Origin of the sequence: Chryseobacterium taichungense, assembly GCF_900109935.1 — a bacterium.
Taxonomy (GTDB): Bacteria; Bacteroidota; Bacteroidia; order Flavobacteriales; family Weeksellaceae; genus Chryseobacterium; species Chryseobacterium taichungense.
On the sequence record NZ_FOBV01000001.1, the window covers coordinates 749,730 to 807,400 of the forward strand.

The following is a 57,671-nucleotide window of genomic DNA, read 5'->3' on the forward strand; positions in this document are numbered from 1 at the left end:
TAATATTATTGCAGCTGCTGAAATTACCAATGCAGACGCTATCCACCCAGGATACGGATTCTTATCCGAGAACGCGAACTTTTCAAGAATTTGTCAGAAGAACGGCATTAAATTTATTGGTGCTAGTCCAGAGCAAATCGAAAAAATGGGAGATAAAGCCAACGCTAAAGCCACTATGAAAGCGGCTGGCGTACCTTGTGTACCTGGTTCTGACGGCTTGATCGAATCTTATGAAATTGCCGCTACAACTGCTGAAGAAATCGGATATCCGGTTATGATTAAGGCAACAGCAGGTGGCGGTGGAAAAGGAATGAGAGCCGTATGGAAAGCTGAAGACCTTAAAGATCACTGGGAATCTGCAATTCAGGAAGCTGTAGCTGCATTCGGAAATGGAGGGATGTACATGGAAAAACTGATTGAAGAACCTAGACATATTGAAATACAAGTTGCGGGTGACCAATACGGTAAAGCATGTCACCTTTCTGAAAGAGACTGTTCGGTTCAGAGAAGAAATCAGAAACTGACGGAAGAAACTCCTTCTCCTTTCATGACAGATGAACTTCGTGAGAAAATGGGTGAAGCTGCTGTAAAAGCTGCTGAATTTATCGGATACGAAGGAGTGGGAACTATTGAATTCCTTGTAGATAAGCACAGAAATTTCTACTTCATGGAAATGAATACAAGAATCCAGGTAGAGCACCCGATCACTGAACAAGTAATTGATTATGATCTGATCAGAGAACAGATTCTTTTGGCTGCAGGAACTCCAATTTCAGGAATTAATTATTACCCTAAATTGCATTCCATCGAATGTAGAATTAATGCGGAGGATCCTTATGCTGATTTCAGACCGTCTCCCGGAAAAATTACTGGCTTGAATATTCCTGGCGGACACGGTGTAAGAGTTGATACACACGTTTATTCAGGATATACAATTCCTTCTAATTACGACTCAATGATTGCAAAGTTGATCACTACGGCTCAAACCCGTGAAGAAGCTATTGCTAAAATGAGAAGAGCGTTGGAAGAATTTTATATTGAAGGAGTAAAAACGACCATTCCTTTTCACAGACAGTTGATGGATAATGAAGATTATCTTTCAGGAAATTATACAACAAAATTCATGGAGGATTTTGTAATGGACAGAAAATATGATAATCATTAAGATTAATTGTATATAATTTGTAAACCGTTCTTTTTAAGAGCGGTTTTTTTTATAAAAATTTGCCAGAGTTCATAACTTTGCCTAGGTTGACCAGCCGCTAAATTAATAAATGTTAAAATTCATTTTTTTAAAGATATAATAACTATAACAGATTATCTACGTGAGAAATATTCTCTGATTCACTTTTCCAACAGACTTAAAAGTTCTTAAAATCCTTCCTTTTTCAGCATCATGCTTCTGTTTACCCATCTCGTTTATAATGTTTACATTTGCGCAAAACCAACATAATATGTCAACAGTAGAAACAGTTAAAGATTCACAATATTTTATCGACCTTGAAGACAAGTACGGCGCACACAATTACCACCCTCTTCCCGTAGTTTTAGATAAAGGAGAAGGTGTTTTCGTCTGGGATGTGGAAGGCAAGAAATATTATGATTTTCTTTCAGCTTATTCTGCTGTGAATCAAGGACATTCGCACCCAAAAATTGTAAATGCTTTGGTGGAGCAAGCTAAAAAATTAGCTTTGACATCAAGAGCTTTCTACAATTCTAAGCTGGGAGAATACGAACAAAAAATCACGACGCTTTTCGGTTTTGATAAAGTTTTACCCATGAATTCCGGAGCAGAGGCGGTGGAAACAGCCGTAAAATTGGCCAGAAAATGGAGCTATGAAGTAAAAGGAATCTCTGAAAACTCGGCTAAGATTGTTGTTTGTGAAAATAATTTCCACGGAAGAACGACTACGATCGTTTCCTTTTCTAATGATCCTGATGCCAACCAGAATTATGGCCCTTTTACACCGGGGTTTATTAAAATTCCTTATAATGACATTGCTGCGCTGGAAGAAGTTCTTAGCCGGGAAGCAGAAAATATTGCTGCCTTTTTAGTTGAGCCGATCCAAGGGGAAGCAGGAGTTTATGTTCCTAATGATGGTTTTCTTAAAAATGCTTCTGAATTGTGTAAAAAGCATAATGTTCTTTTCATCGCAGATGAAGTTCAGACAGGAATTGCAAGAACAGGAAAACTGATTGCCTGTCATCATGAAGATGTACAGCCTGACATTCTGATTTTAGGAAAAGCACTTTCAGGAGGAATGTATCCGGTTTCTGCAGTTTTGGCCAATAATGAGATTATGAATGTCATTAAACCTGGGCAGCACGGCTCAACGTTCGGAGGAAATCCTATTGCCTGTGCCGTAGCCGTAGCGGCTCTCGATGTTGTACAGGATGAGAATTTATCTGAAAGAGCCGAAGAACTTGGCAAATTATTCAGAGCTGAAATTGAAAAGGTGATGGAAAAAACCACACTGATTACAAAAGTAAGAGGAAAAGGCTTATTGAATGCTATTCTGATCAACGATACTCCGGAAAGTTCAACGGCCTGGAATATTTGTTTAAAGTTAAAAGAAAACGGACTTTTAGCGAAGCCAACCCACGGAAATATCATAAGACTGGCTCCACCGTTGGTTATTACGGAAGAGCAGCTTCTTGATTGTGTGCAAATTATTGAAAAAACCATCCTCTCTTTTTAACATAAATGGCACTTTCCCTCGCAGTCATTACTTACAATGAAGAAGATAATATTGTAAGACTTTTAGATTCGATCTCCGAGATTGTTGATGAAATTATCATTGTAGACAGCCTTTCGACAGACAAAACGAAAGAAATATGCACGGAAAAATATGCTAAAGTAAAATTTTTTGAAAAGAAATTTAATGGGTATGGTGAACAGAAAAATTATGCTATGGAACTTTGCTCCGGAGAATGGATTCTTTTTCTGGATGCCGATGAAGTGCCTGATGAAGATCTAAAAAAGGAAATACAAAGAATTACTTCAGAACAAAATCCAAAATTCTCTGTATACAAGGCAAAATATAATAATCACCTTGGTATTCATCTGATTAAATTTGGAGGTTGGGGAAATATATGCAGGGAAAGACTCTTCAGAAAGGACTCTGCTAGATATTCTGACGATAAAGTTCATGAATTTCTAATCACGAATGAAAAAGCAGGTCTTTTAGATGGAAAGATAGATCATTACACATACAAAAGCATTCATCATCATATTTCTAAAATTAATAAATATTCTGATATGATGGCAGAAAAAATGTTTGAGCGTGGTAAAAGATATCAGAATTTCAAAATCATTGTAAGTCCTGCTTTTGAATTTATTAAAGTATTTATATTTAAACTAGGATTTTTAGATGGCTTTGCCGGTTTTTATGTAGCTAAAACGATGTCCTATTATACTTTTTTAAAGTACATAAAATTGCGTGAAAAAATAAGAATCCGCGAATTCAGAAAAAAATGTGGTGACTTATGATGATTTTGTATTTCACTGTTGCTGTATTGCTTTTTGTGGTCGTTTATTTCCGGCTTTATCTTTATTTATTCCCCAAAAACCGGCTGGTTATTTTAATGTATCATCAGATTGCAGAAAGGAGCACTGAAGATCTTACAGTAAGTGTAAAAAATCTTGAGGAACAATTTAAATATATAAGCAAAAAAAAATATAATCCTAAGTTCTTTAACGAGTTACATACTCCGTCCAAAAGAAGTATCATTATCACATTTGATGACGGGTATAAAAATAATGAGGTCTACCTTCCTGCTTTATTGGAAAAATATAAACTGAAAGCAACCATATTCATCCCCACAGAATTTATTCAGAAAGGATATAAAGATAATGAAATGATGACTTTTGAAGACATCAGAAATCTCGACAGGGATTATTTTGAAATTGCCCTTCACAGCCATTCTCATCAAAACTTCAGAAATGTTTCTGCTGACTTTATAGAAAATGATCTTCAAAAAAATATGCAGATTCTCGATAATGAAAATATACAATATTCAAAAGTCATAGCCTATCCTTATGGGAAATATCCTAAAAAAAATCCGGAAAAAGCTGCTGTTTTTTCAGTTTTAAAACAATTAGGTATTCTTTATGCCCTAAGAATCGGGAATAAAATCAACTATTTTCCTTCACAAAATCCTTACGAATTGTGCAGAATAGATATAAAAGGAAAAGACACGCTGATACATTTCAAATTAAAACTTATCTTTGGTAGATTAAAAATGTTTTAGGAAAAGATAAATTAATTGGTAATGACAGAACATGGTGTGATGAATGTAAGCGGCTTAATCATAACCTATAACGAAGAAAAAAACATTCAGGAAGTACTGGAATGCTTTGATTTCTGTGACGAAATAATCGTGGTAGATTCATTCAGTACAGACAAAACTGTAGAGATTGCACAAAAATTTCCTAAAGTAAGGGTCATTCAAAATCGATTTGAAGATTTTACAAAGCAGAGAAATATTGCATTAGACGCCGCAAAAAACGATTGGGTATTATTTCTTGATGGGGATGAAAGAATCACTGCTCCATTAAAAAAAGAAATTATAGAAGAGCTCAAAAAACCTGTTCCAAAAGACGCTTATTATTTTTACCGGAAATTTTACTTTGCTGAAAAACCCATTCATTACTCAGGGACACAGACAGACAAGAATTTCAGGCTTTTCAGAAAATCTAAAGCGCGATATATCACTGGAAAAAAGGTTCATGAAACATTGCACGTTAACGGAACTACCAGCGAAATGAAAAATAAGCTCCTGCACTTTTCCGTTAATGATTATGAATCTTATAAAACAAAAATGATCCATTACGGAGTTTTAAAAGGCCAGGAATTGGCAGCAAGAGGAAAAAAGTATAATCGTATCACTCAATATTCCAAAACAGCTTTTAAATTTTTTAAGGCATACATTTTGCGTTTAGGTATTCTTGACGGAAAAGAAGGCTACCAGCTTTCTTATCTGCAATCCTTAAGTGTTTTTGAAACTTATGAATCATTAAAAAAGGAACAAAACTAAGTGAATGAAAATTTGTGTAATTAGTTTCGATTTTTGGGGATATGATTACTATATTGTTGACACGCTGCGTTCTAAAAATATAGATGCCCGACACATTAAAATAAGCGACGTAACGCATTCTAATTTTAGTGAAAGGGCAACCAATGCCGTAAGCAAAATTTTCCTTAATAAAAACCTGAAGACAGAAAAAAGACAAAGATTTGTCATTGATTCCCTTGAGCAACTGGGATATCAGGATCAGATTCTAGTCATGAATCCTGATACTTTTGATCTTTCTACTCTTCAGGAAATCAGAAAATATACCGGGCGTCTTATTACTTATCTTTATGACAGCCTTGACAGGGTTCCGGTTGATGAAAAAAAGCTTGAACTTTTCGACAAAATTTTCTCATTTGATATTGCCGATGTGGAGAATTACGGTTTCGAAAAATTGACAAATTACATTTATATGCCGCTCACCCGATGTGAGAAACAAAGACCTGAGATGGACTTGTTTTACATCACTTCTTATGACAATAAAAGAGTGGAATTTATTAAGCTTTTAACTAAAAAATTGCTGGAATTGAAACTGAAATTTCAGATTATTGTTATTGGGAAAAAAGGCTGGAAACATCAGTTGAAAAATGCATTCTTTAAAATTCCGGAAAATCTGCACATTATTTTCAGCATAAAAAAAATAAGTCATAAAAAGCTTCCTGAATATTACAAAAATTCGCGAGCTTTGCTTGATCTTACCCGTGAAAACCAATATGGACTGAGTTTCAGGGTTTTTGAAGCAATGGCTTTAGAAAAGAAGATTATTACTGATAATGAATGGATTAGAGATTATGACTTTTACAATCCGCAGAATATTTTGGTTTTAAATGAAACCTGCAGTAATCTTGAAAAATCCTTCTTTGAGACACCCTATGAGAAAATTCCTGAGGAGATTTATCATAAATACACGTTGGATCATTGGACAGATAAAGTGTTCGGGCTCAATAAAAAAACTTAAGAATGGGAATTATAAAGAAAATAAAAAAACACTTCAGAAGAAAAGAAAAACTTAAAGCTCTTGGTACACAGGAGATCATCAACATAACATCTTTTGACCCATCCAGAAAAACCATCCTGTTTGTATCCAGAGACTTCCCTACTCATGATAAAGATTCAGGGTCTAACAGACTCAAAGAAATTATTTTAATCTACAAAGATTTAGGCTATAACTGCATTTTATTTGCGCCTAATATGTTTGAAGATGATACTTATGTAAAATTCTATGAACAAAAAGATATTATTGTATTTGTAGAAAATAATAAGTTCAACACTATTTATGATTTTATTACTGTTTTCAGAAAAATAGACTTCGTTTGGTTTAATGGTCCACTCGCATTAAATTTATTTTACAAAAAGATGAAAGCGATCTTGCCACATGCAAAATTCATGTATGATATGGTAGACATTCATTTTTTACGTTATAAAAGGGCTATCGAAATAGAACCAAACCGGATTTCATTAAAGAAAAAATATAAGCACTTCTTCCACCTGGAAACAGTTGTTGCACCTCAGCTTGACTATATCATTGCCATTTCTGATAAGGAAAAGGAGATCATGAGCCAATATGCGGATAAAAATAAGATCATCACTATCTCTAACATCCATTATCCTAAAATTGATATTTCTGAAAGAAAGGATTTTGCAAAGAGCGAGGGAATTATTTTCATAGGATCCATTCACGAACCCAATATTGATGCTGTAAAATTTCTTTACGATAAAATAATGCCATTGGTCTGGAAGGAAAATCCTGAACTTGAAGTGAGTGTCATCGGGAATGTAGCCGAAAAGCTTGATATTAAACAATATCCTAAATTCAAATTTTTAGGTTTTGTGGAAAGTATTGAAGATCATTTTATGAGCTCCAGGCTCATGGTAGCGCCATTGCGATTTGGTGCCGGAGTAAAGGGCAAGATCGGACAGGCATTCGAGTATTTCCTGCCGGTCGTCACTACAGACATCGGGGCAGAAGGAATGCAGCTGGAAAACGATAAAAATGTATTGATTGCCAATGAAGAGAAATCCTTTGCAGAAGCGATTATCCGCCTGAATAAAAATGAAAAGCTATGGAATATGCTTCGAGAACATTCCGTTGACAGTCTGAAACCGTTTTCAATTGCAGCAGTGAGTGAAACCCTGAAAAAAATTAATTAAGATGAGTCTTTCGGTAAGCATTATTGTACCATGTTATAACGCTTCGCATTACATTGCAGATGTTCTTATGAGCATTCAGAATCAGACTTATAAAAACATTCAGTGTATTTTAATTAATGATGGAAGCACAGATAATACGTGGGAAATTATCAAAAGCTTTTCGGATGAAAGGTTCGAAATGTATAATCAGGAAAATAAAGGACTATCAGACACGAGGAATTTCGGGATAGAAAAAGCTAAAGGTGACTTCATTTTTTTCTGTGACAGCGACGATCTTCTTCCTCCAAAAGCAATTGAAACGCTCATTTCTGCTTACACCGGCAAAGAAGATATTATTATCGGTAAAACAGCAACTTATGCATGGAATAAGAAAGAAAATATTTCATTTTTGCCACATCCCGGCAAACAACAAATCATTTCCAACAACAATTCTGAAGTTCTTTTAAAAAATATTAACGAAGGCTTAAGCCCGATTGCTCAGAATAAACTTTATAAAAGATCATTTATAACAGAAAACAACCTGAAATTTCTAAGCGGAATTTATCATGAAGATGAACTGTGGTTCTTCGAAACGATGTTCAGAGCTCAAAATGTAGTTTTCATTCCGGAAATCACTTATCTCTACACCGTAGATAATGCGCAATCGATCACCAAAAAGAAAAGCGATAAAAATCTTTTAGGATATCTGAGCGTGATTAAAACCATTTATCATAATTATTATCTGAAATATCCCGACAGGAATATTAATGCATATTATATTGCCTATCTTAAGAAAATTATCATCGGAAACTTTAAATACGATTCTAATTATTCTGAGGAAGCTGTGCTGGAAATGGAGAAAACTTTCGAAGAAGTAAATCCTGCATTTAGTGACCATATTAATTTGAAAAATATTGATAAGGCTTACTTTAAATACCTTAATAGCATCAGCCTGAAAAGCAGTGATGCTATCAAAAAAGAATATTTTAACCGTCCTGTCAACAGTCTGAGAAAGCATTTTAAGATCATAATGTTCCGCCTTTTTAATTCCTAAATAAATGATGAATAAAGAAAAATTTCTTCTGGTGATGCCTGATTATTCGGATTTTCCACAACTTTTTTTAGACAACCTGAAAAGTATCGGCTTTGAGCCTTTTCTCATTACCGATAAGGTTTCAAAATTTAAATATAAAGGCCTGGAAAGTATCAAGAATTTCTTTATTAAAAACATGTTCAGAAATAAAGAATACAAACAAAGCCTCATCAAACGTCATTTACTTGAAGAGCTTGAACGTAACTTTTCATCCATAGAAGGTAAGCTCGATTATATTCTGGTCATACGCCCCGATAACTTTCCGGTTTCATTTATCAAAAAACTGAAAACAAAAACTTCAAAATTAATTGCTTACCAATGGGATGGTATCGAAAAATTCCCGGAAATTAAAAAGTATTTCGCTCTGTTTGATACTTTTTTCTGTTTTGAAAAGGTAGAAAATCAGGCCAATATTAAACCTATTACCAATTTTTATTTTGATCATCTTCCTTCTTTCTATAAAAAATACAATACAGAAAGTCCGAGGCTTTATTTTGTAGGATTATACTGGAAAAGCAGGGAAACAAAAATCGACACATTCATTGATAAGGTGTCCGGACTGAATGTTGACCTTTCAATATTCATTCAGTATTTCCAAGAACCGGAGAAGAAAAATACCAAAATCACTTATATTAAAAACAGGATCACATTTGAAGACAATCTGGAATTCGTTAAAAATTCTGACATCCTTCTCGACTTTGTAGATCCTTTACACAATGGTCTTTCCATAAGATTTTTCGAAGCATTATATTATAAGAAAAAGGTGATTAGCGACAACATAATGGTAAAAAATTATGACTTTTACCATCCGGACAATATCTTTGTTGTTGAAAATAAAAATTATCAAAACATTGAAAAGTTCTTAAAAAAGCCATATCATGATCTGCCTGAAGATATTGTTAAAAAATACGGTTTTAGTAATTGGATCAGGGAGATTATACAATAAGAAATATTCAGAAGCTCTAATTATTTTCAAATCCTAAATATTCAAACATCTTTTTGATATTTTTTTCCTGCTGATCTACAGAAAATTTTGCGAGTGGCTTAGGACTATTTTGATGAAGGGTATTCCAGAGCCCTTCATTATGGTAAAGTTCAAGGATTTTATCAGCAAAAACTTGGGCATTATTCTCCGATACCAATGCTGTTTCCCGATCTACAAGCCCCATTCCTTCTGCACCAATAAAAGTTGTTATCACCGGCAAGGCAAATTCCAGAGCCTGCCCTATTTTACCTTTCACTCCTGCTCCATATCGTAAAGGTGCTACAAAAATTCTTGAATTTTCAAACCAGTAATCAACACTTTTCTGATATCCTAATATACGAAAGTGGTCTGAATTGTATTTTTCTTTTATTTCTTCAGGAAAATCCGGCCCCAGTATATTAATTTTAATAGTACTGTCTTTAGCCCAAACCAAAGGCATAATGCTTTCATACAGGAATTTCACGGCATCCATATTAGGCATATGATAAAAACCACCGATAAATAAAAGATTTTCTCTTTCTGAATATTTTAATTCTTGGGTTTTAACAGGCTCATGAATATTACTAACTGTAAATATTTTTCCATTTTTAATACCTTTCTGTGAAACAATTTTCTTTTCCTCATCACTGATGGAGACAACGACGTCTGCCTTTTGCATCGCAGTATATTCTGTTTCACGAAAGAATTCCATTTCTTTTTTACGGTTTTTTGTAATGGGGATATATTCGTTTTCTCTCTCCATTCTCAAATAATGAAGATCTACCATGTCATATATAATTTTCTGCCCGGAAAGTTTATCTTTAATTTTTTTATACCAAAAATCAAAACCCGTAGGTCTAAAAATCCAGACAATATCCACAAAATGGAGAGCTTCGTGTACCTGATCACTAATCTTAACTATTTTATCCTGTGTATTGACAAAATCTTTACACACTTCAACGCCAATACTTCTGAAAAAATGCACATATATATCGTCATCTTCATTAAGCTGTTTAACCGCTAAAATTATCCTGTGATGATTTTTCTGAAGAATTTTAATAATTTCCAGAAATCTCCTAGATCCCGAATCTTTATCAGGCTTCGGTATAAACTCTTCAAGAATTAAAATGTTTGGCTTTTTATAAAAAGCGTTTAAATTATTCGTATTTTCTTTATCAAGATACCTTTTGTTGGTAAAATATTTATTCCATCTACTCATAAAGGTTTCCCTGTTTCTCTGAAGCAGAAGTTCTTTGCTATTATCTTTTCCCGTATAAGAAATATTTTCAAAATGTATAATTTCTGAAGACGGCTGATAATAAATATCCAGACCTTGCTCATATTTCAAACGCTGACAAAGATCTGTTTCTTCATAGTAAGCAGGAAGAAAGGCTTCATCCAGGAGATTAACGTTTCCTTGTACATCTAATTTATGAAACAGCAAACTGCATCCGGAGCAATAATCTACCTTTCTTAAGAAATTATACTTTGGAGTATCAATAGCTTCACCCCTTCCCAAATTTACAATTTCAGTGTTTTCAAAAATAAGGCAACCAGCTTCCTGCAGGGTGTTATCCGCAAAGATCATTTTGGAGCCTACCGCACCCACTTTATCTTTACTGCTGAAAACATTCAGAAGGCTTGACAAATAATTTTCCTGAACTTCAACATCGTTGTTTAGCAGATATACATATTTTCCTTTTGCTTCTTCAATACCCTTATTAACGTTTTTAAGAAATCCCAGGTTTTCCGGATTATCAATGACTGTTATTCCTTTAATTTTCTTTAGATAATCTAAAGTATCATCCGTACTTTTATCATTGATGATGATAATTTCTTTTTGAATGTCCCGGTCATATTGATCTAATGTATAGAGGCAATTTAGCGTGTACCTTATTTGGTTGTAAACAGGGATAATAATGGAAACTTCAGGATTTTTGCATGCAATGAAATCAAAAGTATAATTTTTAAAAAAATCTAAATCATAATGATTAATCTTAAGTTTTCTCTTATTTCTAATAAAATTACGATCCTTGATTTTATTTTTAAAAAATCTTTTAATTCCCATTTTTAATTTATTATTTTGTCCTGCCTTTTCCAGGTAACGAAATTAAGAATTTATTACAAATTATGAGAGACAAAAAGAACATTATCAAAGCAGGATATTTACTATCCTATGACTATTCTTATATTTTCACTTCCGTAAAACAAATTTATGATTATGTGGACCATATTGTTATAAGTTATGATGAAAATAATAAAACTTGGGTAGGTAATGATGTATTGATTCCTGAAAGTTTTTTTTCAGAAATAAAAAGTCTTGACACGCATAACAAAATTACTTTTTATAAAGATAAATTCTATATTCCGGGGAGCGCTCCTATGGATCTCGAAACAAGGCAGAGAAATATGATGGCCGAAAAAATGGGTCTTGGAGGATGGCACATACAAATCGATGGTGATGAATATGCTTACGATTTTGAAAAACTCTCACATTTTCTAAGAAAAAACAAATACCTTTTGAAGGATCCGGAAAAAAATCCTATCAATTTTCAGGTAGATTTGGTGACATTATTCAGGAATGATGAAAATGGTTTTTATATTATTGAACCGTTTGAAGAAAAATGTCTTTTTATAACTAATTATCCAAAATACAAATATGCCAGAAGGGTAAATACCGGACGTACATTACCCCTACCCTATCTTCTTATTCATCAATCATGGGCAAGAAATGAAAATGAAATCCTTGAAAAAATAACGAACTGGGGACATAAAAATGACTTTGATACCATGAAATTTTTCGAATTCTGGAAAAGTATAAACTCAGAAAATTATACCGACTTTATTGACTTTCATCCATTGACAGCTTCAGACTGGCACAAACTTTCCTTTTTCCCTGCAAAAAATATTGAAGAATTTATTTCAGCTTTTAAGAAGAAGTTTCCTCAGCCCGAGCTTAAACTTAATCTTTCAAGCACAAGAAAAATCAAGTTATGGCTGAGAAGCCTATTTTAAAAAGGGCTTGCAGATAAGCATGCCCTTTATTTATAACTAATTAATCTCTATCATACTCATCCTCGATCCTTACGATATCATCTTCCCCAAAATAAGTTCCGGTCTGCACCTCAATAAACACGACAGGCTTATCGGAAAGATTCATCATTCTATGTTTTGCACCAAGAGGAATAAAAATGCTCTCACCATACTTCAGGCTGATTTCTTTATCATCAAGTACAACAGTCGCATCGCCTTCAATGATTGTCCATTGTTCCTGTCTTTTGTGATGATATTGGTAAGAAAGCTTTTGACCTGGATTTACTTCAATTCTTTTTAGTTTATAATTGGGCTCATCTGCCAATACAAAATATTTCCCCCACGGTCTTTCCCCTATTTCTAACATAATTTACGTCTTTTTTTATTATACAAAAGTAAATATAAGGATTAAAAAACCAAGCAACCGAACCATTAAACATTCTTAAAAACATTTAATTTTAAGTAAATTTGCACAAAATTTAAATTGAAAATGGAGAAAGTAAGAGTACGTTTTGCTCCAAGTCCTACCGGGCCATTGCATTTGGGAGGCGTAAGAACTGCATTATATGATTATCTTTTTGCTAAAAACCAAGGTGGTGAATTTGTATTAAGAATTGAAGACACAGATACCGCTCGATACGTGGAAGGTGCAGAAGAATATATTGAAGAAGCCTTGGAATGGTGCGGAATCATTGCAGATGAAAGCCCTAAAAAAGGTGGAAAATTTGCTCCATATAGACAATCCGAAAGAAGAGATATTTACGACAGATATACAGAACAGATCCTGAAAACGGATTATGCCTATATCGCGTTTGATACAGCGGAAGAACTTGATGCAATCCGAGCCGAGTATGAGGCCAGAGGCGATGTTTTCTCGTATGATAACAAAACGAGAAACCGTTTAAGAAATAGTCTTGCCCTTTCTGAAGAGGAAGTTCAGAAATTATTGGATGAAAAGACTCCATATGTGGTAAGATTCAAGATGCCGGTCGACAGAACACTCAACCTTGAAGACATCATCCGTGGAAAATTCTCTGTCAATACCAATACTCTGGATGATAAAGTTCTGGTAAAAAATGATGGGATGCCGACTTATCATTTTGCCAACATCATTGATGACCACGAAATGGAAATTTCCCACGTAATCCGTGGTGAAGAATGGCTGCCTTCTTTAGGTCTGCATACTTTAATGTATGAAGCAATGGGTTGGGAAGCACCGCAATTTGCCCATCTTTCATTAATTTTAAAGCCGGAAGGGAAAGGAAAACTTAGCAAAAGAGACGGTGATAAATTTGGATTCCCGGTATTTCCGTTGAATTTTACCGATCCGGCAACAGGAAATATTTCTAAAGGATACAGAGAAAGCGGATATCTTCCCGAAGCATTCATTAATATGGTTGCTCTTTTAGGCTGGTCTCCTGCAGATGATAAAGAAATCCTGTCTCTGGATGAAATGGCAAAAGAATTTGATTTAAATAAAGTCCATAAAGCCGGAGCCAGATTCAGCAAAGAAAAAGCAGAATGGTTCAACCATCAATATATTCAGCAAAAATCTGATGAAGAATTGCTTCAAATTTTAAAAAGCTCAGATTTAAATTTAACCCTTTCGGATGAAAAATTATTGAAAATTATTCATCTGATGAAAGAAAGAGCCACTTTCCCAAAAGACATTTACGAAAACGGTAAATTTTTCTTTGAAGCGCCGGTTTCTTACGATGAAAAAGCTTCAAAAAAAGCGTGGAATGATGAAACATCTACTGTTTTAGGGGAGCTTGCTTCAAATTTAGAAGGAATAGATTTTACAGCTGAAAATATAAAAAGTACAGTCCATGATTTCGCAGAAAATAAGGGTTTGGGAATGGGTAAAGTCATGATGCCCCTACGTTTGGCTTTGGTAGGAGAATTAAAAGGACCGGATGTACCGGACATCATGGAACTTCTTGGAAAAGAGGAAACTATCTCCCGAATAAACAATGCAATCAATAATTTTAAATAGATTCATATAATTTTTCATAAATTTGAAAGATTTAATTTACTTCAAGAAATGGAATATTTAAGTTTCGAACTTCCTATCAAAGAACTCGTGGATCAACTTCAGACTTGTTCTTTAGTAGGAGAAGAAAGTGGTGTTGATGTAAAATTAGCATGTAGCCAAATCGAGGATAAGATTTTGGAAAAGAAAAAAGAAATCTACAGTAATCTTACCCCTTGGCAAAGAGTACAACTGTCCCGTCATCCGGATCGTCCCTATGCATTGGATTATATCAATGGTATGGCAGATAAAGGCAGCTTCCTGGAACTTCACGGAGACAGAAACTTCGCTGATGACCCGGCTATGGTAGGAGGATTACTAACCCTGGATGGCCAGAAAGTAATGGTAATCGGGACTCAAAAAGGAAGAACAACCAAAGAAAGACAACACAGAAGATTCGGAATGCCGAATCCTGAAGGATACAGAAAAGCATTAAGATTGATGAAGCTTGCTGAAAAATTTCAGATTCCTGTAGTAACGTTGGTAGATACACCGGGAGCATACCCAGGTCTTGAAGCTGAAGAAAGAGGACAAGGTGAAGCCATTGCGAGAAATATCTTTGAAATGGTACAGCTTAAAACTCCGATCTTTACTTATATCATTGGTGAAGGAGCCAGTGGAGGCGCATTAGGAATCGGTGTAGGAAACAAGGTATATATGTTGGAAAATACATGGTATACCGTAATCGCACCGGAAAGCTGCTCATCGATTCTTTGGAGAAACTGGGATCATAAGGAAGATGCAGCCAATGCACTTAATCTTACTCCTAAAGATGCCTTAAGAGAAAAATTCATCGATGGTATCATCGAAGAACCACTTGGTGGAGCACATTATGATCCGGCAACTGCATTTCAGCATCTGAAGACTTCTATTTTGCAGAATATCAAAGCGTTCTCAAAATTTACCGGTCAGGAGCTTGAAACTCAAAGACAAGACAAATTTATTGCGATGGGGCAATTTAAAGGATAAAATAAAATCGGCTAAGAATAATTCTTAGCCGATTTTATTTTTAGTTCTCAATTTTGTTATTCTCTCAGATTTAGTTCAATCTCAATATCCTTGTTGATTTTCTTTAATGATGAATATTTAGCATCACAAACCATTGTTGTCAGGATATATTCCCCTTTTTCTACCAAAAGAAAGTTTTGCCCGTTAGCCGGAACATCAAGATTATAATATTTTTTCCCGTTGATTTTTACGATAAGATTGCACTTCGATCTGTTTTTGATATTGATATACGCTTCCTTATCCATAGGATCGTTATTAAACAAATGTGTAAGCATGGCTGCTGTTTTATTATGCTGTTCACTTGTCCCGGATTTTTTACTTGCAGCCCCTGTAACGCTGGCATAATTCACTGTTCGTTCAGGCGTAGCAGAACTGGCATTTGCTGTTAAAACTTTAGATTTATTCAGGCTGTTCTCATCAAGAACCATCTGCTTGATTTTATCTTCACTTATTGTTTTAATTGTCGGTTTAGCTTCAGGAGAATTATTGGCCATCACGATCTGCATCAGCTTTCTCTTAAAATAATCTGTTTTGGCATGACCGGGATTTTGCTTTAGAAATCCTGCGACAACTCTGGCTTCTGCGGTTGCCTCAGCATCACTTTCCGTGTAGATAATCACGGTTTCCTTCTCTACAATAGCTTTTGTTTTAGCTTTTTTCTTTTTTTGCGAAAAACCAAGGGTAAATATGCATAAAAATATAAGGAGAAATATTTTCTTCATTAAGTAAACATTTAAAAATTTATTAAATATACAAATAACGCAAAAAGTCATTTTTTAGTTTATCATTAAAATCATTATCTTTGCATCGCTTTAAAATTAAGCTAAAAATTAATACTAATCTTAAATAAAAAAAATAATAGATATTATGTCTTATACACCAGTAGCTGCTGACGTAGCAAAATTGAGAAACCAAACGGGTGCAGGTATGATGGACTGCAAAAAAGCTTTAGTAGAAGCTGAAGGAGATTTCGAAAAAGCGGTAGATATCCTTAGAAAAAAAGGACAGAAAGTAGCTGCAAACAGAGCAGACAGAGAATCTACTGAAGGTGCAGTAATCGCAAGAGTAAACGAAGACAACACATTAGGTGCTGTAATTTCGTTAAACTGTGAAACTGACTTCGTTGCTAAAAATGAAGCTTTTATTGAATTGGCTTATGAACTAGCTGAAATGGCGATCTTTGCTGCTACAAAAGAAGAACTTTTGGCTACAGATTTCCACGGAATCACTGTTGCTGAAAAATTAGTTGAGCAGACAGGTGTAATCGGTGAAAAAATCGAGATCGGAGCATTCGAAAGAATCGAAGGACCTTTCTTGGGAGCTTACATCCACGCAGGAAACAAAATCGCTGCTATCACTGCACTTTCTGCTAACGTAGAAGGAGCTTCTGAAGCTGCTAAGGCTGTTTCTATGCAGGTAGCTGCTATGAACCCGATCGCTCTTGACGAAACTGCTGTTTCTCAAGCAACTATCGATAAAGAACTAGAAATCGAAAGAGAACTTCTTACAAAAGAAGGTAAGCCTGAAAATATTATTGAAAATATCCTTAAAGGTAAAATGCAGAGATTCTACAAAGACAACACTTTGGTACATCAGTCTTTCATCAAAGACGGTAGCATCACAGTTGCTGACTACGTAAAGTCTGTAAACTCAGACCTTAAAGTAACTGGATTTGTAAGAGTAAGCTTATAATCCTTTTTCAGATTTAAAATATGCATCCCGATGATCCTCATCGGGATTTTTTTTGTATTTAATAATATATGACACCATAACGCATTAAAAATATATTAAATATTCAATAATTTACTCAATTACTCATCAAACTTATTAAATTTATATAAATAATTGATTTTTAATAATTACATTTGCATCCCTTATTGAAATTATGAAAAAATTTTTACTCACTGTCTGTACTTTTTTTTGTTTATTACTTAATGCTCAGCTGGATACGGATCATTGGTTTGCTCCCATGGCCTCAAAAGTCGGTGATGCAGGATTGCAAGGATTTTTATATCTTTCAACGAACGAAATAACTCCTTTTAGTGTTCAGATTTACAATAATAACACACTATATACTACAGTACAGGTGAGTAAAGGCAATCCTTCAGAAGTCCCGATTCCGAACGATTTTCTGATCACGACAAATCAACAAGATCTTTTCACTCCAAATTCGATGGGGATGTATGTAAAAGGAACAAAGAAATTTTTCGCCAATTATAGATTTTCCCTTCAAAACCATGCGGAAATTATCACATCTAAAGGCTTAGCAGGACTTGGTACTACTTTTTACGCAGTAATGGCTCCCAATAACAGCAATTCTCCATATGTAAGTATTCCCATAATAAATTCAACTATCGGAGTTACAGCTACTGAAGATAATACAGCAGTCGTTATCTCCGGATACAATCCTAATGTTATTTTCTCTGACGGTTCATCTTCACCTACAAAAAGCTTTATTCTTAACAGAGGACAATCGTATATTTTAGATGTTATGGCTACCGACAGTCCTGAAAATCTGGAAGGACTGATCGGAGCTAAAATTGTTGCTACAAAACCTATTTCCGTAACTAATGGAAATTTTAACGGAATGCACTATCCCGCAAATGGTCTTAGCAACAACGACATTCTCATGGATCAGGCTGTTCCAGTAGACAGGCTGGGAAAAGACTTTGTGGTGGTAAAGGGCAATGGTACCGTAGCATCACAAATGGAATCGGCGTTAGTGGTAGCTACTGAAAACAATACACAACTTACTGTTAATGGCGTAAATTCCGGAATTGTGTTGAATGAGGGGCAGCACTATATGATTCCCAGTCTCAATTATATTAATCAGGGAAATGGAAATTACAACATGGGGATTTCCACCAATAAAAGTGTGTATGTGTATCAGTTTCTGGCAGGTGTTTCCACCGGAAATGAATATCCTACAGGTGGTATGAATTTTATCCCCCCATTGAGCTGTTTCCTTCCTAATAAAATTGACGAAATCGGTTTTATTAATAAAATAGGAACCCAAACTTTTAACACGAGACTCAATATCATTACCCAAACCGGGGCTTCAGTTACATTGAATGGAAACCCGATTGCTGCAAGCAACGGACCGGCTCCGGTAAACGGAAACCCAAACTGGGTAACATATTCTATCCCAAGCGTTTCGGGAACAATTACGGTAAATTCTACCAAACCAGTGACTGCAGGAATTGCAGCAGGAAGTGGCGCTGTAGGATATGGCGGTTATTTTGCTGGGTTTTCATCAGTACCTGTCATTTCTAAAACAGGAGACTGCTATCTGGGAATTCTGTTGCAGGTGGATAACACTTACGACGGATATCAATGGTACCTGGACGGAAATATTATACCCGGCGCAACTTCATATTCTATCAATCCGGAATTATATGGAGCAGGAACTTATACCTGTTTGGTAACGAAAAACAATTGCGAATCTAAATTAACTACCGGTTACAATTACACTCTGTGCCCTCCCATTACGACGACAACGTACAATATAGGTTCGTGTAATACTAAAGTGATACATCCTGCTTTCACCACATCTGCTCAAACAATTGTTCCATCCAATACCAGTATTATTTCAGCACCAACTTCAGGAACAGCAACCGTAAACCCGATAACAGGGGAAATCACTTACACACCGAATGCCGGCCTCACAGCTGATGCTACAGACACATTTATTTATTATGCCGAAGGAAATGGAAATCCTGCTGATTTTGAATATTTTAAAGTAATTATTAACATTGATGTTTTACAAATAACAAATGGCTCATTGACATCTTGTACAAATTCAAACGGAAACGGAACATTTGATCTGACATCAGTAAATATTACACCTGACTCAGGAACGACGGTTCAATATTTCACCAATGCTGCATTAACAGGAACTCCGATTAGCAACACTGGTGATTATACCGGTCCGGCAGGAACTGTTTATGCCAATGTTACCTCTCAGTATGGCTGCACGAAAGTAGCGCAGATCACCTTAACGACCATTCCGTCTCCGGCTGTCAATACAACAAACTTTAATGCTACGTTATGTGATGATAATTTTGATGGGATTGTGAATGTCAATTTTTCAACAGTTACGTCTGCTATTGTGACGAATCCTGCTGCTGTTAATGTAAGATACTATTTGCTCCAGGCAGACGCCAATGCAGGTAATGCCAATAATTTACCGATCAGTTGGAATTATACTACCAACACAACAGTATATGTACGTGTAGATGCACTTACCGGTAATTGCCCACCTGCCTTTGGACAGATTAATTTTAAGATTGGTAACAGAATTACATTACTTACTACAGGCGCAAATACTGATATCTGTGACAATGATATCAACGGCTCCGAAAGTATAAATTTAGATGATTATAAAAATTTGTTTACCACAAATCCAGGAGTTACTTTGACTTTCTATACTACTTTAGCGAATGCGCAGACAGGAACGAATGCTATATCATCAACTCAGATGATAACTGCATCTAATACCACATTTTATATACGATTTACGAGCACAGCAGAATGTCCAAACACAGGTACTTTGACCATCCGTTTAAAAGCACCGAAAAAATCGGATGTTCTGAAAGATCAGATTGTTTGTAATGATCAAAAAGTTATTTTAGATGCCGGCCCCGGATTCACCTCATACTTATGGAGTACCGGAGCGACCACTCAGACGATATCAGCAGGGGCAGGAAGTTATTATGTAGATCTCGGATTCAACGGATGTATTTATCATCAGGAGGTAAATGTCACCACCTCCGCATCTCCTACGATTACTAAAATTGAAGTATCCGGCTACAATGCAACGGTGGCTGTTTCGGGCGGAACTCCTCCATACCAATATTCTTTAAATGGAATTGATTATCAGACTTCTAATGTATTTACAGGATTATCCAGAGGGGTACACACTGTATATGTTCTGGGAGCAGACCGTTGTTTCCCGGTTATTAAAGAATTTTTAGTGTTAAACCTTATAAACGCAATCACACCAAATGGAGATGGGCTTAATGATCTGCTTGATTATTCGGACCTAAAAATCAAACAAAATGTTTCTATTGAGGTCGTAGACCGCTATGGAGCCCCTGTTTACAGATCCACAGATAAAAATTATATCTGGGATGGAAAAGTAAATGGAAGACCTCTGTCTACCGGTACTTATTGGTATGTATTAAAGTGGATGGAACCTGACACTAAATTACCAGTTTCATATTCAGGATGGATATTAATTAAAAATCGCGAATAAAATTAACTTTCTTAATGTTTTATTAACAATATATTGAATAAAAGTTTATTTTTGTAGAAATCATAATCCATATCACATGAGAAGATTTCTACTATCTTTTATAGTAATGCTTTTTGCCGTTAATACGGTTTTTGCACAAAGAGATACAGAACATTGGTTTGCGCCGATGAAGAACAATACAAACCTGATTGGCGGCGAAAACAGCCAGTCGATTTATTTCTCTACCGACTCTGTTGAACCTTTCGATGTTGATATTTATAATAATAATCAGGTAATCGAAACGGTGACTGTCTCTAAAGGAAATCCAGTTATCTACAATATCCCTATAGTAAACGGAAATTCAGATATCATCACACCATTACAATCCGATGTTTTCACTACTATCACAAAAGGTCTTTATACAAAAGGTCCCAAGCCTTATTATGCCAATCTCAGATTTTCAATTCCCAGCCATGGAGAAATTCTTACCTCTAAAGGGAAAGCCGGGATCGGTAAAAAGTTTTATGCAGCTGCAGCACCTATTACAGACATTGGAGGGGGTGACATCTATAATTTCATGACGGGAATTCTTGCTACAGAAAATAATACTGTTGTGACTGTTTCAGGATATGCGTCCAGTGTGACATTTTCTAACGGTACTACAGGAGCCAATACTCCATCCATGTCTTTTACTCTAAATAAAGGACAGTCCTACATCATCGAAGGAGTAGGCAACCTATCCGGAAACGCAACAGGTTTTATCGGTGCTAAAATTGAAGCCGACAAACCTATATCAGTAACCAATGGTAACTTCAATGGGCAATTCTCCTGGGGACCTGTAGGTTTAAGCTCCGACATCATCATGGACCAGTCTGTACCTGTAGAAAGATTAGGAAATGAATTTATTGTAGTAAAAGGGAACGGTAACGTATCTGCCTTAATGGAGGACGCCCTGATCATTGCTACTGAAAACAATACAGAAGTACGAATCAATGGCGGCCCTGTGATTGCAACATTGAACGAAGGACAATATTACAGAGTAAATGGCCCGAATCCGGGAGTTCCGGCGAATAATGTTAATTACATAGATCAGGGTAACGGGCATTATAATATGCATATTAAAACCTCTAAAAATGTATATGTTTATCAGCTTCTTGCCGGTTTGGCAACGAGTATCGCAACCTTGGGATACAATTATATTCCACCTTTGAACTGTTTTCTGCCAAGAAAAATTGATGAAATTGCCTACATTAATAATCTTAACGGCAGTACGAATGATATTAAGCTAAACATTATTACGGAAGCAGGAGCTACTGTTACTTATAGTGTTAATGGTGGCGCGCCTATCACCCCAACTACAGTGCAAGGGCCTTACCCTGTACAGGGCACTTCAGACTGGCAAACCTACTCGATCCCGGCATTATCTGGAAATGTTACCGTTTATTCAACGAAAGCTGTTACGGCAGGTATTGCAGGAGGAAGCGGAGCGGTAGGTTACGGAGGATATTTCGCAGGGTTTTCATCCATTCCGGTAATTGCAAAACAATCGGGAGATTGTGTTCCGGGAATTGTTCTTGAAGTTGACGACAGCTTCGAAACGTATCAGTGGTATCTGAATGATGTTGCCATCCCGGGTGCTACACAACACGTTCATACTCCTACGCAAGCAGGAAACTACACTGTAAAAGTAACGATGGGAACATGCCCACCGGTAACAACTCCTGTCTACAAAGTATTTTCCTGTGTTACAAATACAACGGCTAATCTCAGTGCCTGTGCCACTAAAGTGATCACGCCGGCGTTTTCGTTCAATACATCGCAAACCCCTGTTGCAAGTACTGTAACCATACTTACCTATCCGACACACGGAACAGCAACACTAAATCCTTCAAACGGACAGATTACCTATATTCCGAATGCAGGATATCTAGGTCCGGACACTATTGTTTATCAATTCTGTGGTAATGCAGCAGAGTTTATTGACTGCGAACATGTAACGTTAAATTTAAATGTTGTTCCTTTCATTTTAACGGATAGAACCATTAAAGCATGCCAGTATAATGGTAAAGGATTCTTCAACCTTACTACCGCCAATGTAACCTTATATAATCCTGTAACGAAGAAGTTCTATCCTACCATGGAGCATCTTAATGCAGGGACCAATGAGATTACAAACCCTGAAAACTATCTTTCAGCAGAAGGATTTGTATATGTAAAAGTTACAACCAACGAAGGATGTGTAGGAAGCGCTAAAATAACATTGCAATTCTTCCCTTCACCGGTAGTAAATGAAGCTACACTCAGTGAATGCTTCCTGGAAAATCAGGAAACTAAGGCAAAATTCGATCTTACCATTGCCAGTGTAACGAATGAAAACCCGGTCACGAAAAATTACTACCCGACTTTTGTCGATGCTAGCAACGGAACGAATGAAATACAGAATGCGGACGCCTATATTTCCGGAGACGGAGCCGTTTATGTCAGAGTATACAACAGTAATCAGTGTTATACTATCGCCAAGATAAATCTAAAAGTAATTCCTCCTAAAAGATCTGCTCTACTTACTGACAAGATCATCTGTATCGATGGAAGAACAAACCTGGATGCAGGACCAGGATATGCTTCTTATGAATGGAATACGGGAGCAACTACTCAGGTACTGGAAGGTGCTACTGTAGGTGAATACTGGGTGATTCTGGAAGACAGCGGATGCTTTGTAAAGCAGTTTGTGCATGTGAAGAAAGCTGATGCTCCGGTAATTACAGAAATTGAAATCTCAAATAATACCGCCACCGTTCATGTGACTGGCGGATCAGGACCATACCAGTATGCCGTTGATTCACCTACTAACTGGCAGGATTCCAATGTATTTACGGGACTTTCAAGAGGTCAGCACGTTTTCTATGTTAAAGATTTTTATAACTGTGCACCAATCTCTGTTGAGATCACTGTACCGAACCTCATCAATGCGATCACTCCGAACGGTGACAATAAAAATGACTTTATTGATTATAGTGAGCTTGCTTACAAAGAGAATCTTTCCTTTGTAGTTTACGACAGATATGGAAATAAAATTTTCACCGGAGATAAATTCAATAATTACAAATGGGACGGGAAACATTACGACAAAAAGCTGATCACAGGGACTTACTGGTTTCATATCAACTGGAATGAACCTAATAAAGAAAAAACCCCGATCAAATATACAGGCTGGATATTAGTCAAAAATATTGATTAAATCACTACAATAAAATACTACATGGCTGTCTTTAAAGGCAGCCATTTTGATAATATTTATAATAAATTGTGGTCTAATAACATGATTTTACATAGATTTTGTCTAATGATAATGATGGTTTAACGGTTTTTTAATATTTTCAATAAAACAATGTATATTATTATTAAATTTGTGATAAAAGTAATAACTGAATGAAGAAACTTCTATCTCTTTTATTTTTATTTTATTTTTTCACCTCTGCTTTTTCGCAATTGGACAGGGAGCATTGGTTTGCCCCGATGGTTGACAGAACAGGAAACCCCAACCCTTATCAGAAGCTTTATCTTTCTACAAACCGTATTACCCCATTTCCGGTAAGCATCTATAATAATAATGTTTTAATTGCAACTGTAAATATCAGTAAAAATAATCCTCAGAAGATTGATATCCCTAGGGAATATATTATTACAACACAACAAACCGATCTATTTACCCCGACAACAAAGGGGCTTTATGTAAAGGCTGAATTTCCATTTTATGCCAACTTAAGATTTTCGGTGTTTAACCACGCTGAAATCATTACTTCTAAAGGCATACCTTCCACCGGAAAACTTTTTTATGCCGCCACCGCACCCATTACGGTAAGTAACAACATCCTGAATTTCATGGCGAGTATTCTTGCAACAGAAGATAATACAACGGTTACCGTATCAGGATATAAGCCCGGTGTACAGTTTTCTAATGTAACTACCGGCATTACCAATCCTACAATTACTTTTACTTTAAACAAAGGCCAATCATACATTATCGATGGAATAGCAAATGTTCCCGGAAATGGAAATTCTGATGGTTTCATTGGTGCTAAAATTGTATCCAACAAGCCCGTAAATGTTACAAACGGTAACTTTAACGGACAATATGCCGGAAATTTTGACTCCAGCTCTGATATACTTATGGATCAGGCTGTTCCTGTAGAAAGACTTGGTAACGAATTTGCGCTTGTAAAAGGGAACGGAACCATCGGTTCCAATATGGAAGGCGCACTTATTGTTGCCACTGAAAATAACACAGAAATTCGGGTTAACAACGAATTACTGCCTATTGCCACTTTAAATATCGGGCAATATTTTATGATTCCTGACTCCAAATATCAGCTTCAGGGAAGTGGCCATTACAATTTGTATATAAAAACTTCTAAAAATGCCTATGTATATCAGGTTCTTGCAGGAGCAAGCACATCAGGGAACGAAGTGGCCACCGGTGGCTTCAACTTTATTCCGGCACTCAACTGCTATCTTCCTAAACAAATTAATGAGCTTGGACTTATTGATGAAAATTTTGTTTATTCAAACGGAAATCCTACAGGAATTTTAAACATTCCTACAAAATTAAATCTTATTACAGAACGTGGTGCCGTTGTAACGGTAAACGGAGTGGTACCTCCTGCTTCTACAGGTCCTTTTAATATGACCGGAACCAATAACTGGGTGACATACGGTATCCCAAATACTACTGGTACGATTACTGTCGTTTCGTCTAAAGCGATCATGGCCGGAATCAATGCAGGAAGTGACGCTGTGGGATATGGAGGTTTTTTTGCCGGTTTTCCTACCCAGCCAGTGATCTTAAAATCCGGAGGAGATTGTGTTCCTGGAATTGTATTAACAGTAGATCCTATCATTTACGATACATATCAATGGTACAATAACGGCAATATCATTCCTGGAGCAACCAGCCCATCGATAACACCTACGGGATCCGGATATTATACATGTTCTGTAACAATGGGAAGCTGTGCTCCATTAGTGACCGAACAGTATAAAGTGCTCAACTGTACCAAATTTTCATCGATAAGTTATGATGTCTGTAATACAAAAACCATTACCCCGACATTTACAACGTCGACACAGACTCCTGCTCCTTCAACTGTTTCTGTTGTTACAGCGCCAACTTTAGGAACAGCCACGGTAAATGCTGCAACCGGAATTATCACTTACACGGTAACCAATCCCGGAACAACAGGAACCGATACTTTCACCTACACTTTCTGCGGAAATGATCCGGATTTCCCGGATTGTGAAACTGTTACTGTCACTATTAATATCCAAGCCTTAACGGTTAATAATGCAACGCTCAATGCCTGCGATAACGGATCCGGACAAGGTATATTTAATTTAACGACCGCCGTTGTTACAAATAATTCGCCGGTAACCATTACTTATTATCCATCTTTGCTTACCGCTCAAAATGAAACTCCCGGAACCAACATATCAAACCCTACTTCTTATTCTGCAGCCAATGGAACTATCGTTTACGCTGTAGTGAAAAACAGTCTTGGTTGTAAAAGTATTGCGCAGATTACCCTAAATCTGTATCCTTATGCAGTGGTAGTCAATAATTATACGGGATCATTTTGTGATGATAATCTGGATGGTATAGTAAATGTTGTTTTATCAAATATAACTCCTATTGTATTGAATAACCCGACTTATTTTACAGGAGTAAGATATTATGGGAACATAGATGATGCAAATTCAGGCAACAACAATACGCTTCCTGACAACTGGTCTTACACGGCCACCACAACCATATACATCAGAGTCGATTCTCCAAATGGTTGTTCTCCGGTAATCAAACCACTTGTGTTTACGATCGGTAGTAAACTCCCTCTTATTAAAACGACCCATTCTGTTACGGTATGCGATAATGATCTTGACGGCACAAAAAGTATTGATTTTTCATCATATATCAACCAATTTACGGCAGAGCCCGCAGTGACGGCTACATTTCATCCGACACTGTTGGATGCTCAGAATAATACTGCAGTGCTTACAAATCCTATTACGATTACAGGAGTACAGACAATTTACATACGTTTTGAAAAGCCTGGCTCCTGTCCTAATATTGCCTCTATCATTGTTAATGTAAAAACACCTAAGCATTCTGTTCTTTTGGTGAATAAAGTCATATGTCCTAAAACTAAAACCATATTGGATGCCGGTCCCGGATTTGACAGCTATTCATGGAGTACAGGCGCTACAACCCCTTCTATCAGCAATGTAGGTCCCGGAAGTTATTGGGTCGATCTCACATTTGACGGCTGTACATACAGACAGAATGTGACCGTGACAGAATCTGTGCTACCTGCAATTACCAGTATAGAAATAAATGGCAGTACCGTAACCATAGGAGTAAGCGGCGGAACACCTCTTTATGAATATTCTCTTGATGGCAATAACTGGCAGAGCTCTAATGTTTTTATAAATGTTCCGAGGGGTAATCATACCGCTCATGTTCGTGACTCCAACCGATGTGATGAAGTGACAAGACCTTTTGTAATCATTAACCTCATCAACACTATAACGCCAAATCTTGATGGTTATAATGACACGATTGATTATTCTTCTTTAATGGATAATGAAAATATTGTCTTCAGAATATTCGATCGTTATGGAGCTGAAAGTTTCCGGGGGAATAAAGAAAACAGATTCATCTGGGATGGAAGAATTACCGGAAGACCAGTCAACACAGCTACCTATTGGTATTTTATTAGTTGGACAGAATTCGGAGGAACTACAACCGTAAAATATACAAGCTGGCTATTGGTGAAAAATTATTGATTAAATTTAACGTCAAATCATTACTTCGATTATAACATTCATTAACAATTTTTGAGTAAAGTTTAATATAACTTTAACCTGTTTTCACTACTAAAATAGGTATAAATTGATGCATTTCTGCTTAATTTTGCCTTAATTATATGAAGAAACTATTTATCCTATTGCTGTTGGTTTTTCTGATAAAAATTAACGCTCAGTCATATTCCGGGGAAGTTTTTTTAAGAGACAACTCTGTTCTATATCTTAATCAGGTGTATGTTACCAACATTACTACTCAGAAGACCGTTCTCAGTGATTATAATGGTGATTTCAATATTTCTGCCAATCCAGGTGATATTATACGTTTTACGTCTATCGTTACAGAAAGGAAAGATATCAAACTGACTCCCGAAATGATGGGCCAGAGAAATCTAATTGAGTTAAAAATTGCTTATCATGATATTCAGGAAGTCGTGATCAACAGATTCAAGCCTACAGGAAATTTGAGATATGATGTAAATGCTTTAAGAAAAGAAGACAAAGGACTGGCTATTAAAAAAGTAATAGGATTGCCTGAACCTAAAGGGGATGGTACTCCTCCTCAGCTTCCGGTTGCAGGGTTGAGGGATGGCGGACTTACCTTCAGCCTTGAGAGTATTTATGATATTCTTTCCGGAGAGCGGAAGAAAAAACAACGCTACATGGCGTATGAGAGAATGAATAATTCCGTTACACAGATTAAGAATTATTTAGGAAAAGACTATTTTACAAGATTTAAAATACCTGAAAATCTGATTGATAATTTCCTTCAGTTTGTATATACTTCAGAAAATATTGAGCCGTATATTATGGCTGGTAATTTTGAAGCCATTAAAATTCCTATCGAAAAATATCTGCCGATCTATCAGCGACGATTGAGAAACTCGCATCTTCAGGAAGTCATAAAATAAACGAATACTTATAATTAAAATGTATACCAATAATACTGCGGTATACATTTTTTTTAAGGTTTAAATTTTATCACAATTAAGTGCAGTATACAAAAAATACTATAATTCCGTTATATCTCCAGAGACTTTTAATTTTATAACAATCTTTAATATCTGTGAATGAAAAATATACTTTTGATTTTTAGCACTATTGTTTTCGTTAATATTTCGGCTCAGAAACAGGGCAAAGACTACAGTGATATTTTAAAAAGCAAAAATATATACGAAATCAATGCATTTCTGAGAGATGCTCACCCCGATGATCCCAGAAGATCCGTACTGAAACCCCGTGTCATGGAAATGATGAAGGAATATATCAAAAATGCAAAGCCTGGCGATACCAAAGTAAGACAGATGCAGGACTGGCTCGCTATGCTGAAAAGACGTCCTTCCACAAAAATATCGTTTGAGGAATTCAATGCCAACATCCGAAAAAAACAAATCGCAAAATATCAGAAAGAATTACAGGTTGGTCAATCTGCAGTCGTTTACACACCGAGTAATCCACAGAATGTTTATATAGCGCCTACCGCTACACCAACTGTTACAACTGCCGCCATACCCGACACAGAAGCTTCAGAATTCAATATGTTAATGGCAGAAAATCCCGTAGAACACAAAAATAAAACCGTAAAAATATTAAATTCACTTTTTGACAACGATCCTAATGCTAAAGAATGTATTGTCATGATTGAAAATAAATCCGACTGCAATATCATTGTCAGAATAGAAGGCATAGGCATCACAAAATACAGGCTTCCTGTTCCTGCGCATGGAGACAATTCTATCGTCGTGCAGAAAGGCGATTACCTTTTTACCAGCATCGTGTGTGGAGCGCAGTATGCCTCACAGAAAACTATACAGAAACCTTTAATGGTAGCTCTCGGAAGTTCAGCCAGGAAATAATTTCTCAATTTAATTTTATCATGTAAAGAAAGCATCTAAAATTTTGTTATTTTTGCAAGATTTTAGAAATGTTTCATGGGTAAAAATAAAATAGCAAGATTCGCAGAAAATAAAATATTACCAAACGTTGTTCAGCCTACAAGAGAAGAAGCCCTGAACGGCTTCAATCTTAAAGGAAAATGGAGAACGGAATTTTTTAAGAATGATCATCCAATCGTTCTGGAATTAGGTTGTGGTAAAGGAGAATATACTGTAGGACTTGCAAAAACTTTCCCTGAAAAGAACTTTATCGGAATTGATATTAAAGGGGCAAGATTTTGGTTTGGTGCCAAAGAAGCTCATGAGAGCAATATGCACAATGTAGCGTTTCTACGAACCCAGATCGAGCTGGTAGACTACTTTTTCGGAGAAAATGAAGTCGATGAAATATGGATCACATTCCCGGATCCTCAGATCAAGTACAAACGTACCAAGCACCGACTTACACATCCTGACTTTTTAGACAGGTACAAAAAATTCCTGAAGCCCGGCGGAATTGTTCATTTAAAGACAGATTCAGAATTTCTACATGGCTACACCCTTGGCTTTCTACAGGGAGCCGGCTATGAAATTATCTCGGCGCATCATGATATTTACGGAGCTCCTGAATATGATCCGAATACGCCGCATTTAAGGGATATCAAAACCTATTATGAAGAATTGTTTTCGGCTAAAGGAAAAACAATTACGTATATCAAGTTTAGAATTAATTAAAAACAAAAAATGATGAAAAAGCACAATTCCCCACATTCCCATTCCAGTTTATGATATTTTAGGCAATCATTGTAGTTGCTCCAAAGGATATAAATTTTATATCCTCTTATTTCTATTTATATAAAACACATTAACATCAGCTATGAAAAAAAACATCTTTATTATTTTATTATGCACCCTTATGGCGTGTAAAAGTTCTGGTATTGAAAACCGTTCCCATGACATTTTAGAAAGTACCGACATTAAGGAAATTGAAAATTATCTCGCTACCACTCACCCGGACGATCCTAAAAGAAGCGTCCTGAAACCCAAGCTCATTGCATTGAAAAACGCTGAATGGACCAAAGGTAAAAAGGATGCAAAACCAATGGAAGCCAGACCTATCATATCAGAAATTCCAAGTGGCGCTATAAAAAAGCCGAATTCCGAAGAGGCTGAAGAATTTAAACGGCTCATTGCCTCGACTTCTCAAGAGCACAAAGACAAAACCGTAAAGCTTCTCAACGCCATGTTTGATGAAGATATTAACAGCAAAGAAATTATTCTTTTATTTAAAAATCAATCCGATTGCAATCTGGTGCTGAAGATTCAGGGAAAAGACTTTTACAACATGGCTGTACCCGCAAAAGGCGAAAATTTTATTGTCATAAAAAAAGGGACTTATACCTTGACAGGAAATGTTTGTGACGTGGTTTATTCTTCCAAAAAAGATCTTAGCAAGAGTCTTTTTCTGACAATAAGCAATCCTAAACCAGCAACAGCAAAAACTACAGGGAAAAAGTAAAATGGCACTTTGCAAATTAAATCAAACCCGTGCGTCAAAATTCAGCTGGTAAAAAGGTCGATTCTTGCCTGTGCATTTTATCCTGGAAAAACGTTTCGACGCTTTAGATAAAAGGTTTCGACGTTTTGGTAAAAAGGTCCCGTGGTTTTAGATAAAACGTCTCGACGTTTCGGACGAAAGGTTTCGACGTTTTGCTATGTCCCGCTAAAATCTTTATCCATCATTATCTGAACACTAAAGATTATCTTTGTATCTATAAATGTATTGATATGAAGAAATATATTTCGTTTTCAGTTGTGCTAATTCTGTTCCTGAACAGTTGTGGCAATAAAGTTTCTAAAACAAATTATCCTGTCCGCAAACCTAATCCTGTTTCCACAAATACCGGAAGCAGTACCACTTCCGCGGCGCAGGTCGAAAGAGAATATCAGGCATTAATGAAAACATATAAATCTGAAACAGCTGAGGTTTTAACGTATTTATTGAATGATTCATCCAATGATCCCAAGACGTCAATCACCGTGGAAAACAAGTCCCGCTGCAATATGGTTCTTACCATTAGTGGCACCAACTATTTTAAAAAAGTACCTATTGGAGCCAATAAGATAGGAGCCGTAATGGTGCCTAAGAATCAAAATTACAATCTCTCAGGGATGATATGTAATGCTGTTTACCACAATACAAAATTTGTTTCAAGTTCTTATGAGGTAAAACTTTCGAATTGATTAAAACCTTTGAACGAAAACAAAAAACCGCTGAATTCAAAGAATTCAGCGGTTTTGTATGGTAAGAAAATCTTAATTATTCTGCATCGAAGTCAGCATCTTTATCAGCAGATACTACTTCTCCTTCTTCTTTAGATTTTTCTTTATCAGCTTTTCTCTGAGACTGACCTTCTTTGATAGCTTCAGAAACTACGCTAAGGATCATGTCGATAGATTTAGAAGCATCATCGTTTCCTGGGATTACGAAGTCTACTTTTCTAGGATCAGAGTTGGTATCAACTATACCGAAAACTGGAATACCTAATTTTTTAGCTTCAGTTACAGCGATGTGTTCTCTCAAGATATCAACTACAAATACAGCAGACGGAAGTCTCACCATGTCAGCGATAGAACCTAAGTTCTTCTCAAGGTTAGCTCTTTGTCTGTCTACCTGTAATCTTTCTTTTTTAGATAAAGTTTCGAACGTACCATCTTTTTTCATTTTGTCGATGGAGTTCATTTTTTTAACAGCCTTTCTGATAGTAACGAAATTCGTTAACATACCACCAGGCCATCTTTCTGTAATATAAGGCATATTAAGTTCAGAAGCGTGTTTTGCAACCACCTCTTTCGCTTGCTTTTTAGTAGCTACGAAAAGAACTTTTTTACCTGCAGAAGTTAATTTTTCTAAAGCGCTACAAGCTTCATCCAATTTAACAGCTGTTTTATGTAAGTCTACAATGTGAATACCATTTTTCTCCATAAAAATGTATGGAGCCATATTTGGGTTCCACTTTCTAGTCATGTGACCGAAGTGTACGCCAGCCTCTAGAAGGTCTTTTACATTTGCTTTTGCCATGTTTTTTGTTTTTGTTAGTTTACTTTCCGTCTTTTAAACAATCAACAACTTCTTTAGATGGGAGAAGCGTTTGGATGCTAAACGTAACGGGCAATTGGCGGTTTGCTTTTTTGCTTTTGGCAATGGGCTTGCGCCGAGATTAAGTTTAAATAAAATTTAATACATTTCTGTAGCCAATAGCTAATAGCCATTCGCCGACAGCAAATCTTAACGTTTTGAGAATTGGAATCTCTTTCTTGCTTTTTTCTGACCTGGCTTCTTTCTTTCCACCATTCTTGCGTCTCTTGTAAGTAAACCAGCTGGTTTCAATGCTAATCTGAACTCAGCGTTGATTTCGCACAAAGCTCTTGAAATACCTAATCTGATAGCTTCTGCCTGACCTGTATTTCCACCACCGAAAACGTTTACGGTAACGTCGTACTGACCAACAGTTTCAGAAAGGATAAATGGTTGGTTTAATTTGTAAACCATTACATCTGTAGAGAAGTATTCTTTAGCATCTTTACCGTTTACCGTAATATTACCAGTACCTGGCTTTACGTAAACTCTTGCTACAGAAGTTTTTCTTCTTCCGATTTTGTGAACTGTAGACATATTAATTATTTAAATTCGTTAACATTAATTGTTTTAGGCTGTTGAGCTTCATGTTTGTGCTCAGTTCCTTCATATAAATAAAGATTCTTAAGGATAGCAGCTCCAAGTCTGTTTTTTGGTAACATTCCTTTTACTGATTTTTCCAATACTTTTAAAGAATCTTTCTTTTGAAGTTCAGCCGCAGTCATAGACTTTTGACCTCCAGGATATCCTGTATGCCAGATATAAGTCTTGTCGTTCCACTTGTTTCCGGAAAGAGTTACTTTCCCAGCATTCAAAACGATTACGTTATCACCACAATCTACGTGAGGTGTGTAGTTCGTCTTGTGCTTACCTCTCAAAATCTTTGCAACCGTAGAAGCTAATCTACCTAACGGCTGTCCTTCAGCGTCTACCACAACCCATTCTTTATTAGCAGTAGCTTTGTTCGCTGAAACAGTTTTGTAACTTAATGTATTCACACGTTTTAGTTAAAGATTAAACATAATTTTCCCCTAAAAGGGTGTGCAAAGGTACAAATTATTTTCGGAATGCAAAATATATTTGACTTATATATTGATATACTTCTCCTTATATATTCGTTTAATTGATTCTTAAATAGTTGCTTATGGCAAAAATTGTAAGTGCAATATGAATAAGAAATACCGCTTAATCAAAATTAAATAATTAACTTTTTATCATGGAATTAATTAAATTTAATTTAAAAATTAATTACAAAAATTGAAGATACCATCATAATTTAAAGCAAATATGTATATTTGTTCTAAACCTTATATAAACTATGAGCCACGGAAAAATCAGAGCAGATAAAACCTGTCTTAATTGCGGTCATCTTGTTGAAGAAAGATTCTGCCCGCACTGCGGACAGGAAAATACCGAAACAAAACAGCCTTTTCATTATCTTTTTACGCATTTTATTGAAGATTTTACGCATTATGACGGTCAGTTCTGGAAAACAATCAGATATCTTTTGCTCAATCCAGGAAGGCTTACCAAAGAATATCTTACAGGAAAAAGACAGACGTATGTCGCACCGGTAAAGCTTTATATTTTTATAAGTTTCATAACCTTTCTTCTTCCCTCTTTATTTTCCGGCTCTGAAGAGTATGATGACAAGCAAAATAAGAAAGAGATTACGGCTAAAGAATTGAAGGAAAAGCAAACGGAAGAGAAAATTACCAAATTTACAGACAGTCTTGCACTGCAGCTAAAGAGTAAGAATATTAAAAATCAGAAACCAGAAACCTATAAAGATGCCAAAATTACGGAGGTCAACGGCAATGATATAGAAACTGACGCCCTATCAGAAACCAATGATGGAAAAATGAGTGTTCTCGGGGCTACCAATATGAAGCAGTTTGATTCTCTCTATGCAAAAAAAGTCAGCGATCGTCGTGTCTTTGATTTCCTGAGGCCTTTTGCATCAAAAGTATTTCATCTGCAGGATCAAGGTCTGGGAAAGGAGGAAATTCTCAACAGATTCTCCGAAACTTTTATCCATACACTTCCAAAGGCTCTTTTTGTATATCTTCCTATTTTTGCTTTTTTCCTATGGATTTTCCATAACAAAAAGAAATGGTGGTATTTTGACCATGGCATATTTACGCTCCATTATTTCTCTTTCCTGTTATTAGGGATCCTTATCCTGATATTCTTCAACAGGTTTCTCGATATGATTCCGGACAATATTTTCGTTAGTGTCTTACAGATATTAGCTTATATGGGCGGTGTTATCTATATATTTATCTACTTTTTTATAGCACACCACCGGGTTTATGAAAGTTCAAGAGGCATCAGTCTGTTAAAAGGTTTTTTACTGCTCATCATAAATTTTATAGGAATTATGTGTATGTTGCTTTTACTAATGTATATAAGCTTTATGATGATGCATTAATTACGAAGTGTTTTACTTGCTCTGAAGCTTGCAATAAGATAATAAGCAACAAAAACCGTAGAAAATTTCAGGACAGAGGGTATTGCCAATTCGAGATTGAATAATAAAGCACCAACCGCTACTAAAACTGCCATTGCCAAAAAAGACAAACCTAGCTTTTGTGGCAATGTAAAATTGGGTGTATCCAGATAATAGGCAATTCCCCAGGCAAAACCAAATGCGATAGCATAATAAATATCAAGTCCTATATTCTCTGAACTGTAAAAGAAATAATTAATTAAAAAACTTAAAACCGTTCCCAATAAAAAATAGAGCAATGCCTTTTTCATATACTTTAAATATGATGCAAAAGTAGAGAAATTAATTTGAGAATCTAAAAGGAGCTCATCATGAAATTAACTTTCCAATTTCTATATTTTTCAACCGTACAGTTAATCTCAACCTCATCTTAAACGAATGTTTGTTCCATCGGAAAATGCGCAAAAGATAAATTCCATATAAATAATTAAAAATCAAAATATTAGCAACAAATCTAAGGTTGTTATTTTATTGTTATATTTGGAATTCAGAAATTTTCTAGATTTTTTATGGAAACCCAAAAATATACTCCTAAAAACAAAGTAAGAATCGTAACAGCTGCGTCGTTATTCGACGGACATGATGCTGCGATTAATATTATGCGTCGTGTGATCCAGGGAACAGGATGCGAAGTCATTCACCTTGGGCATGACAAATCTGCTGAAGAAGTTGTCAATACAGCGATTCAGGAAGATGCCAACGCGATTGCCTTAACTTCTTATCAAGGCGGTCACAATGAATATTTTAAATACATTTATGACCTTTTAAGAGAGAAAAATTCTCCGCAAATCAAAATTTTTGGCGGCGGCGGCGGTGTTATTCTGCCTGAAGAAATCAAAGATTTAATGTCTTACGGAATCGACAGAATTTATTCCCCGGATGACGGTCGTGAGCTTGGATTACAGGGAATGATTGACGATTTAGTGCAGAGATCAGATTTCGCAACAGGAAAAGATGTGACAGCTACAGATTTGGATTCAATTAATTTCGAAAACCCTACTAGTATTGCTAAAATCATTTCAGCTGTGGAAAACTTTTCCGATGAAAAACCTGAATTAATAAAAGCCATCGACGAAAATTCAAAAGATCTACATATTCCAATCATCGGGATCACCGGTACTGGTGGAGCCGGAAAGTCTTCTTTAACTGACGAGCTGGTAAGACGTTTTCTTCGTTCCAATACCGATAAAAAGATTGCGATTATCTCCATTGACCCTTCAAAGAAAAAAACAGGAGGTGCACTTTTGGGAGATAGAATCCGTATGAACGCGATCAATGACCCGAGAGTTTATATGCGCTCAATGGCGACAAGAGAAAACAACGTTTCGGTTTCTCCGTTCATTCATTCCGCATTGAATGTGTTGAAATTAGCCCATCCCGATGTTATCATTCTAGAAACTTCAGGAATTGGACAATCCGGTTCGGAAGTTTCAGATTTCGCCGATGTTTGCATGTATGTGATGACTCCCGAATATGGAGCTTCTACACAGCTGGAAAAAATCGACATGTTGGATTATGCTGATTTGGTTGCTTTAAATAAATCGGACAAAAGAGGTGCCCTTGATGCGCTTCAGGCGGTCAGAAAACAGTTCCAGAGAAATCATTTGCTGTGGGAACAGCGATTGGACGAAATGCCGGTCTATGCGACAAAAGCATCTCAGTTCAATGATCATGGAACGACTGAATTGTACAACAGATTGGTTTCTAAAGTCAATGATAAATTCGCTGATTTAAACTTAAAAAGCTTTATTGAACAAGAAGTTACAGACGAAGTAACGATTATTCCACCGAAAAGGGTTCGTTACCTTTCTGAAATTGTTGAAAATAACAGACAATATGATGCTACCGTTGAAAAGCAGGCTGAACTGGCGAGAACAATGTACCATATTGAAGGTGTTAAAAAAATTATTTCCAACGAAACTTTAGATACTGAATACCAGAAGGCTGAAAAAGAATTACAGCAGGAAAACATCGACTTTCTGCAAAATTGGGATAGCACAAAAGAAGCTTTCAAAGCGGAGTTTTATTCATACTTCGTGAGAGGAAAAGAAATCAAAGTTGAAACCTCAACAGAATCTTTATCCCACTTAAGAATTCCAAAAATTGCTTTACCAAAATACAACGACTGGGGCGATTTAATCAAATGGAAAGGCCAAGAAAACCTTCCGGGAAGCTTTCCTTATACAGCAGGAATTTACCCTTTCAAAAGAACCGGAGAAGACCCGACAAGAATGTTTGCCGGAGAAGGAGGTCCTGAAAGAACCAACAGAAGATTCCATTACGTTTCTGCGGAAATGCCGGCAAAACGTTTGTCTACAGCGTTTGACTCGGTAACATTGTACGGACAAGACCCAGCTTTACCACCAGATATTTATGGTAAAATCGGAAATGCGGGCGTTTCAATCGCAACGTTGGATGATGCTAAAAAATTATATTCAGGATTTGACTTGGTAAATGCATTGACATCTGTTTCAATGACGATCAACGGACCTGCTCCGATGTTGTTGGCTTTCTTTATGAATGCTGCTATCGACCAGAATGTTGAAAAATATATTGCAGAAAATAATTTGGAGGCTAAGGTTGAGGCTAAGCTTAAGGAAAAGTTTGACGATAAAGGGTTGGCAAGACCAAAATATAATGGTGAATTGCCACCTTCAAATAATGGTTTAGGATTAAAGTTATTGGGAATCACCGGAGACGAAATTATTCCTGCCGATGTTTACGCTGAAATTAAAGCCAAAACCATCGCAACCGTTCGCGGAACTGTTCAGGCAGACATTTTAAAAGAAGACCAGGCTCAGAACACCTGTATTTTCTCAACTGAATTTGCCTTGAGATTAATGGGTGACGTTCAGGAATATTTTATCAAAGAAAAAGTAAGAAACTTCTACTCTGTTTCGATCTCTGGTTATCACATTGCGGAAGCGGGAGCCAATCCGGTTTCTCAGCTGGCATTTACGTTAGCAAATGGTTTCACGTATGTTGAATATTATCTGTCAAGAGGAATGGATATTAATGATTTTGCACCAAATTTATCCTTCTTCTTCTCCAACGGTATCGACCCTGAATACTCTGTAATCGGACGTGTAGCAAGAAGAATCTGGGCCAAAGCCATGAAATTAAAATACGGAGCCGATGAAAGAAGCCAGATGCTGAAATATCACATCCAGACTTCCGGACGTTCGCTTCACGCCCAGGAAATTGATTTTAATGATATCAGAACGACTTTACAGGCGTTATATGCGATTTACGACAACTGCAATTCACTGCACACAAATGCTTACGACGAAGCGATTACGACTCCAACTGAACAGTCTGTACGAAGAGCGATGGCGATTCAGCTGATTATCAATAAAGAACTTGGATTGGCTAAAAATGAAAATCCACTGCAAGGTTCATTTATTATTGAAGAATTAACGGATCTGGTGGAAGAAGCTGTTTATGCAGAATTCGACAGAATCACGGAAAGAGGCGGTGTTTTAGGTGCTATGGAAACCATGTATCAGCGTTCAAAAATCCAGGAAGAATCGATGCATTATGAGTGGCTGAAACACACGGGAGAATATCCGATCATTGGTGTAAATACGTTCCTAGGAAAAGACGGTTCGCCAACAGTACTTCCTGGAGAAGTAATCCGTTCGACGGAGGAAGAAAAACAGGCTCAGATTGAGACCTTACACAACTTCCAGAAAGCGAATGAAAATAAGTCCAATGAAGCATTAAAACAATTACAACACGCCGCTATCAATCAGCAAAACTTATTTGAAGTGATGATGGATGCCGTGAAATACTGTTCATTAGGACAGATTACCAATGCTTTGTTTGAAGTAGGTGGCAAGTATAGAAGAAACATGTAATTAACTTTTCAATTAGAAGTTTAAAAATTAATATTATAAATAAATCTCCGGGGAAATTCGGAGATTTTTCTATTTTACAATTGAATTTTAATAACTTTATACAAACTAAAATCATTTTATGGAAACACAAATTTTTATAATTATTTTAATCTGTTTATATATAAATTTCTTCAAATTATGTTCAACGGTTCCAATATGAAACCAGAAATTTTTCTAAACTTTTTTCAGGAGGGCATATAGATCCAGATATTCAGCAAAAAGTAACTCCAACTTATGTTGGTATTATGGTTATAATCAATGTAATATTATTATTTGGAATTGGATTTTTATTGTGGCAAACTAAAAATTGGTGGTTTGCTTCAATTATTTTAATTCTCATTTTCTTTTCATCGACCATTTTGCAGATGATTATTCTTTTTCCTAGTAAAAGAAGTATATATTCAAAAATGCTGCAACAGGCAATGAAAGGAAATCCTGTTGAAAATTTACAATATGTGAATAAACTTATGGAAATATTAAAATAAAATAGACTATTTGAAATCATTTTATTCAATATATTCTAAAGTAAATTCAATGCATCTTTTGTAATTTTCCCTGTTAACTACATGGAATTAAAATTTACTATACAATTTAAAAAACTAAAATTATTATAACCTGTATGAATCAGGTATATTTAGATAAAGTTTAATGTAAGAATTATACAAGATTCAACTATGTAATTTTTAAGGTCATTTTTACTGCATGAAACCCAAAGCCATCTTCAACTGGAGCAGCGGAAAAGATTCTGCGTTTGCCCTATATAAAATCGTAAAAGAAGACCAATTTGAGATCACTTCTTTGCTCACAAGTATTAATAAGGAATTCCAAAGAATATCCATGCACGGCGTTCACATTTCATTGTTGGAAAAACAGGCTGAAAGTTTAGGGTTTCCATTAATTAAAATGGAACTTCCGCAAGAACCGACCATGGAAGAATACCAGGATATGATGAGTAAAACTATGAATGAAACTAAATCTCAAGGCATTACGCATTCTGTTTTTGGAGACATTTTCCTGGAAGATTTAAGAAAATATCGAGAAGATCAATTAGAGTCTGTAGGAATTAAGGGGATTTTTCCCCTATGGAAAATCAATACCACTGATTTGATTCATGATTTTCTGGATTTAGGTTTTAAAACAATCGTGACTTGTGTGAATGAAATATATCTTGACAAAAGCTTTGCCGGAAGAATAATTGATGAAAATTTCATTAAAGATTTACCTGAAAATGTAGATCCCTGCGGAGAAAATGGTGAATTTCACACGTTCACTTTTGATGGACCGATTTTTAAGAAACCTATTGATTTTGAAATTGGGGAAATTGTGAAAAAGACCTATCCCAAGCCAAAATCAGACACTGAAAACGATGATGGTGAATATGTTTTCTGGTTTTGTGATCTGGTTTTAGAATGAAAGAGCATTCATTAATTTACCGAAAGATCCAAGAAATTTCTCATTTTATTTAAGCTCTCCCTGTGTTTCAAAAAGTTAATCATGAGAAAAATAGTCATTACATAAAGCAAATATGGAAAAACCAATGCGATGGACAATGAGAAAACTGAAACGGGATCATCTGTTTTGAAAAATTTAAAGATATGCCTGTCATCTCTTAGAGTGAGCTGAAATAGTAAATTGATACATAGTGCAAAGATGCCAAGATTTTGCTGATATACTGTATAGAAAAGCTTTTTCTGGTATTTAAAATCTTTCCTGACATACTTCCGCATATCTTTGCTGAAAACCCAACATAAAAATGGAACCAGTATAAATAATGAATGGTATAATTTTAAAAGACTATTGTAAACCTCCTGATCTGCCGATATAAAAACCAGACCGGCATTCACTAAAAAAGCAATGAATCCTAGAAGTAAGGATTTTCTGATAATATTATTATACTTTTCCTTAACAATTCTTTTTAAAATCACCGGAATTCCTCCGCTGTAAAAGACAGAATATGTCGTTGTTTTAAATTCGTCTTCCCAGATCTTCTGCGTTTTATGAAAAGCTTCTTCAAAACTTACATTCTCATTAGCCTGAATGTCTGAAATCTGTGAGATCATATGATCTTTCACTTCCAGTAAAATATCTAAGGGCAGCCTGTGAAGAATGAGATAATCGGTTACCTGTTGCTCCTGTTCTTTAAATGACATCTTATTTTAACATTAAAATTTTATAATAAAACATTAACTCTCCTCGAATTAAAATATAAAAGTTGAAACTGAATAACTAAAGAATACATAAAAAAGAATTTTGTAACCTGAAGATCAATTGTTTCCCAATAATCTCTTGTAAAATAGTACCCGAAAGAAAACATCGCCAGTCCCAAAAACATATTTCTGACTAATAATGGATGAAAGCTCATTGAAATATAACTGGAAAATTTCAGGCTTCTCCTGATAAAATTATAAAGCAGAAGTAAAAACCAGATTCCTGTCAGCAATATTTGCAAGGTAATGAAAAAGTCAGGATTTATATGATACAATACAAAAGATGCTCCGGCAAATACAAATGAAATCAGTGTCATTTTGCGGAATCTTTGATGCAGGATCTCTCTTTCGATTCTCGCTATTCTTTTAAATGAAAAGAAATCAGCTTTTACCATTTCCAATTCATTTTTCCAGCTGACCTTTGTAGCCAGAAATGCCTCCTGAAAACTATACCCTTTGTCTTCCATCAAATTGGAAATCTGCAGGATAAAATGATCTTTTATTTCGGAATGCAACTTTGAAGACAATTTTTTCGAGTCTAAGTATAATCCGATAGTGTTCTGTTGATCTAATGTTATCATGAGAAATAATTTTTTACCGTTTCAAGTTTTCTAATATTTTCTTTTAAAGAGAAATAAGAGAATAGATATAACGTCAAAAAAACAATACCTGCAAGAATACTTTCAGCAAAAATCAACGTTGTTATCTTTTCCTGGGAACCAAAATTTATATAATCATAAATTAACACATATGAATTCTTTGGAAGATCAATTAAATTATCTACAACAATCGTAATGATAAAAATTAACATCGGATGAATGAAATTATTTAAAACCATATTTCTTCCGTAATTCTTATTTTCCATACTTTTCTGGCGAATAAACATCACGATTATCTCAAGAAGTAAACAGAAAACCACAATTTTAATGATTTTATTAATATTTAAATACCATTCCTTATTTAAAGCAAAGGCTAAAATGATTTCTATGCAAATAAATAAAAATGCAATTGAAATTGATTTTAGTAATATACTTTTATTATTCATCTTATCAATTTCATAAGCTATCCTTGTAATTTTTTGTTTTGAAAAAGGATTTTTCTTAACCATACTAAGATCTGCACTCCAATATATTTTTACTTTTTCAAAAGCATTTTCGAAATCCAAATTTTTATTTTTTTGAATTTCTGAAATCTGAGAAATCATATGATCTTTTATCTCGGTTAATAGTTTTCCTGAGATTTTTTTGGACAGTAAATATTTTCCAATTTCTCGCTCCTGAAAAAAAGTTATCATATATTAAAAATCGTATTTAGGTTAAACAAATAATTTTTCATTTCCGCTTCCTGTTCGGCTTGCTGTTTTTTTCCTTTATCTGTTAAAAGGTAGTATTTGCGGTCTCTTCCGTTGATCTTTTGCACTTCAGAAGTAATCACCCCTTCCCCCTCCAGTTTATGTAAAAGCGGATAAAGTGCTCCTTCTGTCATTTCAAGCTCGCCTTTGGTAAGCTCTTTTGCGCGTTGGGTAATCTGGTAACCATACATTTTGACTTCTTTCGCAAGCAGCTTAAGAATAATGTTTTGCAGCGTTCCCTTATAAAGGCTGTTCTTTTTCAATGTCCGATCTTTTATACCTAGCAAATTTATACATAATTTTCTTATGCATGCAAATTAATTTTATTTTGGAATTTAAATAAGAAATTCAGGCATGACAAATACAAATTATATTTCTAGTAATTATTACAAATATTCATTTTCCGAAATATCATTTTAGAAAGTTATATCTTTGCTTTGATGATTGCAGAGAAAGTAATTTTAGGAATTGACCCGGGAACAACGGTCATGGGGTTTGGTATTATTTCCGTCAAGAAAGGTAACATGGAAATGATATCCATTCATGAATTATTGCTAAAAAAATATCCTAATCACGAGACCAAGCTGAAATATATTTTTGATAAAACTTTAGCATTGATTGACGAGTTTCATCCTGATGAGGTTGCTCTGGAAGCACCTTTCTACGGGAAAAACGTACAAAGTATGCTGAAATTGGGAAGAGCGCAGGGCGTTGCGATGGCAGCGAGCCTGCACAGAAACATTCCGATTACAGAATATTCCCCGAAAAAAATAAAAATGGCGATCACAGGAAACGGAAACGCCAGTAAGGAACAGGTTGCCGGAATGCTGCAAAGTTTACTGAATTTAAAAGAATTTCCTACGAAATATCTCGACGCATCAGATGGTCTGGCTGTAGCCGTATGTCACCATTTTAATTCCGGAACCATTGCCGATACGAAATCGTATACCGGCTGGGAAAGCTTTCTAAAGCAAAATCCTGATCGTTTAAAATAATCCCCACAAATATATACGGAAATAATCTGTGGGAATCATTAAATTAAAATTATTTTGATTTGTATTCCTGAGGTGTAATCTTAAAATCCGTGGTCGGCTTTCCATTCTTATCATAGTAGGTATACACCATCGTCACATCGTTATCACGGAATTCTTTAATATCGGGAGAAGTTTTGATCACTTTCAGCGCTCCTTCTTTTGCGGTGTTTTTAAAAGCCTCAATCTGTTCAGGGCTTACGCTTTCTTTTTCATCATCAGTTAATGTGTAATTGTATCTGAAAATTTTTCCGGGTTGGGCAGATACGCTGTCGAGACGAACTCCATCAGCAAGATTCTGTGGCGTGGTTTTGTTGATATTTGCAGCAACTTCCTTAAGATCATCATCAATTGTTTTCTCTTTGTTACAGGAAGATAAAGTAAGTGTAAGACACAGTACCGAAAGGCTCATTACATTTTTCATATTTAAAATTTTAGTGATTGCTACTTAAAGATAAGAATATTTTCTTAATTAAATTTAATTTATTGATTAACAGCAAAATAAACTAATATTTAATTATACTTGGTAAAACATAATACTATCTTTTACATTGGTATAATTTTTAATAGTACATTTGTATAAATTTTCTGTCATGAAAAACAACCAACAAACTATAAATCAAGTGAATCAAAACATAAATTGGTTCCAGAAATTTCTGATGGTCTGCTCCGGAGGAAATATTCATATTTTACGAAAAACGCCCAGCGAATGGAATAAATTTGCCGGAATCGGCGGAATCGTTTTATTTACGGCTGTTTTCGCAACATTATCTGCAGGATATGCGATGTATACTGTATTTGATAATATTTGGTCAGCAATTGGCTTTGGGGTTCTATGGGGATTAATGATCTTTAATCTGGATCGCTATATCGTTTCTTCCATAAGAAAAACAGGAACTTGGTGGAATCAGATTTTAATGGCTATTCCCAGACTGATTTTAGCCACTTTTTTAGGAATTATTATTTCTAAGCCTTTAGAACTTAAAATTTTTGAAAAAGAAGTTAACAAACAGCTGAATACCATTATCCAGAGAAATAAGAAGCAGCTTCAGGGCGAAATGAACGGTAGAATTCTACAACAAAGCGGACCTTTTGAAACTGAAAAGAAACAGATCTCAGAAAAAATTGCCAATTATCAGAAATCTTATGATTCTGCATCAGTAGAACTCGAAAAAGAAATTCTGGGAAAACAATCCGGATTAACGAGTGGCAAAGAAGGTTTCGGACCTAATGCAAAACGTAAACAGGAATTAAAGGAACAAAGACGGCAGGATCTTGAAAATTATCAGAAACAGGTTGCTCCTCGCTTGGAATATTTAGACAAAGAAATTTCAAAAGTGTATACTAATTTAGAAACTGAAAGAAAATCTACCGAAACTTTTGAAGATAAGTTCAATGGTTTCGCTGCAAGACTTCAAGCTCTGGACGAACTAGGGAAAAATTCAGCTATTATTGGTCTGGCCGCCACATTCATAATGGGGCTTTTCATTTGTCTTGAAATCTCTCCTGTTTTGGTTAAATTGATCTCTCATGTCGGACCTTACGATTATCTTCTTGAAAAAACAGAAAATGATTTCCGACTCTATTCTAAGGAAAAGGTAGAAAAAGGAAATGCTTTGACAGATTTCAGAATCGATGATTTTAAGGATAAATTAGGTAAATAATTCATTTAAAATATCTCACCATCAGCCTTTCGGAATTCTCCGGAAGGTTTTTTTTATGAATAAACAATATCTAAAGGAATATTTTTTGTTCTAAATATTGTATGCCGTCATCAGTAGTCAATAAATATCTGTATTTTCCTGAGACTGAAATTTTAAGAATAATTTATCAGTCGGGCGCAGTATATGACTATTTAAAAGTGCCCTTAGAAGTTGTTGAAAGATTTAAAACTGTACAATCGAAAGGGCGGTTTTTAAACTATGTTATAAAGCCGAAATTTAAATACAGGAAGGTTGAATAATTATGATCAGTCTTAAAATAAAAATGTCCCCAATCATAAATTGGAGACATTTTTTATAGCAGACAACAGATTATTTAATAATCATCTTGGATGCTTTATTGTTTTTACCGTTTGAAATCTGAATCATATAAACACCTTTTTCAAGTTGTTGATCGATTTTATAAATGTCTTTACTTTCTGCTGTTACAGTCGGATTTGCAATTAATCGACCAGACATATCAGAAATAGACACTTTCAGATCTTTACCGTTTTTAGCTTTAATAAATACATGATCTCCACTCGCTACAGGATTCGGATAAACAACAAGGTCATCATTATCTGCTTTCGTTTCGCTTGTAGCTAAAGTAGTTACCAACCTTACAGAATAGTCTTCAACTTGTCCGTACTGCAGTTGTCCACATGGGGCGTAATTATTTTGAGATTCAGCATCGACCAATACTCTCATTCTAAGCGGAGTGTTCAATACCGCGGTAGCAGGTGGAGTAAAGGTTGCATTTAATGTTCCGATTGAGTTTGCATTTAAAGGAATATCGTTTGCACTTCCTACTAATTCAGAAGATTCAAATGTCCCATTATTATTGTAATCAATCCATACTCTTGCAGACTGAGAATTTAACATAATATCAACTTGTACGTTTTGAGGTTGCCCTACCACTAAATCAGTAGATGAGTTCGTCAAACAAGATTGAGATGTATAATCTACATAAAACGAAGGCGCACCGCCCCACATTCCGGCAGATTGATTATTGATTTGTCCTAATCTAACAGCAACAGGTCCTGTTAAAAAACCATTTGATGCAGGATTTACTACCCCTGTAGGATTACACGTTGCTGCAACTGGCACCATAGATGGGGCAGGTGCCGGAGGTAATGCAGTAGCTCCTTTGGACGTTGTAAGGCTACCTCTGATTAGCATGAAATAGTCATCAATTCTCTCACCCTGTCCTGCAGTAAATTTTTGAGCTACAGAATTGGAATAATTCATCATGTTATATTGTACTCCCTGATAATTAACACCGGTACAAGGATTAATTTCTGAATTGCTCGGCACAGGCCAAAGCGCATATCCACTACCCGCTCTTTCTGTATCGCAGACACGATCATCATCATTTTCGCATACCCCTGTTGTTGTTGGACAATAGTCAGCATCACCAGGAACAGCATCATAAGTACCATTTTTGAACGTGTGAAATAATCCCATAGCATGCCCAAATTCGTGAGCAAATGTAGTATCGTGAAGATTTGTTACAACCCCAGATTTCATAAAAGACTCATAGTTTGAATCCGCGTTATTAGGAAAAGATGCAAATCCCATTAAACCAGAATTGGGTGAACTGTCGCCATCAAATTTACTGATTACATAAATATTGAAATATGCCGATTCAGGCCAGTGCGGAGCCAGATTCTTAATTGCTGTTCTGCTTGCTCCATTACTTGTGCTATATGCCATACCATACGTATTGTAACCAGCCAGTAAATTGCCATTATATCTTACAATTCCTGTCGTAGCTTCGCAATTTGGTGTTCTTTTAGCTAAAACAAGTTTAATTGGAAAAACAGCAGATTGTCCAAAGTCAGATGCTACTCCACTAGCAGGCCATGGATAAGTTCCCGCATACATTTTATTTGCGTTCTCGATCCAGTTCTGAATTTGTGCATCAGACTTATTATATGTTGTTCCAATTGCAGCACCGTTAGGATAGATAACATGTACTACTACAGGAATTTCATAAACACCATTAACGAGTTTCGCTGTTACTGCTGAAGGATTATTTTTCTTCTCTTCCTTAATTTTTTTAATAATTTTTTCAAATGCTTCTCTCATCCCAGGATTTTGCCTATCCTGCAGTGCTAATTCTTCATCAAAACCACAGATTCTATGCTGCTGTTGAGCCGTTAGTGACAATGAAAGCAACATAAAGCCATAAAATAATATTCTCTTCATTTATTATAAATTAATTTTAAAGTTTCCAAATTTACAAATTAATTATATATCTTATTTTTATTCCTTAATTATTATCAGCTTTGAAAGAGAATTCGCATGATTTTTTAAAATTTTATAACCAATATAGTTTATTAGTTATTTGAAACCTTAATCAAAAAATATGTATTACCACTACATCCAAAATAAAAAACTGCTCAATTATTCATTGAACAGTTTTTTATTTATGTTGAAAATATTTCTATAAAGAATAATTCGGAGCTTCCTGTGTGATGATTACATCATGAGGGTGAGATTCTTTCAATCCGCTTCCTGTGATCATTACCATTTTGGTTTCTGTCTGTAAAGCTTCAACATCTTTAGCTCCACAATATCCCATTCCAGCTCTTAGACCGCCTGTTAACTGGAAAATAACATCTTCCAATTTACCTTTACTCGGTACTCTTCCTTCAATTCCTTCCGGAACGAATTTTTTAGCTTCACTCTGGAAATATCTTTCTTTTCCACCTCTCTTCATTGCAGAAAGGCTTCCCATTCCCTGATAAGTTTTAAATTTTCTACCCTGGAAAATAATTTCTTCACCCGGTGCCTCATCTGTTCCGGCTAACAGTGATCCCAGCATTACAGCTCCCGCTCCGCTTGCAATAGCTTTTACAATATCTCCTGAAAGCTTGATACCTCCATCTGCAATAACTGCAACATTTTTGGTTTTGGCATATTCATAAACATTATAAATAGCAGATAACTGAGGAACTCCAACTCCGGCAACGACTCTTGTTGTACAGATAGAACCAGGACCGACACCTACTTTAAGAACATTCGCTCCTGCTTTAATCAAATCTTCTGCAGCTTCTGCCGTCACGATATTTCCACCCACGATATCAAGATCAGGGTATGCTTTTCTGATTTCTGAGATTTTATCCAAAACACCTTTAGAATGTCCGTGTGCAGAATCGATACCGATAATATCAACGCCTGCTTTTACCAATGCTTCAATTCTATCAAGAGTATCTTCTCCTACTCCAACGCCTGCTCCAACGATTAACCTACCGTTTTGATCTTTGTTGGCATTTGGATATTCCAGCTGGTTATCAATATCTTTAATTGTGATTAATCCTACCAGTTTATTTTCAGCATCAACGATCGGAAGTTTTTCCACCCTGTTTTTCAGTAGAATTTCTTTCGCTTTTTCCAGGTTGGTATTTTTATCTGAAGTGATGAGATTATCTTTTGTCATGATCTCCTCCACCTTCATATCAAGGTTTTCCTGATATTTTACATCCCTGTTGGTGATGATTCCTATTAAGGTATTTTCAGCATCAACAACCGGCAGCCCAGAAATTTTATATTTCGCCATTGTATCTTTTGCCTGAGCCAGCGTATGGTCTTTTGAAAGAGTAACAGGATCAGAGATCATTCCGTTTTCAGAACGTTTTACTCTGTTTACTTGTGCAGCCTGCTCTGCAATGGTCATATTTTTATGAATGAAACCCAAACCTCCCACTCTTGCCAGTGCAATTGCCAATTCAGCTTCGGTTACTGTATCCATTGCAGCAGAAACTATAGGAACATTCAGCGTAATTTTGTCGGTAAGTCTTGATTTTAATGAAACCTGATTAGGTAAAACTTCTGAATAAGAAGGGACTAGAAGCACGTCATCGAAAGTGATGGCTGTCTCTACAATTTTGTTATGAATAGACATCTTTACTTTCTTGCAAAATTAAGATTTTTTGATGAAATACGAAAATCGATTTTAATAGTTTAAATAAAACTTAATAATCAATAACTTAAATTAAAAAACCATCTCGTTTTAAGAAATGGTTTTTGGTACAAAATAAAATTTAGAATATGATTGAATATGAAATGTCTACTTATCCTGTGCAGAAGCAATCATTTTTGAGATATCATCTGCCGTAAAACTTCCCCGGATATCTACAAAAACAAGTTCTTTATCTGAGTTTACCGTAATCAGCATATTTTTAATAGCATCGCCTTTCTGCTTTACCCGAATGTTGACATTATCACCATCGTGCTTTATAGTTGCCCATTCTTCATAATTATTGTTATTCAGATAGCTGGCAAAATCTTTCAGCATATTACGGTCTCCGTTTTCCACAGTCATTACTTTTATCTTGGAAACTTTTCGTATCATCCTGATGATCTCTTCATCTTCGCCATCTTCTCTTAAAGCTTTTTTAATATAAGGCTTCGCCAGGAATAACGGAACATTTATACTTACGAATTTAGCTCCTTTAAAATCGTGTCCCGATTCCGAAAAGTAAGCCATATTTGGTTTTTCGGAAACAATGCAGGACTGTATGACAAACATTACAGAAAGAAACAAGAAAAGATTTTTTACTATTTTCATGGCATTGATTTTTTTAGTTGATTTGTTTCAAGCTTCCACCTGATGTTTTACTGATATTAGAGTTTATAACAGGATTCCCTTTATATTTTATGGTTCCTCCTGAAGAAGCAGTTGCTTTTAGCCTCTCTACCGCATGGCCTGATACAACCGCTCCTGATGTTGCTTCAGCCTCCAATTCATTGAACTGAAATTTTTCTGCATTACAAACCGCACCGCTGCTTACATCTATCGCACCAACTTCAACTCTTCCGTTGAGATTCGCTACCGCGCCGCTTGACGCCTTGATATTAATCAGTTTAGAATTAATGGTAGAATTTATTACGGCTCCCGAGCTTACTTCCACTTTTGCATTATTCGAGATATTGAAATTCCCGTTGATTACAGATCCTGATGAAAGATCAACTGAAACGGCATTTTCATTTATATTATTGATTGCATTGAAAACAGCCCCCGAAGAAGTCTTAATATTATCAATTCTTGGCGCAGATACATTTACGCTAATATTTTTAAACTTTAAGTTTCGCTGCCCTTTATTGTCAATATATACTTTCAAAACTCCGTTATCAACTTTTGTGATGATATACTGAAGCTTATCAGCATCTGCAATTACCTTTACCGAAGTTGGGTTTTCCTGCTTAAAGTTGACAACAACCCCGGTACTTACCTGAAGTCCTGAGAATTCTCCTACACTCCTTAATTCACCATTAAGATAAGAAGAAGTATTCTGGGAAGCAAAGCTGCTTCTGGTATTGGTTGAAGAATTTGTTTTGGTTTCTGTCGAATTAATGAGCTTATTAATGTCATCCATCGAAAGTCTGCCGTCAAGTTTTATCAAAATACTTTCTTCACCACCACTGTCAATGCTTAATAAGAGATCATCCAGAATTCCATCTTTTTCTTCCGCTGAAAGAAATTTTATTTTCGCGCCATTGCTGTTCATGGTCATGATCTCACTGTAATTGAGATTACTTAAATAAGATCTTATATCCCTGTTGATCTGCGAAAGCTTTTGCCCCTTCATAGAGCTTTCATCCTCAGGCTTTTCTGCGATGAACACCTTTAATCCTTTTATTTTTGACAATAAAGGTTTTATCTGATCAAGTTCTGCATCTCCAAGATTCAGATTGCTCAGCATACCGAACATGGGCTTTGCAATTTTGATCGAAGTTACCCCTTCTACTTCCTGATACTTATCAAAAAGCTGGTCTAATTTATCCTGCTGGCCATACATATTAAAAAAATGTGAAAAGGCCAATGCGAATATGATGAATATTTTTTTCATGAGTCAATTTTATTTTTTGATTATTAGTGCCTGATCAGGTGCATAATCTTTTTTTAAAGGTTAATTAATAATCGTCGTCAACGACTTTTGGTTGTACTAATTTTTCACTGACGTTATTTGCAAATATTTGGAATGAATACTTAGTCACATTAATGGCTTCTTCCACATTTTCAATTCTTTTTCCGTTCACAATAACGTAAGAATCTTTGTATCCTGTGGAATCTTTTGAAGCTTTCTGATAAGAGGAATTATAAACAAATCTTGGTTTTCTTTCTTTTTTAAGCCTTCCCCTTTTCGGTAAAATTTCATCTAAATAATCTTTTTCAGCCATTGTGTTTTCCTGAAACAGAGAATCTTTTTTAGCTCCGGAAACAGAATCCGACACTTGGTTTACAGCAACCTGAGCCTGATGCTCGCTGTTCTCTTCAATAAAATCATTCTTCTGTAGTTTAATCTGATTTTCCACCAGTTGAGCCTGATCTTCAACATTGCTGTTATTATAATTAAATATAAATCCAATGCTTAACAGCACCACTACACTTGCCGCCATCCAGAACCACTTTGGAATCGAAGGCCTGTTTTTGCCGTCAATCGGAATAATAGGAGTTTCATTATTGTCTTGTACCTCATCTTTATCTTCCGCTTTTTTCAGAAAATCTTCGAAATCCCAGTCCATCTTTTCTTCCTTTAAATGTTGGAAGATCTCGTTATATTTATCTTGAAATTTGTCTTTGCTCATAGCTCATCATTTGTGAGATTTGTTCTTTTACTTTTTGTCTTGCCCGCATCAGATTTACTCTTACTGCGTTTTCTTCCATTTCCAGCATTTCTGCTATTTCTGAAACTTCATATTCTTCTACATCTTTCAAATGGATAACCATCTTTTGTTTTTCCGGAAGCTGATTGATGAAACCAATGATTTGTTCCTTCAGATTATTCACTTCCATACTGTAAAGCTCTGACCTGTGAAGCTGCATATCAGCAAATCCCATCTTTACATCGTGATGCTTCAGCCTGTTCAGACATTCGTTCCGGACTGCTTTCAATGCATAAGATTTCAAATTTCCGAACTGCTCCAGTTCATCTTTTTTCTGCCAGAATTTGATCATCAGATCCTGCACCACGTCCTCTGCCTCATCACTACTCATGACGAACCTTTTCGCAAAGCGATACATCTCATTTTTGAGAATGAATACCGTACTTTTAAAAGCTTCTTGGGTCATAAGTTTTGTTTCTATAAGTAAGACAATCAGATTTTACATAATATTACATTAAAAGTAAAAAAACTTCAAAAAAATTTGAAGTTTCCTTTATTGATCGGTTTAATACGTATCAAAAATATGTTTTAAAATCGCTTTATCTTCATCTCTCAAAGTCACTTTTCTTCTTGCCATGGCTCGTTCTGCGACTTCATAGGCTTTATCTAATTTGAATTTTTCGTCGTCTTTAAAACCACCCCACGAAAAATTTTCAACTAAATTCGGAGGAAAACCTTCTTTAAAAATATTGGAAGCCACACCTATTACCGTTCCTGTATTGAGTTGGGTATTAATCGCAGTTTTAGAATGATCACCCATGATGAGTCCTGCAAACTGCAATCCCGTATCTTCAAAAGCTTTTCTTCTGTAATTCCATAATCTTACATTTCCATAATTATTCTTCATGTTGGAAGAATTGGAATCCGCTCCGAAATTACACCATTCACCAATGACCGAGTTTCCGATAAAACCATCATGCCCTTTATTGGAATACCCGAAAATAATAATATTGCTCACTTCTCCTCCAACTTTTGAATGAGGACCAATAGTGGTTGCTCCGTAAATTTTTGCTCCCAGGTTAAATTTAGATTCTTCACAAAGTGCGATCGGACCACGCAAATGGCAGCCTTCCATAACCTCAGCATTTTTACCGATATAAATTTTCCCTGTTTTCGTATTGAGTGTTGAAAATTCAATCTGAGCCCCTTCCTCAATAAACAAATCTTTCTTATCTCCTAAAAATCCGTTAGTAGAAGAAAGTTCCCGGGAAGCTCTTCCTTTTGTAAGCAAATCAAAGTCAAAATCAATTGCTTTATGGTTATAGGTAAAAAGATCCGCTGGCTTTTTAAAGAATACAAGTTCTTCTTTAATATCGGTCATCTTTTCAATCTGATGAAGAGAAAAACCATCCATATTGATTTTTGCAGCAATCAATTCATCTTCATAAACCAACGCTTCTCCCTGTTTCAGTTCTTTTATTTGCTGAATGACATTTTCCGTGGGTAAAAAATTTGTTACCAGAAAAAGACTTTCTTTTCTTTCAGGCTCGGGAAATTTTTTCTGCAGATAAGCTTCGGTGAAAAAAGAAATTTCGGTGTTTTCTAAAATTTTCTGCCATCTCTGTGAGAAGGTAAGAATTCCGCATCGCATTTCTGCAACAGGCCGTGTAAAAGTTAGCGGAAGAAAATCTTCCCAATATTGTGCATCTGAAAATACTAGTTGCATCGTTCAGTTTAAGTTTAATGTTAAAAATTCAACGTGTAACAAAAATACAATAAAAAAAGTCTTCCGAAAACCGAAAGACTTTTAAATATTTTAATGTCAAAAAATTACTTAGCGAATTTTTTGTATTTGTTCATGAACTTATCAACTCTACCTGCAGTGTCAACCAATTTCACTTTACCAGTGTAGAAAGGGTGAGAAGTTGAAGAGATTTCCATTTTGATCAAAGGATACTCTTGTCCTTCGTACTCGATAGTGTCTTTTGTTTCTGCTGTAGACTTGCAAAGAAATACTTCGTCGTTACTCATATCTTTGAAAACAACAAGTCTATAATTTTCTGGGTGGATTCCGTTTTTCATGTGTAAATTTCTTTTTTTGTTAATGTCACATGTAACCTTGCGGTTTCATAATACAATGTTAAAAATTAAAGTTTGCTTTCGAAATAGTAATGGATATTTCTCTGCTAATTTTAGGTTGCAAAAGTACAATATTTTTTTGAATTTGCAAATATGCTGTCAATATTTTTTTCTTCATAAGAAATTCGAAGTATTTTCGTTACATTTGAAATTTATTAAACTTTAATTTCGATGAAATTCAAATTATTACTGGCTTTTTCTTTCTGGATGCTTGTTATGGCTGTATCTTGTAATAAGGATGATATCAGTTTTGATACACCTTCGCAAAAACTAAGTTTTTCCAAAGACACGGTTTTTTGTGACACGGTTTATCATCAGGTTCGTTCTGAAACGTATGCGGTGAAAGTTTATAACAATGAAGATAAAGACATCCTGATCCCGAGAATTCATCTTGAAAAAGGATCTTCATCATTATATAAGATCAATGTAGACGGAAAGCCCGGATATGATTTTAAAGATGTGCCTCTGAGAAAGAAAGACAGTCTTTATATTTTCGTGGAAATTGCTCCTGAAGCTACCGGCCCTGAAGCTATCGCTGAAGATAAAATCCTTTTCGACAGCCCTGCGGGGCAGCAAAATGTAGTCTTATTCTCCGTTGTACAGGATGCGGAATTTTTTATTAAAAGTTCATCCAATCCTAATATCATCACTTCAGATGCAACCTGGAATAATGATAAGGCTAAAATCATTTATGGTGACTTAACAATTGATGAAAATGTAATCCTGAATGTACAAGCCGGAACCAAAGTATATTTTCATAAAAACAGTGGAATGAAAGTGTTATCCGGAGCGACTTTAAATATTAACGGAACTTTGGCCAACAACGTTACCCTTCGCGGAGACAGAAATGATCCTGCCTACGATACCATTCCTAAAAACTGGAATTCTGTTAAAATGGAACCCGGATCTAATTTAAATATGAATTATGCAAGACTTTTCGGTGGAACAAGAGGGCTTGAAATGAAGCAAACCAATGCAACCATCAACAATTCATTTATTCATACTTTTCAGGAATATGGTATTTATGCAGTCGCTTCTACAGTGAATGCAAAAAACCTTGTAATGAATAACTGTGGAGAATCGGCGATTGGAATCTTTAAAGGTGGTACTCACAATTATGTGCATTCTACCATTGCCAATTATTCTGATCTTCTGCAATCTTACAACAGAAACGGAATTTTTGCGACAAACGAATGGAAAAACGAATCAAACCAAACAGAACAAGGCGCTCTGATCTTAAATGTGAGAAATAGCATCGTCTATTCAGACCGCGATAATTCAGTATTTTTTGAACAAACTCCGGGGCAGCTATTTAATTTTGTATTCGAGAACTGCCTATTAAAATACTCCACCCAATCAGAGGCAGGTTTCCTTGATACAGCTCCGAGTGTGATACAGTTGGTTAAAAACCAAGATCCGCTGTTTGTAAATTATTTTGCAGCACAAATGAATTTAAGAGTAAAACAAAACTCTCCCGCTATCGGAAAAGGAAGTACAGCTGTTGCTGCAACGGTTCCTACAGATATTGCAGGTAATTCAAGGACCTCAAATCCTACTTTGGGTGCGTATCAGTATCAATAAAATTATATGCAAATGGATTTTAATATTGTAAAAATAGGAGGATTTATTGTGTTATTCTTATTATACATTATGATAAGAAAACTCTTCAGTAAATTTGCAAACTTTACTGAAAAAATAGGGCAATCTATCGAGGAGGCAGAAGAAATCAGCCACCTGAAAGAAAAGATCAACAATCTTGAAATACAGATCAACAATAAAAAATAATGGAAATCATAAATCTGCAGCAGCAAGTTGATGAATGGATAAAAACCATCGGCGTCCGTTATTTCAATGAACTCACCAATATGGCCATGCTGACCGAGGAAGTTGGTGAAGTGGCGCGAATTATTGCAAGAAAGTATGGAGAGCAAAGCGAAAAGGAAAGTGATAAAAGCAAAGATCTCGGCGAAGAGCTTGCGGATGTATTATTTGTCACTTTATGCTTAGCCAATCAGACCGGAGTCAATCTGCAGGAAGCTTTTGATAAAAAAATGAAAATAAAGACGGATCGCGATAAAGAACGCCATCAGAATAATGAGAAATTAAAATAATTCAGGAAGATGGATGATGGAAGTTTTAATACCGCTAGTGAACTCCCCGCTTCCGGCCTCCAACTTCCTTACTTGAAAATAATGAAGCTAGAAAAATCACAATTAAAAGAAAACCAGACCATACAGATCAGCGGTTCGAAAAGTATTTCGAATCGTTTGTTGATTTTAGAAAGTCTGTTCAGCAATATACAAATTGGAAACCTCTCGAATTCCCAGGACACCAGTCTTTTGAAAAAAGCTTTATCAGAAAATACAGAGGTCGTGGATATTCACCATGCCGGAACCGCGATGCGTTTTCTTACTTCCTACTATTCAATTCAGGAAGGTAAAACAACGATTCTTACCGGTTCAAAAAGAATGAAAGAAAGACCCATTAAAAATCTTGTTACTGCTTTACAGAATCTCGGTGTAGAAATTGAATATCTGGAAAATGAAGGCTTTCCTCCACTGAAAATAAAAGGCAGAAAAATCATTCAGGAAAAAGTAGATGTGCCAGCAAATATATCAAGCCAGTTTATCACTTCCCTCCTATTAATCGCAGGAAAACTGGAAAACGGACTGGAAATAAACTTGGTTGGCGAAGTTACTTCAAGATCATATATTGAAATGACACTGAACATTTTAACGAAATTCGGAATTAGAAACAATTTTGCCGGAAATACGATCAAAGTAGAACCATTTATAAATCATCAGTCATCCATCATCAATTACGAAGTAGAAAGTGACTGGAGTTCTGCTTCCTACTTCTACTCTTTTGCCGCTTTGGGAAGAAAGACCATTCATCTGAAAAGTTTTTATAAAAAATCTACTCAGGGAGATTCTGCCATTGCAAAAATTTATGAAGATTTTTTCGGAATTAAAACAATTTTTACTGAAGATGAGCATAAAATCACCTTACAGCCTGACCCTGATTTTGTATTTCCTGAAAAGATTTTTTTGGATATGAATAACTGTCCCGACATCGCTCAAACGCTTTGTGTAACAGCTGCAGCCTTGAAAATTCCTTTTGAAATTTCCGGCCTGGGAACATTAAGAGTAAAAGAAACCGACAGACTTTTAGCCTTACATCAAGAATTAAAAAAGCTGGGAGCAGAAACAGAGTTTACTGATCTTACCATTAAATCAATCAGCTTTAGTAAGCCTGAAGATAATATTTCCATTAAGACTTATCAGGATCACCGGATGGCAATGGCATTTGCGCCGTTCTGCCTTATTAAAGAATTACATATTGAAGATGAAGATGTTGTTGAAAAATCCTATCCGATGTTTTGGGAAGATTTAAAAATTATTTTAACTGAAAATTCATGAATACAAAAACGATAATCATCACCGGAACCTCATCAGGAATCGGTTTCGTACTGGCTGAATATTTTGGCAAAAAAGGTCATAAAGTCTACGGTCTGAGCAGAAAACATACCGAAAGTGCCTATTTTACCTCCATCCCTACTGATGTAACGGATAACGATGCCGTACAAAATGCCATCGCAGAAGTACTGAAAACAGAAACCAGAATCGATGTTCTGATCAACAACGCAGGAATGGGAATGGTCGGTGCTGTGGAAGATTCCTCAAAAGAGGATATTTTGAAATTATTCAAACTGAATTTAGTTGGAGCCGTACAAATGATGAGTGCAGTAATGCCGAAAATGCGCGAGAATAAATTCGGACAGATCATCAATGT

52 protein-coding genes (2 of these 52 cut by a window edge) are annotated in these 57,671 nt (G+C 35.7%); 32 read left to right on the plus strand and 20 right to left on the minus strand.

Annotated features, from left to right (window positions below):
- From accC to BMW64_RS03515, 9 genes are all read left to right on the plus strand, one after another.
- On the plus strand, nucleotides 1–1,165 hold the 3' portion of the coding sequence (gene accC / locus BMW64_RS03475) for an acetyl-CoA carboxylase biotin carboxylase subunit (protein ID WP_089998424.1). It extends 191 nt beyond the left edge of the window; 1,165 of the gene's 1,356 nt are visible here — the last part of the coding sequence; its start codon lies off the left edge, out of view; its stop codon occupies nucleotides 1,163–1,165.
- 289 nt (nucleotides 1,166–1,454) lie between these two features.
- Complete coding sequence (rocD, locus tag BMW64_RS03480; protein WP_089998425.1) at nucleotides 1,455–2,699, plus strand: ornithine--oxo-acid transaminase; 1,245 nt, start codon at nucleotides 1,455–1,457, stop codon at nucleotides 2,697–2,699.
- A gap of 5 nt (nucleotides 2,700–2,704) precedes the next feature.
- Nucleotides 2,705–3,490, plus strand: coding sequence for a glycosyltransferase family 2 protein (locus tag BMW64_RS03485; protein ID WP_089998426.1), 786 nt, complete (start codon nucleotides 2,705–2,707; stop codon nucleotides 3,488–3,490).
- Complete coding sequence (locus tag BMW64_RS03490; protein WP_089998427.1) at nucleotides 3,487–4,251, plus strand: polysaccharide deacetylase family protein; 765 nt, start codon at nucleotides 3,487–3,489, stop codon at nucleotides 4,249–4,251. The genes BMW64_RS03485 and BMW64_RS03490 overlap by 4 nt, the downstream gene beginning before the upstream one ends.
- A gap of 21 nt (nucleotides 4,252–4,272) precedes the next feature.
- Nucleotides 4,273–5,037 (plus strand): glycosyltransferase family 2 protein, encoded by a 765-nt coding sequence (locus tag BMW64_RS03495; protein WP_089998428.1) that lies wholly within the window; start codon nucleotides 4,273–4,275, stop codon nucleotides 5,035–5,037.
- A 4-nt stretch (nucleotides 5,038–5,041) separates the two neighbouring features.
- Complete coding sequence (locus BMW64_RS03500; protein ID WP_089998429.1) at nucleotides 5,042–6,031, plus strand: WaaS/CpsH family glycosyltransferase; 990 nt, start codon at nucleotides 5,042–5,044, stop codon at nucleotides 6,029–6,031.
- 2 nt (nucleotides 6,032–6,033) lie between these two features.
- Nucleotides 6,034–7,224, plus strand: a complete 1,191-nt coding sequence (locus tag BMW64_RS03505; protein WP_089998430.1) for a glycosyltransferase family 4 protein — start codon at nucleotides 6,034–6,036, stop codon at nucleotides 7,222–7,224.
- A 1-nt stretch (nucleotide 7,225) separates the two neighbouring features.
- Nucleotides 7,226–8,257, plus strand: coding sequence for a glycosyltransferase family 2 protein (locus BMW64_RS03510; protein WP_089998431.1), 1,032 nt, complete (start codon nucleotides 7,226–7,228; stop codon nucleotides 8,255–8,257).
- Between the two features lie 4 nt (nucleotides 8,258–8,261).
- Nucleotides 8,262–9,242, plus strand: a complete 981-nt coding sequence (locus BMW64_RS03515; protein ID WP_143052635.1) for a WaaS/CpsH family glycosyltransferase — start codon at nucleotides 8,262–8,264, stop codon at nucleotides 9,240–9,242.
- Nucleotides 9,243–9,258: 16 nt separating this feature from the next.
- Here BMW64_RS03515 and BMW64_RS03520 read toward each other — a convergent pair whose 3' ends face one another.
- Nucleotides 9,259–11,328: a glycosyltransferase gene (locus BMW64_RS03520; protein WP_089998433.1), complete on the minus strand. Its 2,070-nt coding sequence runs from the start codon at nucleotides 11,326–11,328 to the stop codon at nucleotides 9,259–9,261.
- Nucleotides 11,329–11,390: 62 nt separating this feature from the next.
- Here BMW64_RS03520 and BMW64_RS03525 point away from each other — a divergent pair, with 62 nt between their 5' ends.
- Nucleotides 11,391–12,275 (plus strand): hypothetical protein, encoded by an 885-nt coding sequence (locus BMW64_RS03525; protein WP_089998434.1) that lies wholly within the window; start codon nucleotides 11,391–11,393, stop codon nucleotides 12,273–12,275.
- Between the two features lie 40 nt (nucleotides 12,276–12,315).
- On the opposite strand, the gene BMW64_RS03530 is transcribed toward BMW64_RS03525, so the two are convergent.
- A complete protein-coding gene (locus BMW64_RS03530) occupies nucleotides 12,316–12,660 on the minus strand; it encodes a phosphomannose isomerase type II C-terminal cupin domain (RefSeq protein WP_177175227.1) in 345 nt (114 codons plus the stop codon).
- 123 nt (nucleotides 12,661–12,783) lie between these two features.
- Between BMW64_RS03530 and gltX the strand changes: the two genes are divergently transcribed.
- Together gltX and BMW64_RS03540 are read left to right on the plus strand one after the other, a co-directional pair.
- Nucleotides 12,784–14,289, plus strand: coding sequence for a glutamate--tRNA ligase (gene gltX, locus BMW64_RS03535; RefSeq protein WP_089998436.1), 1,506 nt, complete (start codon nucleotides 12,784–12,786; stop codon nucleotides 14,287–14,289).
- A gap of 48 nt (nucleotides 14,290–14,337) precedes the next feature.
- Entirely contained in the window at nucleotides 14,338–15,294 is a 957-nt protein-coding gene (locus BMW64_RS03540) for an acetyl-CoA carboxylase carboxyltransferase subunit alpha (RefSeq protein WP_089998437.1), read from the plus strand.
- Between the two features lie 56 nt (nucleotides 15,295–15,350).
- Here BMW64_RS03540 and BMW64_RS03545 read toward each other — a convergent pair whose 3' ends face one another.
- Nucleotides 15,351–16,055: a DUF6759 domain-containing protein gene (locus BMW64_RS03545; protein WP_089998438.1), complete on the minus strand. Its 705-nt coding sequence runs from the start codon at nucleotides 16,053–16,055 to the stop codon at nucleotides 15,351–15,353.
- 145 nt (nucleotides 16,056–16,200) lie between these two features.
- On the opposite strand from BMW64_RS03545, the gene tsf reads away from it, so the two are divergent.
- From tsf to BMW64_RS03590, 9 genes are all read left to right on the plus strand, one after another.
- A complete protein-coding gene (gene tsf, locus BMW64_RS03550; RefSeq protein ID WP_089998439.1) occupies nucleotides 16,201–17,025 on the plus strand; it encodes a translation elongation factor Ts in 825 nt (274 codons plus the stop codon).
- 193 nt (nucleotides 17,026–17,218) lie between these two features.
- Nucleotides 17,219–20,587, plus strand: coding sequence for a T9SS type B sorting domain-containing protein (locus tag BMW64_RS03555; protein ID WP_228400824.1), 3,369 nt, complete (start codon nucleotides 17,219–17,221; stop codon nucleotides 20,585–20,587).
- Between the two features lie 76 nt (nucleotides 20,588–20,663).
- On the plus strand, nucleotides 20,664–23,804 hold the full coding sequence (locus BMW64_RS03560) for a T9SS type B sorting domain-containing protein (RefSeq protein WP_089998440.1): 3,141 nt from the start codon (nucleotides 20,664–20,666) through the stop codon (nucleotides 23,802–23,804).
- A 191-nt stretch (nucleotides 23,805–23,995) separates the two neighbouring features.
- Nucleotides 23,996–27,403 carry a T9SS type B sorting domain-containing protein gene (locus BMW64_RS03565; protein WP_089998441.1) on the plus strand — a complete coding sequence of 1,136 codons (3,408 nt, stop codon included), beginning with the start codon at nucleotides 23,996–23,998 and terminating at the stop codon, nucleotides 27,401–27,403.
- 140 nt (nucleotides 27,404–27,543) lie between these two features.
- Nucleotides 27,544–28,332, plus strand: coding sequence for a hypothetical protein (locus BMW64_RS03570; protein WP_089998442.1), 789 nt, complete (start codon nucleotides 27,544–27,546; stop codon nucleotides 28,330–28,332).
- 159 nt (nucleotides 28,333–28,491) lie between these two features.
- Entirely contained in the window at nucleotides 28,492–29,277 is a 786-nt protein-coding gene (locus tag BMW64_RS03575) for a DUF6759 domain-containing protein (protein ID WP_089998443.1), read from the plus strand.
- A 75-nt stretch (nucleotides 29,278–29,352) separates the two neighbouring features.
- Nucleotides 29,353–30,030: a tRNA (guanosine(46)-N7)-methyltransferase TrmB gene (gene trmB / locus BMW64_RS03580; RefSeq protein ID WP_089998444.1), complete on the plus strand. Its 678-nt coding sequence runs from the start codon at nucleotides 29,353–29,355 to the stop codon at nucleotides 30,028–30,030.
- A gap of 142 nt (nucleotides 30,031–30,172) precedes the next feature.
- Nucleotides 30,173–30,814: a DUF6759 domain-containing protein gene (locus BMW64_RS03585; protein WP_089998445.1), complete on the plus strand. Its 642-nt coding sequence runs from the start codon at nucleotides 30,173–30,175 to the stop codon at nucleotides 30,812–30,814.
- Nucleotides 30,815–31,083: 269 nt separating this feature from the next.
- Nucleotides 31,084–31,539 (plus strand): DUF6759 domain-containing protein, encoded by a 456-nt coding sequence (locus BMW64_RS03590; protein WP_089998446.1) that lies wholly within the window; start codon nucleotides 31,084–31,086, stop codon nucleotides 31,537–31,539.
- Between the two features lie 76 nt (nucleotides 31,540–31,615).
- On the opposite strand, the gene rpsB is transcribed toward BMW64_RS03590, so the two are convergent.
- From rpsB to rplM, 3 genes are all read right to left on the minus strand, one after another.
- Nucleotides 31,616–32,377 (minus strand): 30S ribosomal protein S2, encoded by a 762-nt coding sequence (gene rpsB / locus BMW64_RS03595; protein ID WP_089998447.1) that lies wholly within the window; start codon nucleotides 32,375–32,377, stop codon nucleotides 31,616–31,618.
- Between the two features lie 207 nt (nucleotides 32,378–32,584).
- On the minus strand, nucleotides 32,585–32,971 hold the full coding sequence (rpsI, locus tag BMW64_RS03600) for a 30S ribosomal protein S9 (protein WP_072883409.1): 387 nt from the start codon (nucleotides 32,969–32,971) through the stop codon (nucleotides 32,585–32,587).
- Nucleotides 32,972–32,976: 5 nt separating this feature from the next.
- Nucleotides 32,977–33,432 carry a 50S ribosomal protein L13 gene (gene rplM, locus BMW64_RS03605; RefSeq protein WP_027381190.1) on the minus strand — a complete coding sequence of 152 codons (456 nt, stop codon included), beginning with the start codon at nucleotides 33,430–33,432 and terminating at the stop codon, nucleotides 32,977–32,979.
- A 320-nt stretch (nucleotides 33,433–33,752) separates the two neighbouring features.
- On the opposite strand from rplM, the gene BMW64_RS03610 reads away from it, so the two are divergent.
- On the plus strand, nucleotides 33,753–34,865 hold the full coding sequence (locus BMW64_RS03610; RefSeq protein WP_089998448.1) for a DUF3667 domain-containing protein: 1,113 nt from the start codon (nucleotides 33,753–33,755) through the stop codon (nucleotides 34,863–34,865).
- On the opposite strand, the gene BMW64_RS03615 is transcribed toward BMW64_RS03610, so the two are convergent.
- Nucleotides 34,862–35,194, minus strand: coding sequence for a hypothetical protein (locus BMW64_RS03615; protein WP_089998449.1), 333 nt, complete (start codon nucleotides 35,192–35,194; stop codon nucleotides 34,862–34,864). The genes BMW64_RS03610 and BMW64_RS03615 overlap by 4 nt on opposite strands.
- Before the next feature lie 258 nt (nucleotides 35,195–35,452).
- Here BMW64_RS03615 and BMW64_RS03620 point away from each other — a divergent pair, with 258 nt between their 5' ends.
- Together BMW64_RS03620 and BMW64_RS03625 are read left to right on the plus strand one after the other, a co-directional pair.
- Entirely contained in the window at nucleotides 35,453–38,800 is a 3,348-nt protein-coding gene (locus BMW64_RS03620) for a methylmalonyl-CoA mutase family protein (RefSeq protein ID WP_089998450.1), read from the plus strand.
- Nucleotides 38,801–39,541: 741 nt separating this feature from the next.
- Nucleotides 39,542–40,252 carry a Dph6-related ATP pyrophosphatase gene (locus BMW64_RS03625; protein WP_089998451.1) on the plus strand — a complete coding sequence of 237 codons (711 nt, stop codon included), beginning with the start codon at nucleotides 39,542–39,544 and terminating at the stop codon, nucleotides 40,250–40,252.
- Nucleotides 40,253–40,263: 11 nt separating this feature from the next.
- Here BMW64_RS03625 and BMW64_RS03630 read toward each other — a convergent pair whose 3' ends face one another.
- The 4 genes from BMW64_RS03630 to BMW64_RS03645 are packed head-to-tail and all read right to left on the minus strand — an operon-like array spanning nucleotide 40,264 to nucleotide 42,660.
- A complete protein-coding gene (locus tag BMW64_RS03630) occupies nucleotides 40,264–40,989 on the minus strand; it encodes a hypothetical protein (RefSeq protein WP_089998452.1) in 726 nt (241 codons plus the stop codon).
- Between the two features lie 20 nt (nucleotides 40,990–41,009).
- Nucleotides 41,010–41,627 carry a hypothetical protein gene (locus BMW64_RS03635; protein WP_089998453.1) on the minus strand — a complete coding sequence of 206 codons (618 nt, stop codon included), beginning with the start codon at nucleotides 41,625–41,627 and terminating at the stop codon, nucleotides 41,010–41,012.
- A complete protein-coding gene (locus tag BMW64_RS03640; protein WP_089998454.1) occupies nucleotides 41,624–42,340 on the minus strand; it encodes a hypothetical protein in 717 nt (238 codons plus the stop codon). Before BMW64_RS03640 ends, BMW64_RS03635 begins: the two co-directional genes overlap by 4 nt.
- Nucleotides 42,337–42,660 carry a PadR family transcriptional regulator gene (locus BMW64_RS03645; RefSeq protein WP_089998455.1) on the minus strand — a complete coding sequence of 108 codons (324 nt, stop codon included), beginning with the start codon at nucleotides 42,658–42,660 and terminating at the stop codon, nucleotides 42,337–42,339. The genes BMW64_RS03640 and BMW64_RS03645 overlap by 4 nt, the downstream gene beginning before the upstream one ends.
- A gap of 177 nt (nucleotides 42,661–42,837) precedes the next feature.
- Here BMW64_RS03645 and ruvC point away from each other — a divergent pair, with 177 nt between their 5' ends.
- Nucleotides 42,838–43,392, plus strand: a complete 555-nt coding sequence (gene ruvC, locus BMW64_RS03650; RefSeq protein WP_089998456.1) for a crossover junction endodeoxyribonuclease RuvC — start codon at nucleotides 42,838–42,840, stop codon at nucleotides 43,390–43,392.
- A 49-nt stretch (nucleotides 43,393–43,441) separates the two neighbouring features.
- On the opposite strand, the gene BMW64_RS03655 is transcribed toward ruvC, so the two are convergent.
- Entirely contained in the window at nucleotides 43,442–43,852 is a 411-nt protein-coding gene (locus tag BMW64_RS03655; RefSeq protein ID WP_089998457.1) for a hypothetical protein, read from the minus strand.
- 169 nt (nucleotides 43,853–44,021) lie between these two features.
- Here BMW64_RS03655 and BMW64_RS03660 point away from each other — a divergent pair, with 169 nt between their 5' ends.
- Entirely contained in the window at nucleotides 44,022–45,092 is a 1,071-nt protein-coding gene (locus BMW64_RS03660; RefSeq protein WP_089998458.1) for a DUF4407 domain-containing protein, read from the plus strand.
- 101 nt (nucleotides 45,093–45,193) lie between these two features.
- A complete protein-coding gene (locus BMW64_RS03665; RefSeq protein ID WP_089998459.1) occupies nucleotides 45,194–45,391 on the plus strand; it encodes a KTSC domain-containing protein in 198 nt (65 codons plus the stop codon).
- Nucleotides 45,392–45,461: 70 nt separating this feature from the next.
- On the opposite strand, the gene BMW64_RS03670 is transcribed toward BMW64_RS03665, so the two are convergent.
- The 8 genes from BMW64_RS03670 to BMW64_RS03705 form a co-directional block, all read right to left on the minus strand.
- Nucleotides 45,462–47,336, minus strand: coding sequence for a GEVED domain-containing protein (locus BMW64_RS03670; protein ID WP_089998460.1), 1,875 nt, complete (start codon nucleotides 47,334–47,336; stop codon nucleotides 45,462–45,464).
- A 238-nt stretch (nucleotides 47,337–47,574) separates the two neighbouring features.
- Entirely contained in the window at nucleotides 47,575–49,035 is a 1,461-nt protein-coding gene (gene guaB / locus BMW64_RS03675) for an IMP dehydrogenase (RefSeq protein ID WP_089998461.1), read from the minus strand.
- A 165-nt stretch (nucleotides 49,036–49,200) separates the two neighbouring features.
- Nucleotides 49,201–49,701 (minus strand): DUF4252 domain-containing protein, encoded by a 501-nt coding sequence (locus BMW64_RS03680; RefSeq protein WP_089998462.1) that lies wholly within the window; start codon nucleotides 49,699–49,701, stop codon nucleotides 49,201–49,203.
- Between the two features lie 13 nt (nucleotides 49,702–49,714).
- Nucleotides 49,715–50,983 (minus strand): DUF4252 domain-containing protein, encoded by a 1,269-nt coding sequence (locus BMW64_RS03685; RefSeq protein ID WP_089998463.1) that lies wholly within the window; start codon nucleotides 50,981–50,983, stop codon nucleotides 49,715–49,717.
- A 64-nt stretch (nucleotides 50,984–51,047) separates the two neighbouring features.
- Nucleotides 51,048–51,722 carry a hypothetical protein gene (locus BMW64_RS03690; RefSeq protein ID WP_177175228.1) on the minus strand — a complete coding sequence of 225 codons (675 nt, stop codon included), beginning with the start codon at nucleotides 51,720–51,722 and terminating at the stop codon, nucleotides 51,048–51,050.
- Nucleotides 51,697–52,206: an RNA polymerase sigma factor gene (locus BMW64_RS03695; RefSeq protein WP_089998464.1), complete on the minus strand. Its 510-nt coding sequence runs from the start codon at nucleotides 52,204–52,206 to the stop codon at nucleotides 51,697–51,699. The genes BMW64_RS03690 and BMW64_RS03695 overlap by 26 nt, the downstream gene beginning before the upstream one ends.
- Before the next feature lie 99 nt (nucleotides 52,207–52,305).
- Nucleotides 52,306–53,466 carry a GlmU family protein gene (locus BMW64_RS03700; protein ID WP_089998465.1) on the minus strand — a complete coding sequence of 387 codons (1,161 nt, stop codon included), beginning with the start codon at nucleotides 53,464–53,466 and terminating at the stop codon, nucleotides 52,306–52,308.
- A 104-nt stretch (nucleotides 53,467–53,570) separates the two neighbouring features.
- A complete protein-coding gene (locus BMW64_RS03705) occupies nucleotides 53,571–53,822 on the minus strand; it encodes a type B 50S ribosomal protein L31 (protein WP_002976190.1) in 252 nt (83 codons plus the stop codon).
- 228 nt (nucleotides 53,823–54,050) lie between these two features.
- On the opposite strand from BMW64_RS03705, the gene BMW64_RS03710 reads away from it, so the two are divergent.
- The 5 genes from BMW64_RS03710 to BMW64_RS03730 all read left to right on the plus strand — a co-directional run.
- On the plus strand, nucleotides 54,051–55,460 hold the full coding sequence (locus BMW64_RS03710) for a hypothetical protein (protein WP_089998466.1): 1,410 nt from the start codon (nucleotides 54,051–54,053) through the stop codon (nucleotides 55,458–55,460).
- A gap of 12 nt (nucleotides 55,461–55,472) precedes the next feature.
- Nucleotides 55,473–55,664 carry a hypothetical protein gene (locus BMW64_RS03715; RefSeq protein ID WP_143052636.1) on the plus strand — a complete coding sequence of 64 codons (192 nt, stop codon included), beginning with the start codon at nucleotides 55,473–55,475 and terminating at the stop codon, nucleotides 55,662–55,664.
- Entirely contained in the window at nucleotides 55,664–55,990 is a 327-nt protein-coding gene (locus tag BMW64_RS03720; RefSeq protein WP_089998468.1) for a nucleotide pyrophosphohydrolase, read from the plus strand. The genes BMW64_RS03715 and BMW64_RS03720 overlap by 1 nt, the downstream gene beginning before the upstream one ends.
- An 81-nt stretch (nucleotides 55,991–56,071) precedes the next feature.
- Nucleotides 56,072–57,298, plus strand: a complete 1,227-nt coding sequence (locus tag BMW64_RS03725; RefSeq protein ID WP_177175229.1) for a 3-phosphoshikimate 1-carboxyvinyltransferase — start codon at nucleotides 56,072–56,074, stop codon at nucleotides 57,296–57,298.
- On the plus strand, nucleotides 57,295–57,671 hold the beginning of the coding sequence (locus BMW64_RS03730) for an SDR family oxidoreductase (RefSeq protein WP_089998469.1). Its footprint extends 421 nt past the window's final position; 377 of the gene's 798 nt are visible here — the first part of the coding sequence; the start codon lies at nucleotides 57,295–57,297; the stop codon falls past the right edge of the window. Before BMW64_RS03725 ends, BMW64_RS03730 begins: the two co-directional genes overlap by 4 nt.

Coding starts and splice junctions, on each gene's coding strand:
- guaB (WP_089998461.1), bottom strand. CDS start 49,035: ATGTCTATTCATAACAAAATTGTAGAGACAGCCATCACTTTCGATGAC.
- BMW64_RS03685 (WP_089998463.1), bottom strand. CDS start 50,983: ATGAAAAAAATATTCATCATATTCGCATTGGCCTTTTCACATTTTTTT.
- BMW64_RS03700 (WP_089998465.1), bottom strand. CDS start 53,466: ATGCAACTAGTATTTTCAGATGCACAATATTGGGAAGATTTTCTTCCG.
- BMW64_RS03505 (WP_089998430.1), top strand. CDS start 6,034: ATGGGAATTATAAAGAAAATAAAAAAACACTTCAGAAGAAAAGAAAAA.
- BMW64_RS03520 (WP_089998433.1), bottom strand. CDS start 11,328: ATGGGAATTAAAAGATTTTTTAAAAATAAAATCAAGGATCGTAATTTT.
- BMW64_RS03490 (WP_089998427.1), top strand. CDS start 3,487: ATGATGATTTTGTATTTCACTGTTGCTGTATTGCTTTTTGTGGTCGTT.
- BMW64_RS03590 (WP_089998446.1), top strand. CDS start 31,084: ATGAAGAAATATATTTCGTTTTCAGTTGTGCTAATTCTGTTCCTGAAC.
- rocD (WP_089998425.1), top strand. CDS start 1,455: ATGTCAACAGTAGAAACAGTTAAAGATTCACAATATTTTATCGACCTT.
- BMW64_RS03725 (WP_177175229.1), top strand. CDS start 56,072: ATGAAGCTAGAAAAATCACAATTAAAAGAAAACCAGACCATACAGATC.
- BMW64_RS03495 (WP_089998428.1), top strand. CDS start 4,273: ATGACAGAACATGGTGTGATGAATGTAAGCGGCTTAATCATAACCTAT.
- BMW64_RS03500 (WP_089998429.1), top strand. CDS start 5,042: ATGAAAATTTGTGTAATTAGTTTCGATTTTTGGGGATATGATTACTAT.
- BMW64_RS03625 (WP_089998451.1), top strand. CDS start 39,542: ATGAAACCCAAAGCCATCTTCAACTGGAGCAGCGGAAAAGATTCTGCG.
- BMW64_RS03485 (WP_089998426.1), top strand. CDS start 2,705: ATGGCACTTTCCCTCGCAGTCATTACTTACAATGAAGAAGATAATATT.
- BMW64_RS03510 (WP_089998431.1), top strand. CDS start 7,226: ATGAGTCTTTCGGTAAGCATTATTGTACCATGTTATAACGCTTCGCAT.
- BMW64_RS03715 (WP_143052636.1), top strand. CDS start 55,473: ATGGATTTTAATATTGTAAAAATAGGAGGATTTATTGTGTTATTCTTA.
- BMW64_RS03525 (WP_089998434.1), top strand. CDS start 11,391: ATGAGAGACAAAAAGAACATTATCAAAGCAGGATATTTACTATCCTAT.
- BMW64_RS03720 (WP_089998468.1), top strand. CDS start 55,664: ATGGAAATCATAAATCTGCAGCAGCAAGTTGATGAATGGATAAAAACC.
- BMW64_RS03615 (WP_089998449.1), bottom strand. CDS start 35,194: ATGAAAAAGGCATTGCTCTATTTTTTATTGGGAACGGTTTTAAGTTTT.
- BMW64_RS03515 (WP_143052635.1), top strand. CDS start 8,262: ATGATGAATAAAGAAAAATTTCTTCTGGTGATGCCTGATTATTCGGAT.
- BMW64_RS03655 (WP_089998457.1), bottom strand. CDS start 43,852: ATGAAAAATGTAATGAGCCTTTCGGTACTGTGTCTTACACTTACTTTA.
- BMW64_RS03560 (WP_089998440.1), top strand. CDS start 20,664: ATGAGAAGATTTCTACTATCTTTTATAGTAATGCTTTTTGCCGTTAAT.
- BMW64_RS03665 (WP_089998459.1), top strand. CDS start 45,194: ATGCCGTCATCAGTAGTCAATAAATATCTGTATTTTCCTGAGACTGAA.
- BMW64_RS03575 (WP_089998443.1), top strand. CDS start 28,492: ATGAAAAATATACTTTTGATTTTTAGCACTATTGTTTTCGTTAATATT.
- BMW64_RS03680 (WP_089998462.1), bottom strand. CDS start 49,701: ATGAAAATAGTAAAAAATCTTTTCTTGTTTCTTTCTGTAATGTTTGTC.
- BMW64_RS03570 (WP_089998442.1), top strand. CDS start 27,544: ATGAAGAAACTATTTATCCTATTGCTGTTGGTTTTTCTGATAAAAATT.
- BMW64_RS03695 (WP_089998464.1), bottom strand. CDS start 52,206: ATGACCCAAGAAGCTTTTAAAAGTACGGTATTCATTCTCAAAAATGAG.
- BMW64_RS03555 (WP_228400824.1), top strand. CDS start 17,219: ATGAAAAAATTTTTACTCACTGTCTGTACTTTTTTTTGTTTATTACTT.
- BMW64_RS03710 (WP_089998466.1), top strand. CDS start 54,051: ATGAAATTCAAATTATTACTGGCTTTTTCTTTCTGGATGCTTGTTATG.
- ruvC (WP_089998456.1), top strand. CDS start 42,838: ATGATTGCAGAGAAAGTAATTTTAGGAATTGACCCGGGAACAACGGTC.
- BMW64_RS03635 (WP_089998453.1), bottom strand. CDS start 41,627: ATGATAACATTAGATCAACAGAACACTATCGGATTATACTTAGACTCG.
- BMW64_RS03540 (WP_089998437.1), top strand. CDS start 14,338: ATGGAATATTTAAGTTTCGAACTTCCTATCAAAGAACTCGTGGATCAA.
- trmB (WP_089998444.1), top strand. CDS start 29,353: ATGGGTAAAAATAAAATAGCAAGATTCGCAGAAAATAAAATATTACCA.
- BMW64_RS03585 (WP_089998445.1), top strand. CDS start 30,173: ATGAAAAAAAACATCTTTATTATTTTATTATGCACCCTTATGGCGTGT.
- BMW64_RS03630 (WP_089998452.1), bottom strand. CDS start 40,989: ATGTCATTTAAAGAACAGGAGCAACAGGTAACCGATTATCTCATTCTT.
- BMW64_RS03640 (WP_089998454.1), bottom strand. CDS start 42,340: ATGATAACTTTTTTTCAGGAGCGAGAAATTGGAAAATATTTACTGTCC.
- rpsB (WP_089998447.1), bottom strand. CDS start 32,377: ATGGCAAAAGCAAATGTAAAAGACCTTCTAGAGGCTGGCGTACACTTC.
- gltX (WP_089998436.1), top strand. CDS start 12,784: ATGGAGAAAGTAAGAGTACGTTTTGCTCCAAGTCCTACCGGGCCATTG.
- BMW64_RS03545 (WP_089998438.1), bottom strand. CDS start 16,055: ATGAAGAAAATATTTCTCCTTATATTTTTATGCATATTTACCCTTGGT.
- BMW64_RS03610 (WP_089998448.1), top strand. CDS start 33,753: ATGAGCCACGGAAAAATCAGAGCAGATAAAACCTGTCTTAATTGCGGT.
- BMW64_RS03660 (WP_089998458.1), top strand. CDS start 44,022: ATGAAAAACAACCAACAAACTATAAATCAAGTGAATCAAAACATAAAT.
- BMW64_RS03530 (WP_177175227.1), bottom strand. CDS start 12,660: ATGTTAGAAATAGGGGAAAGACCGTGGGGGAAATATTTTGTATTGGCA.
- BMW64_RS03670 (WP_089998460.1), bottom strand. CDS start 47,336: ATGAAGAGAATATTATTTTATGGCTTTATGTTGCTTTCATTGTCACTA.
- tsf (WP_089998439.1), top strand. CDS start 16,201: ATGTCTTATACACCAGTAGCTGCTGACGTAGCAAAATTGAGAAACCAA.
- BMW64_RS03690 (WP_177175228.1), bottom strand. CDS start 51,722: ATGAGCAAAGACAAATTTCAAGATAAATATAACGAGATCTTCCAACAT.
- BMW64_RS03565 (WP_089998441.1), top strand. CDS start 23,996: ATGAAGAAACTTCTATCTCTTTTATTTTTATTTTATTTTTTCACCTCT.
- BMW64_RS03705 (WP_002976190.1), bottom strand. CDS start 53,822: ATGAAAAACGGAATCCACCCAGAAAATTATAGACTTGTTGTTTTCAAA.
- BMW64_RS03620 (WP_089998450.1), top strand. CDS start 35,453: ATGGAAACCCAAAAATATACTCCTAAAAACAAAGTAAGAATCGTAACA.
- rpsI (WP_072883409.1), bottom strand. CDS start 32,971: ATGTCTACAGTTCACAAAATCGGAAGAAGAAAAACTTCTGTAGCAAGA.